The following is a 57671-nucleotide window of genomic DNA, read 5'->3' as shown; positions in this document are numbered from 1 at the left end:
GTTTGTCTGCGTGCCACTCACTGGGTCTTTTGGTCGCGATGCACTACATGCCTGAATGCGAAATCTTGTTCCGCCAGCAGACTGGCCAGAAACGTGGGGCGCACCTCTACCGCAGCAACGTCTGGCATCCGAAACCACGCAAACTCCAGTGGTCTGCCAGCCTCACTCCCAAGGAATGGCCCGGCGTCTGCAAGCAGCGGAGAGTCTTCGCCCAGCTCAGCCAGAAAGTACATTCCGACTTCATGGTGGCACTTACCCTGGTGCTCAAAAAAGTTTTCAACCACCCAGACAAGCCGCAGCACTTTGACTTCTGCGCAGAGTTCTTCTTGCATCTCGCGCACCACCGCGTGCGCGGCTTCTTCCCCAGCCTCCACGCGCCCACCCGGCAAGGCCCAGAAGGTATCGCCTTGCGCCCTGTGCAGCAATACAGCTCCATCGTGAACGGCTACGCACGCAGCACGCAGATGGAATTGATGTGAGCCAGTATGGAAGCTGAGCATGGGTGCTGAAGTTGGCACGTCGTTAAACCCTCAAGTTTCGCTATCGCTATGCGATACATCATGGCGATCCAAGGCATGTGGCGGCCAGAGGCAGCAGAGAGCCTAGTGATGCTGTTGGTATTGTTTTCGTATGAATCGCTGATGGGGTCGGCGGGATCCCTGTCAGACTGAGTTCGGCCGACTCAATACGCCACTCTGACTTGTTCAGCGTGAAGTAAAGGATCTTTCTTGCGTAGAACTCAGTGGATTCTTGCGTTGGCTTTGCAGCCACCGTACGGCAGTTGAACCGTACCTCAATTTGAGTGCGATTGCGTTTTCTGGGGCCGGATAAAACCTGTTGCGTCTCACAAGTGCCGCGGGCGCGATGGCGGCCTCCGGCGATCGGGACATTCAATTCGAAGTCTGAGTTGTGAAGGACGCTCTTGCAAGGAGCTACCAACGCGTGATAACTGTCAGCCGAGTCTGCGATTGAGGTGCTCGGGATGGCGAGAGCCACAGTCAACGCGGTGAACGCGCAGCACAGCTTGTGGCCGTCTCGCCAGAGCGATGGGACAGGCAGGGAAAACGGTCGTGACGTACCCATTCGGCTTAGCGTGAAGAGGCTCTGCCGGATGGGATTCGTTTTGTGCGAACACACGCTTGAGCGCGGTTGCATAGTATTTCGACTTACGCCAACTCACTCACCGGCACGCAGCTACAGAACAGGTTCCGGTCGCCATACACGTTGTCCACCCGACCCACTGGCGACCAGTACTTGGCCTGGCGTAGCGCGGCCACCGGGTAGGCGGCAGCCTCGCGGGTGTAGGGACGAGCCCAGTCGCCACTCAGCAGGGTCTCTGCCGTGTGCGGCGCATTCTTGAGCGGGTTGTTGTCTTGCGGCAGCTTGCCTGCCTCGATCTGGCGGATCTCTTCGCGGATGGCAATCATCGCGTCGATGAAGCGGTCGATCTCGAACAGCGTCTCGCTCTCGGTGGGCTCCACCATCAGCGTGTTGGGCACGGGGAAGCTGAGCGTGGGGGCGTGGAAGCCGTAGTCGATGAGGCGCTTGGCTACGTCTTCGGCCATCACGCCGCTGGTGTCCTTGAGGTGGCGCAGGTCCAGGATGCACTCGTGCGCGACGTGGCCGTTTTCACTCGCGTACAGCGTGGGGTAGTGGTCCTTGAGGCGGGCGCTGATGTAGTTGGCGCTGAGGATGGCCGTCTCTGTAGCCGCTTGCAACCCGTCGGCGCCCATCATGCGGATGTACATCCAGCTGATGGGCAGCACGGCGGCGTTGCCCAGGGGGGCGGCGCTCACGGGGCCCACTGTGCCAGTCGCTGGGTTGCGCGGCTGGTCGCCCTGACCGGGCAGGCCGGGCAAGAAGGGCACTAGGTCTGCCACCACGCACACGGGGCCCACGCCGGGGCCGCCGCCGCCGTGGGGGATGCAGAAGGTCTTGTGCAGGTTCAGGTGGCTTACGTCGCCGCCAAACTCGCCGGGGGCGGCCACGCCCACCAGGGCGTTCATGTTGGCCCCGTCCACATACACGCGGCCGCCGTGGCTGTGCACCAGGGCGCACAGTTCTTTCACGCTGGTCTCAAACACGCCGTGCGTGCTGGGGTAGGTGATCATGATGCAGGCCAGGTTGGCGCTGTGCTGCTCGCACTTGGCTTGCAGGTCGTCCATGTCCACGTTGCCGTTGGCGTCGCAGGCCGTCACCACCACCTGCATGCCCACCATTTGCGCGCTGGCAGGGTTGGTGCCGTGGGCGCTGCTGGGGATGAGGCAGATGTTGCGGTGACCCTCGCCACGCGACTCGTGGTAGCCCCTGATGGCGAGCAGGCCCGCGTACTCGCCCTGGCTGCCCGCATTGGGTTGCAGGCTGATGCCCGCGTAGCCGGTGGCCTGACACAGCCAGGCGCGCAGTTGCTCGTCCAGCTCCTTGTAGCCTTGCTGCTGGTCTGCCGGGGCAAAGGGGTGCACGCCAGCAAACTCGGGCCAGGTGATGGGGATCATCTCGCTGGTGGCGTTGAGCTTCATCGTGCAGCTACCCAGCGGGATCATGCTGCGGTCCAGCGCGAGGTCTTTGTCAGACAGCGCACGGATGTAGCGCAGCATGCCGGTCTCACTGTGGTGGGTGTTGAAGACTGGGTGCGTGAGGTAGCTGCTGGTGCGGCGCAGCGCGGCGGGGATCAGCGGCTCCACACCGTTTTCAAAGGCGGCGAAGGTGGGGAGCTGCTGGCCGTCCTTGGCGAAGACCTTCCACAGTAGCTCGATGTCAGCCCGCGTGGTGGTTTCGTCCAGCGAGATGCACAGGTACTCTTCAAAGTAAATGCGCAGGTTGGCGCCCATGGATACAGCGCGAGAAGCTATGGTTTTGGTAGCGGCGCCGGTGTGCAGGCTCAGGGTGTCAAAGCTGGCTTGTTCGCGCACAGGCGCGCCCAGTTGCTTGAGGCCTTGCGCCAGGATGGCGGTGTAGCTGGCCACGCGCTGGGCGATGCGCTGGAGGCCCTGGGGGCCGTGGTACACGGCGTACATGCTGGCCACCACGGCGGGCAGCACCTGGGCGGTGCAGATGTTGGAAGTGGCTTTTTCGCGGCGAATGTGCTGCTCGCGGGTTTGCAGGGCTAGGCGGTAGGCGGGCTTGCCGTGTACGTCCACGCTCACGCCCACCAGGCGGCCGGGCATGCTGCGCTTGAACTCGTCGCGGCAGGCCATGTAGGCGGCATGCGGGCCGCCCGCGCCCATGGGCATGCCAAAGCGCTGGGTGGTGCCCACCACGATGTCGGCACCTTGTTCGCCGGGCGGGGTGATGAGCGTGAGGGCCAGCAGGTCGGCCGCCACGATGAAGGCGGCTTGCTTTGCGTGGGCTTTCTCTACATCGGCGCGCAGGTCATCAATGCGGCCGCTGGTGGAGGGATATTGGGCCAGCACCGCAAAGTAGTCGCCCGCCAGCAGGGTGTTCCATTCTTCGGCGGAGTTGGCCAGCTTCACCTCCAGCCCCAAGGGCTTGGCGCGGGTCTGGATCACTTCGATGGTCTGGGGGTGGGCGTCGCCCGCCACCACAAACACGTTGCTCTTGCTTTTGACCGAGCGCTTGGCCAGCGTCATGGCCTCAGCTGCGGCAGTGGCTTCGTCCAGCATCGATGCGTTGGCAATGGGCATGCCGGTCAGGTCGCACACCATGGTCTGGAAGTTGACCAGGGCTTCCATGCGGCCTTGGGAGATTTCAGCCTGGTAGGGCGTGTAGGCGGTGTACCAGGCGGGGTTCTCCAGGATGTTGCGCAGGATGACGCCGGGCGTGTGCGTGCCGTAGTAGCCCTGGCCGATGAAGCTCTTGAGCACCTGGTTCTTGCCCGCGATGGCTTTGAGTTGCGCCAGCGCTGCGGCCTCGGTGATGGCCGGGGGCAGGTCCATGGCGCTGCTGCGTGCGATGGAGCGCGGCACGATGGAGTCGATCAGCGCGCGGCGCGAGGCCTCGCCAATCACCGACAGCATGTGGGCTTCGTCTGCCGCATCGATGCCGATGTGGCGGGGCAGGAATTCGGCAGCGTTTTCCAGCGCGGACAACGGCAGGGATGTGGACAGGGCGGCAGTCATGGCGGGCGTAGGGGTGCTATGAAAAGAGAAGCTGCTAGCGCTTGTATTTGGCGCGCTTCAAGGACTTTTAGCTTGAAACCCAATGGAATCAAGCGCTGGCAGCTATGGTTTTTGAAACCGGAGAGTGGCCAAGTGCCAATCAGGCGTTGGCGGCGAAGGCGGTGTAGGCCGTTTCGTCCATCAGCTCGGCCAGCTGGCCTGCGTCGGCCAGCTTGACCTTGAAGAACCAGCCAGCGCCCAGCGGGTCGGTGTTGGCCAGGGCGGGGTCGGCGCGCAGGGCTTCGTTCACTTCCACGATCTCGCCGGTGACGGGCATGTACACATCGGCAGCAGCCTTCACTGATTCGACCACGCCTGCCACGTCACCTTGGTTGAACGTTGCGCCCACCTCGGGCAGGTCCACAAACACCACATCGCCCAGCGCGTCTTGCGCGTGCACGGTGATGCCCACCACAGCGGCAGCGGTGTCGGCGGTGTTGATCCACTCGTGTTCTTTGGAAAATTTGACGGTCATAGGGAAACTCCTCAAGCAAACGGATAAGTAAAGAAATTAGCAATGTAAGCGGGATGCACCCTTTAGCGGCTGCTACCGTGCGCTGCAGGTAGCGGCAGCCTGGCCCAGGCCAGGGCCCCCGTGCAAGGGCCGCCCCGCAGCACCGGGGGCGTCCCCCTTCCAGGGGGAAGGCGCGCAGCGACTCAGGGGGTAGCCCATTTCAGCCGCGGAAATAGTTGGCGGGCGTGAAAGGCATGGCGCGCACTTCCATCGGCACGGCCTTGCCACGCACGATGGCGTTCACACGGGTGCCGATGGCGGCAAACGCAGGCAGCACGTAGCCCATGGCCACGGGTTCGTTCACCGTGGGGCCCAGCAGGCCACTGGTGACTTCGCCGATCTTCTGGCCGCCTTCGCTTTGCAGCTCGGTGTGCTCGCGCACGGGCACACGCTCCAGTGCGACCAGGCCGACCCGTTTGCGGGGCAGGGTGGCGGGGTTGTCGATCTGCGCCAGCACCTTGTCTGCGCCAGGGAAGCCACCAGCGCGTGCACCACCGGTGCGGCGCACTTTCTGGATGGCCCAGTTCAGCGCGGCTTCGGGTGGTGTGGTGGTGGTGTCGATGTCGTTGCCATACAGGCACAGACCGGCTTCGAGCCGCAGCGAATTGCGCGCGCCCAGGCCGATGGGTTTGACCTCGGGCTGGGCCAGCAGGGCGCGGGCCAGGGTGTCTGCCTGCGCTGCGGGCACCGAGATTTCAAAACCGTCTTCGCCGGTGTAGCCGCTGCGGGTCACAAAGCAGTCGCAGCCTGCGATGCTGAATGTGCCGCCGGTCATGAACACCAGCTTTTCAACGCCGGGCGCAAGACGGGCGAGGGCGGTGACGGCTTGCGGACCTTGCAGTGCGAGCAAGGCGTGGTCGGGCATGGGTACCACCTTGCAGCGCTGGCCGATGCGGGCCTGGATGTGGGCGATGTCACCCACTTTGCAAGCACCGTTGACGATGACAAACAGTGCGGGTTCGCCATCCACGGTGCCTTGGTTGAAGAACATCAGATCGTCGATGACCGTGCCCTCGTCGGTGAGCAACAGGCCGTAGCGTTGCTTGCCCACGGGCAGGTCGATCACGTCCACGGGCATCAGCGTCTCGAACGCGGCGGCGGCGTCGGCACCGATGAGCTTGAGCTGCCCCATGTGGGACACGTCAAACAGGCCTGCGGCGGTGCGGGTGTGCACATGCTCGGCCATCAGACCAGCCGGGTATTGCACCGGCATGGAGTAACCCGCAAAAGGCACCATGCGGGCACCCAACTCAATGTGCAGGGCGTTCAGGGGCGTGGTCAGCAGAGTGGCTGCTGGGGTGGCGGTAGGGGCGGACATGCGGCAGTGACTCCAGGGCAAATAGAGGACGCAACCCACGGGGGGGTTACGACATTTGCCCTGCTGTCCGCTTTACCTGAGAGATTCACCGCAGCGCCCTGGCTGGCCGTGCGGTTTGCTCCTTCGGTGGATGGCCTCGCACACAGTTTTCATGTGGGGGCCACCTCTCTCCAGCAAGGGAACGCCCGCATCACTGCGGGCGGTTGTCAGTCCTTTTGCCTGAGCGTTCGGCTGCTGCCTGCGCCTTCGGCGGTGCCGCACGGCCTTGGGTTGCAAGGTGGGGCACTCTCTCCTGACGGGGCGGATTGTAAGCCTACTTTGCGTACACCAGATCGCGCAGTGCCAACGAAATCGACGGCACGTAGGTAATGACCATGAGGCATGCCAGGATCACGCCTACAAACGGCAGCAAGTGCCCCACGATGCGGTCCAGCGAGATCTTGGCCACCGTGCAGGCGGCAAACAGGTTCACGCCAAACGGTGGCGTGATCATGCCCAGCGCCAGGTTCACCACCATGATCAGGCCGAAGTGCACTGGGTCGATGCCAAAGTGCATGGCCACAGGAGCCAGGATGGGCGCGAGCACGATGATGGCGGCGCTGGTCTCGATGAACATGCCGATGACAAACAGTGCGGCATTCACGCCCAGCAGGAACATGGCGGGGGATTGCAGCACCGATTCCAGCCAGCGGCCAATGGCATCGGGCACGCCTGCGCGCGTGATGAGGAATGCAAACAGCCCGGCGTTGGCGATGATGAACATGATCACTGCCGACGAGATGGCCGACTTGCGCAGGATGGCGTACAGGTCTTTGATCTTGATCTCGCGGTAGATCACCACGCCCACGATCAGTGCGTAGAACACCGCCACGGCCGATGCCTCGGTGGGCGTGAACACGCCGCCGTAGATGCCGCCCAGGATGATGACCGGCATGAGCAGTGCCCAGCCCGCCTGCAGCGTGGCTCGGCCAAAAGGCAGGCGCCCATCGCCATCGTTCTTGCCCCAGCCCTTGTATTTGCAGTAGGCCCAGACAAAAAGCATGAGGGCGCCGCTGATCAGCAAACCGGGGCCAAAGCCCGCGATGAACAGCTCGCCAATCGATACCTCGGCGCTCACACCGTACAGGATCATGGGGATGGAGGGCGGGATGATGACGCCCAATTCCGCACTGGTGGCCTGCAAGGCAGCTGCGTAGCTGGTGGGGTAGCCGTGCTTGATGAGCGCCGGAATCAGGATGGCGCCGATCGCAAACGTGGTGGCCACGGACGAGCCTGACACTGCGGCAAAAATCATGCAGGTGAGCACGCAGGTCATGGGCAGGCCACCCTGCACACCGCCCACGATGCTCTTGGCAAATTCGACCAGACGGCGGGAGATGCCGCCAGTTTCCATCAGGTTGCCCGCCAGGATGAAGAACGGAATGGCGGCCAGCGGAAACTTGTTGATCGAGGCGAACATTTCCTTCACCGAGATCAGCATGTTGGCGTTGGACACCTGGATGCCCAAAATGGACGCAAGCCCGATGGACACGGCCACGGAGACGGTGAGTGCAAAGCACAGCACCATGGTGCAGATCATTACGACACTCATAGCATGGCCCCCACGCTCGGCATTGCATGTCCTCGCTGCCCCCAAGGGGGCCGTTCACTTGCTTGAGGCGGCTCGGCGCGGCGTTCATTGAGCCGTCTCCAGTTCCATGCGCAGTGGGTCGATCAGATTACCGATGATGCCGACGATGCAAAACAAGCCGCCGACTGGCATGGCCAGGTAGGCCCAGAACATGGACACGGACTCCAGCCCCGCCATGCTTTGCACACCGCCGCGGCGCGCGTAGTCCCAGCCAAACCACACGATGATGAGGATGAGCGCCAGCGCTGCGAGCGTCACCACCCAGTCCAGCACACGCTTCATGCGCGGGGGCTCCAGCGGTAGAGCACGTCCACGCTGACCATGGCGCCTTGGCGAAAGGCCGCCGGGATGGCGAGGAAAACCATCCAGATCAGGCTGAAGCGGATGAGCACCTCCGTCCACTCGGCGGGCTGCTCCAGCACAAAGCGCATCAGGATCTGGAACATGCCCAGGGCAGAGGCCAGTGCCAGCATGGCGCAGGCCCCAAGCATGGCGGTGGATGTGGTCCACCGTTCAAAGGTTAAAAAAGCGTTTTTCATGGGGTGCAGGCCGCCACTGAACAGAAAGTATGAGAAGACAAAACGCCCGTAGGCACAGGCGCCACGGGCGTTCGGGGTCAGCGAGGGCGTGTCTGCCTCGCGCTTGCGCGTTGCATCAATAGTTGAGTCACTTGACGTCGCGAATCTTGTCGAGCGCGGCTTTGCCAAACTGCTTTTCAAACTCGGCGTTCACTGGTGCCAGGGCTGCGACAAACTTGGCTTTGTCAACGCTGTCGATCACCGTCATGCCCTTGGCGCGCAGGTCGGCCACGCCCTTGGCATCGTCTTCATCCACGCGGGCGCGGTTGGCCTTGGCACCTTCTTTGGCTGCGTCAAGGAAGGCTTGTTTGTCAGCCGCCGACAGTTTGTCGAACGACGCCTTGTTCATCACGAAGATGGCGGGCGAGTAAACGTGGCCGGTCAGGGACAGGTGCTTTTGCACTTGGTCGAACTTGGCCGAGATGATGACCGACAGCGGGTTTTCCTGGCCGTCTACCGTGCCCTGCTGCAGTGCCGTAAACACTTCAGGGAAGGCCATGGGCGTGGTGATGATGCCAAAGCCCTTGTACGCGGCAATGTGCACTGGGTTTTCCATCGTGCGCATCTTCAGGCCCTTGAGGTCGCCGGGCTCTTTCACATCACGCTTGCTGTTGGTCATGTGGCGAAAGCCGTTTTCGGCCCAGGCCAATGCCTTGAACCCCTTGGCGTCGAACTTGGCCAGCAGGTCTTGGCCGATGGGGCCATCGAGCACCGCGCGGGCATGGGCCTTGTCGCGGAACAGGAAGGGCACATCGAGGATCTTGGTCTCTGGCACAAAGTTGGGCACGGGGCCGCTGGAGCTGAAGGCCAGCTCTTGCGTGCCCAGCTGCACGGCTTCAATGGATTCGCGCTCGCCGCCCAAGGCGCCGTTGTAGAAGGTCTGCACCTTGTAGCGGCCGGCTGTGCGCTTTTCCACTTCTTTGGCAAACGTGTCGATGGCTACGCCTTGGTGCGAGTTCTGGGCCGTAGAGATGCTGATGCGCATGGTGGTCTGCGCTGCCGCAGTGGCCACAAAGCCGAGCGCAAGGCTCAGGCCAACGACGAGTTTGGTCAATTGCATGGTGTCTCCTGTTGTGCGGCGCGCCCACGGTGGCACGCCGGGTCAGGTTCATTATGTTGGCCCGCCTTGCGCCGGAGCATCGGGGTTTGTGCTGGTAAGTGTGCTTATGAAGTCACATGGGCTACAGGCCATTGGCGCTGGCGTGGTGAGGGTGATACCCACCGTGGCAAGCGCCCCGTGCTGGCGGTAACCAGCCGGGGCCTTGGCATTTTGTGCGGCTCCGGTAAGAGCGCCTTGATGGAGCAAGTATGCGGATTGCTTCCTGGTTTTGTTTTCTGTTTTGTCTTCGATTTTTGAGAAATTCAGAAAAATCTTCTGAATAGTCGTCTTTGGCGGAATAATGTGCAGCATGGACAAGATAGATCGGAAAATTCTCGCGGTGCTGCAGGCCGATGCCCGCGCCAGCTTGCAAGAGATTGGGCAGGCCGTGGGGCTGAGCCCTTCGCCCTGCTGGGGGCGCATCAAGAAGATGGAAGAGGCGGGTGTGATCCAGGGCTACACGGTGCGCATCAACCCGCAGGCGCTAGACCTGGCCGACACGGTGCTGGTGCAGGTCACGCTCGACAGCCATTCCGACAACACGCTAGAGAAGTTTGGCGAGACGCTGGCCAGCATTCCTGAGGTGATCGAAGCGCACTTGGTGTCGGGCGACTACGACTACCTGCTGCGCGTGGTGGTCAAAGACACGCGGGACTATGAGCGCCTGCTGCGCGAGAAGCTCTACAAGATCAAAGGCATACGCCACAGCCGCTCGAGCTTTGTGCTGCGCACGCTGAAAAAGGCTGATTTGCCGCTGTAGCGCTTATCAATAAAGCGCTGGTAGCTATTGATTTGAGATCAATGGCTGCTCTCGCCTGCAATTCGCTGTGCCCTGCGTCGGCAGTGGAGAGGCATAAAAAAAGCCCCCGAAGGAGCCTGAATGTGCAGGGCGCAGGCGCCTTACATGCCCGCGTAGTTGGGGCCGCCACCGCCCTCGGGGGTGACCCAGACGATGTTCTGCGTCGGGTCTTTGATGTCGCAGGTTTTGCAGTGCACGCAGTTTTGCGCGTTGATTTGCAGGCGCTGGGCATCGCCACCCTTGGCGGTATCGGGCACAAATTCGTACACGCCTGCGGGGCAGTAGCGCGCCTCGGGGCCTGCGTATTTCGCCAGGTTGATGCTGACGGGCACGCTGGCGTCTTTGAGCGTCAGGTGCGCGGGCTGGTTCTCTTCGTGGTTGGTGTTGCTGATGAACACGCTGGAGAGGCGGTCAAAGGTGAGCTTGCCATCGGGCTTGGGATAGTCGATGGGCTTGCACTCAGCAGCGGGCTTCAGGTACGCATGGTCAGGCTTGTCGCGGTGCAGCGTCCAGGGGATGTGGCCGCGCAGCACAAATTGTTCAAAGCCGTTCATCAGCGTGGCGGTGGTCAGGCCGTACTTGAACCAGTTCTTGAAGTTGCGGTCCTTGTTCAGCTCGGTGTGCAGCCAGCTGGCTTCAAACGCCTTGGGGTAGGCGCTCAGCTCGTCGTGCTGGCGGCCCGCCACGATGGCCTCGTAAGCCGCTTCTGCAGCCAGCATGCCTGTCTTGATGGCGGCATGGCTGCCCTTGATGCGGCCCACGTTCAAGTAGCCCGCGTTGCAGCCTACCAGTGCGCCGCCAGGGAACACCGTCTTGGGCAGCGCGTTGATGCCGCTGGCGTTGATGGCGCGCGCGCCATACGACAGGCGCTTGGCGGTGACTTCGCCCTTGTCGTTTTCGAAGTAGTAGCGGACGTTGGGGTGCGTCTTCCAGCGCTGGAATTCTTCAAACGGGCTGAGGTAGGGGTTGGTGTAGCCCAGGCCCGTCACAAAGCCGACAGCGACCTTGTTGCCTTCGAGGTGGTAGAGGAACGCGCCGCCGTAGGTGTCGTTCTCCATGGGCCAGCCGGCGGTGTGCATCACAAAGCCGGGCTGGTGGCGCTTGGGGTCGATCTCCCACAGTTCCTTGATGCCGATGCCAAAGCTTTGCGGGTCGCGGCCTTCGTCGAGGTGAAAGCGCGCAATCAACTGCTTGCCCAGGTGGCCGCGTGCGCCTTCGGCAAACACGGTGTACTTGCCCAGCAGCTCCATGCCCAGCTGGAAGTTGTCGGTGGGCTCGCCTTCTTTGCCAATGCCCAGATTGCCCGTGGCGACGCCGCGCACCGAGCCATCGTCGTTGTACAGCACCTCTGCCGCGGTGAAGCCGGGGAAAATTTCCACGCCCAGGGCTTCGGCCTGCTCGGCCAGCCACTTGGTGACGGCGCCCAGGCTCACGATGTAGTTGCCGTGGTTGTGCGCAAAGGGGGGCAGCAGCGGGTTGGGCACGCGAAAGCCCGACTTCTGGCTCAGGAAGATGTAGGCATCGTCGGTGACGGGCTGGTTCAGTGGTGCGCCCTTGGCCTTCCAGTCGGGGATCAGCTCGGTCAGGGCCTTGGGGTCCATGATGGCGCCCGAGAGAATGTGCGCGCCGGGCTCAGAGCCTTTTTCCAGCACGACCACCGAGACGTCTTGGCCCTTTTCAGCGGCCAGTTGCTTGAGCCGGATGGCGGTGGACAGGCCGCCTGGGCCGCCGCCCACAACGACCACGTCGTACTCCATGGATTCGCGGGGACCGTACTGGGCCAAAATTTCTTCGTTCGTCATGAGCGTCTCGTCGGGCGTTTGATAATGGTCTGATTTTGTACAGGCAGGAGTGTGAACCACTGTCTGGCTGGCGACTGATTGTATTCAAGGAATACAGACAATCGAACGACCGTTCTTTTTTGTGGAAATTGGAGGCTTTCAATGGCATACAGCATCGACTTGTCCGGCCGCGTGGCTTTTGTGACCGGCGCTTCCAGCGGGCTGGGCGCACAGTTTGCCCGCACCCTGGCGCGTGCTGGCGCGGGCGTGGTGCTGGCCAGCCGCCGCATCGAAAAGCTCAAGGAGTTGCGTGCCCGCATCGAAGGCGAGGGCGGCGACGCCCATGTGGTGGAGCTGGACGTGACGGACCACGACTCCATCAAGTCTGCCGTGGCGCACGCCGAGACGGAGATGGGCTCCATCGACATCCTGGTCAACAACTCGGGCGTGAGCACCACCCAGCGCATCCAGGATGTGACGCCCGAGGACTACGACTTCATCTTCGACACCAATGTGAAGGGCGCCTTCTTTGTGGCGCAAGAGGTGGGCAAGCGCATGCTGGCCCGCTCGCGCGGCGCGGCGCCCGGCAGCTTCACGGGGGGGCGCATCATCAACATTGCGTCCATGGCGGGCCTGAAGGTGCTGCCGCAAATTGGCGCGTATTGCATGAGCAAGGCCGCCGTGGTGCAGATGACGCGCGCCATGGCGCTGGAGTGGGGCAAGTTTGGCATCAACACCAACGCCATCTGCCCTGGCTACATCGACACCGAAATCAACCACCACCACTGGCAGACCGAACAAGGCCAGAAGCTGGTGAACATGCTGCCGCGCAAGCGCGTGGGCAGCCCCGAAGATCTGGACGCGCTGCTGGTGATGCTGTCCAGTGACCAAAGCCATTTCATCAACGGTGCGGTGATTGCGGCAGACGACGGCTTTGCGGTTTGAGGTTGCCTGCGCGCTGGCAAGCGCAGTTTGAGCAAAATGTGCTGCTAGCGCTTGTATAGAAAGCGCTGGCAGCTATTAAATCAGGAGCAATCTACCGCTGTGCAGCGGTGGAGGTAGCCGCAGCCTCGGGCAGCACCACGCAGTGCGCCAGCGGCATGCCTCGGTCTTTCACCACCCCCAGCAGCAGCACCCGGCGCAGGCTGGGCAGGTAGCGTATGGCGGTTTGCGGCGCCGTGTAGGCGGGGGTGTCGTTCAACCGCTCGGTCAGCTGCAGGCTGCGGCCTGTGGGCTGGTGGGTGATGGTCAGCGTGCGGGTGCCGGTGTACACGTCCTGCTGGATGGTGCCCTCCGTGCCGTAGAAACCGCCACCCACCGTGCGCGTGCGCTTCTTGCCCTCAAAGCTGGTGTGGATGCGCAGCACCCCGTCGATGCTAGTGCAGTCGTCGGTAAAGCCTGATGCGCAAGTCATGGGCAGCAGCTCGCTGTGCTGCACCACGCGCACGTCGGGCGCTTTGACATCGGCCATGGGTACGTGAACGAGGCGGGCGCCACTGGCCGTGGCTTCCACGCGCCAGGCGGTGGCCAAGGGGTGGTCGTCAATGCCCAGGCGCGCTATGCCCATGCCTGCAGTGATCCAGTAAGTGGGAGGCTGTGCGCCGTTGTGTAGCAGTGATGCGCTGGGCCAGGGCTGCAATCGCCCCGGCGGTTGCTCTATCTCCAAGGGGCCCAGTGCCAGGGCGTTGGTTGCGCCAGGGGCCCACCGAAATCCCTCGGGCACGCCCGCAGCGTGGCCAAAGGCGGCAGGCAGCCCAACGGCCAGGCACAGCATCCTGAGCAAGCGGCTTGACAGCCTGCCCACGGATCGCGTTGCGGCTCGGATCACTGGGGCGCCTTGGGTAAGCGGCCCATCGCATAAAACTCGGGGTTTGGCATCATCCCGGCAAAGCTCGCCATGCGGTTGGAGAGGCCAAAGAACGCCGTGATGGCCGCAATGTCCCAGATGTCTTCATCGTCAAAGCCGTGGGCGTGCAGTGCGCTGAAGTCGGCCTCTTCGATGGCATGCGACTGCTGGCACACCTTCATCGCAAAGTCAAGCATGGCGCGCTGGCGCGGGCTGATGTCGGCCTTGCGGTAGTTCACCGCCACCTGGTCGGCCACCAGCGGCTTTTTTTCGTAGATGCGCAAGATGGCGCCGTGGGCCACCACGCAATACAGGCACTGGTTGGCTGCGCTGGTGGTGGTGACGATCATCTCGCGCTCGCCCTTGGTCAGGCTGCCTCCTTCTTTGAGCATGAGTGCATCGTGGTACGCGAAGAAGGCCCGCCACTCGGCCGGGCGGCGCGCAAAGGCCAGGAACACGTTGGGGATGAAACCCGCCTTGTCTTGCACCGCCAAGATGCGGTCCTGGATGTCTTGCGGCAGGGTGTTCAGATCGGGATGCGGGTAGCGGGGGGATGTCACCGTTTGTCTCCTCAAAGTCTGTGCGGGGCCATGTCGGCGCTGGCCTGGCCATCATAGGGCGAAGGTGCCGCGCTCGCGTTTGACGAGGTCTGCTACACCACCTGCGGTGCGAAGATCCGCGCTCTGAATGCGCGGCGGGCGCGCGTTCGCACCGCCAGAGGTAGCCACTGCATGACCGACACTTTCCACAAAGATTTTGACAAAGGGCTTGCCACGCGCAAGCAGGTGATGGGCGAGGACTTTGTGGCCAATGCCTTTGCCAATGCCACCGATTTCACGATGCCTATGCAGGAGTTCATCACCCGCAATGCCTGGGGCGATGTGTGGCAGCGCGAGGGGCTGGAGCTGAAGACCCGCAGCCTGATCACCGTGGCCTTGCTGACGGCGCTGGGCAAGCAGCACGAACTCAAGGGGCATGTGCGCGGCGCGTTGAACAACGGTGCCAGCGTGCAGGAGATTCAGGAGGTGCTGCTGCACGCCAGCATCTACTGCGGTGTGCCCACGGCGGTCGACGCCTTTCGCTCGGCCGCCGAGGTGATTGACGGGCCCAAGCCGGGCTGAGGTTTAAGCCCCGAGATGGGGCTTGCGGGATCAGTTACCTGCCAGCAGCTTGTGCACCAGGTCGGCCGCCGTCGACGCGTTGTACTTGCGCATGAGCCGGGCGCGGTAGATCTCCACCGTGCGGTGGCTGATGGCCAGCGTGCGGCCGATCTCCTTGGAGGTCAGCCCCTCCAGCAGGCGCGCGGCCACCTCGCGCTCGCGGCCGGTCAGTTCAGCACGCACGGGGCGTTGCGAGCTGAGGTCTTCAAAACTCCAGATACCCGAGGCGTGGGGTTCGTCGCGGTTGAGCGCGCGGCCCGACACATGGCACCAGAACAGCTCACCATTGGCCCGCTTCATCACGCGGTTGTCTGCGTAGTGGCCTTTGGCATTCAAAATGGGGGCCATGTGGGCGCCCAGGCGCTCGTATTCGTCGGCGCTGGGGTACAGCACCTGGAACGACTGGCCCATCAACACCTCGCGCGAGGCGCCAAACATCTCGCAGACGTGGCGATTGCAGTCCACCATGGTGCGGTTGCGAGAAAGCACCAGCCCGACGGGGGCCATGTCAAAAGCCAAACGGTAGTCAACGTCCATGGTGTGTGCTGTGATCGGGGGGCAGTGCTCCACTGCGGGCAAATCTTTACGAGGTACTACTTACAGGGGTACGTAGTATCGTAGTGCATCCAACATTCGCAAGGAGATCGTGGTGAACAAGTTATTTCCCTCAGCGGCCAAGGCGCTGGAAGGCGTCGTAGTCGATGGCCAGTTGCTGGCCGTGGGTGGCTTTGGGCTGTGCGGCATCCCTGAAGCCCTGATTGACGCACTGCGCGACTCGGCGGTGAAGAACCTCACCGTCATCTCCAACAACGCCGGGGTGGACGGCTTTGGCCTGGGCAAGCTGCTCGAAACCCGCCAGATCAAGAAAATGATCTCGTCCTATGTGGGCGAGAACAAGGAGTTTGAGCGCCAGTACCTGGCGGGCGAGCTGGAGCTGGAGTTCACCCCCCAAGGCACGCTGGCCGAGAAGCTGCGCGCAGGTGGCGCAGGCATTCCAGCTTTCTTCACCAAGACCGGCGTGGGCACCATCGTGGCCGAGGGCAAGGAGCTGCGCGAGTTCGATGGCGAAACCTATGTGATGGAGCGCTCGCTGGTGCCTGATGTGTCGCTGGTCAAGGCCTGGCGTGCCGACAAGTCGGGCAACCTGCAGTTCCGCCTCACGGCGCGCAACTTCAACCCCGCAGCAGCCACGGCTGGCAAGCTTTGCATTGTGGAGGTGGAAGAGGTGGTGGAAACCGGTGCCATTGCACCCGACCAGGTCCATCTGCCCGGCATTTACGTGCACCGCATCGTGCACAACCCCACGCCCGAAAAGCGCATTGAAAAGCGCACCATCACTGACAAGGCTGGCGTCTGAGCCCGCTGCAGCACAACAGTACAGAACAAGCTGGAGAAATCACTATGTCGTGGAGTCAAGACCAAATGGCGGCCCGTGCCGCCCATGAGCTCGAAGACGGCTTTTACGTGAACCTGGGCATTGGCATTCCCACGTTGGTGGCCAATTTTGTGCCCGCTGACAAGGAAGTGTGGCTGCAGTCTGAAAACGGCATGCTGGGCATTGGCCCGTTTCCGACCGAAGACGAGGTGGATGCCGACCTGATCAATGCGGGCAAGCAGACCGTCACCACCATCAAGGGCTCGTCCATTTTTGGCAGCGACCAGTCGTTTGCCATGATCCGTGGCGGCAAGATCAACCTGTCCATCCTGGGCGCCATGCAGGTCAGCGAAAAGGGCGACCTGGCCAACTGGATGATTCCCGGCAAGATGGTCAAGGGCATGGGCGGTGCCATGGATTTGGTGGCGGGCGTCAAGCGCGTGATCGTGCTCATGGAGCATGTGGCAAGAAAGAAGGATGGCACCGAAGACATGAAGATCCTGCCCAGCTGCACCTTGCCCCTGACGGGTGTGGGCGTGGTGGATCGCATCATCACCGACCTGGGCGTGATGGACGTGACGCCCGAAGGCCTGAAGCTGGTGGAGCTGGCGCCTGGGGTGAGCTTTGAGCAGATCCAGTCCAAGACGGGCGTGACCTTGCTGCGCTGAAGCCGCGCGCCGCTGCGCATTGCCTCAAGGGGCCGACTGCCAAATAGGGCGGTCGGCCCTTGTTGTTTGGGCTGTTTCTTTTCGGCGCGGCTGGGGCGTGTACGGGCATGCGAATGAAGGACATTCTGGTTTGCGTCAGCGCGCTGTTCACCAAGCCGTGACAATCGCCGCCATGCAGACCGCCCCCCAAGAAACCACCAAACGCACCTTGCGCTTCATGGCGCTGGCCGCTTTTACCAGCATGGCCTCCATGCGCGTGTGCGACCCCATGCTGCCCGCCTTGTCGCAAGAGTTCAGTGTCAGCACGGGCGATGCCTCGGCGGTGATTGCGGCGTTTGCTGTGGCCTACGGGCTGCTGCAGTTGTTTTATGGCCCCCTGGGCGACCGGCTGGGCAAGACCCGGGTGGTGATTGGCGCCACATCGGCGTGCGCGTTGTTCAGCGCCATCACGGCGCTGGCGCCTAACCTGACGGCGCTGGTGGTGTCGCGGGCGGCCATGGGTGCGTCGGCGGCGGGCATTATTCCGCTGTGCATGGCCTGGATTGGTGACCAGGTGCCCTACGAGCAGCGCCAGGAGACCCTGGCGGGGCTGATGGTCGCGACTGTCTCCGGGATGATGGCGGGCCAGTGGTTTGGTGGCTTTGCGGTGGAGGCTTTGGGCTGGCGCGCAGCGTTTGCGGTGCTGTCGCTGTTGTTTGCCGTGGCCGCCACGCTGCTGTGGCGGCAGGTGAGTGCCGTGGCTGCCCAGGCGCCTGCCGGCGCCACGCCGCAAGCCGCAGCGCCTTTTTCGCTGCGCACCTATTTGTCCAACACCCGCCAGTTGCTGGCCATGCCGCGCGTGCGTTGGGTGCTCACTGTGGTCACCATCGAAGGCGCCTTGGCCTTTGGCACGCTGGCGTTTGTGCCCAGCCGCATGGTCGAGGGGTTTGGCTTGTCGGCCGCCGCCGCCGGGGGCGTGATGGTGCTGTATGGCATTGGTGGCTTGCTCTATAGCCTGTTTGCGCGGCGCTGGCTGGCCTTGCTGGGTGAGCATGGGCTGGCCATGCTGGGAGCTTTGGCCATTGCCTGCGGTTTGTTGTTGCTGGCCTGGTCGCCCGTGGTGGCGTGGGCGGTGGTGGGTTGCTTCTTTGCGGGCTTGGGCTTTTACATGCTGCACAACACCTTGCAGACCCAGGCTACGCAAATGGCCCCCCACGCCCGGGGCATGGCCGTGACCTTGTTCGCGTGCCTGTTGTTCCTGGGGCAGTCGTGCGGGGTGTTTTTGGTGGCGTTGAGTGTGGACCGAGGCTGGCTGGTGCCGGTGTTCACGGCCGCTGCCCTGGGCGTGGTGGCGCTGGGGGCGGTGATTGGCCGCTCGCTGCACCGAGCCCGTGCGATGGACGCCGCAGGGACCAAGGTAGCAGGGGCTTCGTCGGCCAAATAACCTGCGTGTCTTATGACGTAATTTTTTGATGGTTTGATTTTTTATAGCAAAGCAATACAGTTCAGCCCCTGACCCAACTATCCAGCGCCGCTGCGGGTAACCCACCCGGGCGGCGCGCTTTGTTTGCATGATTGAATTACGGGGCATTACCCAGACGTACAAGGGCCCACAAGGCCCGGTGGAGGCCTTGCGAGGCATTGACCTGCACATCACACCCGGCGAGGTGTTTGGCATCATCGGGCGCAGCGGCGCGGGCAAAAGCTCGCTGGTGCGCGTCATCAACCTGCTCAACCGCCCCACGCGCGGCGAGGTCATCGTCAACGGGCGCGACCTGACGAAGCTGAGCGACGCCCAGCTGCGCGAGGCGCGCCGCGACATTGGCATGGTGTTCCAGCACTTCAACTTGCTGTCGTCGCGCACCGTGTACGACAACGTGGCCCTGCCGCTGGAGCTGGCGGGCATGGACAAAGCCGCCATCCGCGAACGGGTGAGCCCGCTGCTGGAGCTGGTGGGCCTGGCCGCCCTGGCCGACCGCTACCCCGCCCAGATCAGCGGTGGCCAAAAGCAGCGTGTGGGCATTGCGCGGGCCCTGGCCAGCCGCCCCAAGGTGTTGCTCAGTGACGAAGCCACCTCGGCGCTGGACCCCGAAACCACCCGTTCGATTCTGGACCTGCTGCGCCAGGTGAACCGCGAGCTGGGCCTCACGGTCGTGCTCATCACGCACCAGATGCAGGTCATCAAGCAGGTGGCCGACCGCGTGGCGGTGATTGAGGCCGGCCAGATCGTGGAGCAAGGCCGCGTGCTGGATGTCTTCACCCAGCCCCAGCAGGCCATCACCAAGAGCCTGATTGACGAAATCCTGCCGCAAGAGCTGCCCGCCAGCGTGCTGCAGCATGTGCGCCACCTGGCAGGCCAGTTGCGCAGCACGGCGCCAGGGCATGTGGGCCAGTTGCTGCGCTTGTCTTACGCGGGCGACAGCGCCTACCAGCCGGTGCTCTCGCGCATGGTGCGCGAGTACGGTGTGGACATGAGCATCCTGCACGGGCAGGTGGACGAGATTCAGGACCAGACTTTTGGCTCGCTGGCGCTGTACGCCACGGGCGAGCCCGCCCGCCTGAGCGGTGCGGTGGAGCACCTGCGCGCCAACGGCGTGCAGGTGCAAGTGGTTGAGAGCGGGGGTTAAAAAGCGATGTTTGCCAATTTCACTGAAGCCATGCTGGAGCTGTTTGTCACCTCGCTGTGGGAGACCCTCATCATGGTGGGCATCTCGGGCATGGTGGGGGCCTTGCTGGGCGTGCCGCTGGGCGTTTTCTTGCGCCTCACAGACCATGGCGGCGTGCTGCAAAACGGCCCGGTCAACAAGCTGGTGGGCTGGGTGGTCAACGCCGTGCGCTCCACGCCTTTCATCATCTTGCTCGTGGCCATCATTCCACTCACACGGTTTGTGACGGGCTCGTCCATCGGCACCGCTGCTGCGGTGGTGCCGCTCACCATTGCGGCTGCGCCGTTTGTGGCCCGCCTGGTCGAAGCTGCCCTGCGCGAGGTGGACCACGGCCTCGTTGAGGCCGCCCAGGCCATGGGCGCCACCACCAACCAGATTGTGTGGAAGGTGCTGCTGCCTGAAGCGCTGCCCGGCATCGTGGCGGGCCTGACCATCACGTTCGTGAGCCTGACCGGCTACTCAGCCATGGCCGGCGCCATTGGCGGTGGTGGCCTGGGCGACCTGGGCATTCGCTATGGCTACCAGCGCTTCTTGCCTGAAATCATGCTGGCCGTGGTGCTGGTGTTGATCTTTTTTGTGCAAGCCGTGCAAAGCCTGGGTGACTGGGCGGTGCGCAAGCTGAGCCATCGCTGAGGACTGCCTGCGACGAATTCAGCGGTTGCTACTTTTTTGATAGCTGCTAGCGCTTGTTATTCAAGCGCTAGCAGCTATTTTTGTTTGTAGTGGCTGACGATGGCGCTGGTTGAGTCAGTACCCTTTGCCTGCGCGGCCCGGGCGTGGAAGAATGGGCGCCATGACACACACGACCCACTGCGCCCAAAGTCCGGCCCCATGGCTGGCACAGCAGGCCCGCGCCGCCTGGCCCTTGTTGGTGTTTTGCGCGTGGGGCGTGGGCGTTGGATGGCCCGTTGCCGATGCGCAGGCCCAAAGCCCTGCAGAGCCAGCGCCGGGCATGGTGGCATCGCCCGATGGCAGCTTTGTGGTGGACGAGCGCATGCGCCTGGCTTGGGCCCGGTGTGTGGAGGGCATGGAGTGGAATGGCAAAACCTGCACCGGCACGCCCTTGATGCTGGACCGCGCCCAGGCCCGGGCACGCGCCAATGAACGCTGGAAGGCCGAAGGGATGGACTGGCGCCTGCCCCGCGCGCCTGAGTTGCAGCACCTGGTGAACAAAGCAGCCCAGCCACCCGGGGTGGATGCGGCCTTGTTCCCCGCAACGCCGCCCGAGTGGCACTGGACATCGACCACCGATGTGAAGGCCGGGCAGGCAAACCAGTACACCTACAGCAACACGATGCAGAACCGCTCAGGCCAGGGCGAAGGCCAGATGTCTTACTTGCACGGCTGGGCCGTGCACATGCGCACGGGCGAGGCACGCAAGGACGTGGGCAAAGACTCCAAGCTGCCCGTGCGGCTGGTGCGCACCTGGGTAGCGCCGTAGCCCTGTGTCAGTGCTGCACGCCTGGGTGCAACGCGGCGGGCGCCGTGGTGGGGGCAGGGGCCACGCGTTCGAGCACATGGCGCGCCATGCTTTGGGCCAGGGCTTCGTCGCGCACCACCACGGTGCCAATGCCGTCTGCGCGCAGCAGGGCTGATTCTTCTTCGCTGTGGCTGCGCACCACAATCTCGATGCCCGGGTTCAAGGCCCTGGCCGTTTCGGCCATCTGGCGCACATGCAAGGTGTCTGGAATGGCGATGACCAGCATGGCCGCGTTGGCGATGTGGGCCTGGATGAGCACCTCGGGCTCAGCTGCGTTGCCCGACACAGCCGCCAGACCTGCATTGCGCAAAGACTCCACCAGCTCCCGGTTCTGCTCGGCCACCACATAGGGCACGCCTTCGGCCCCCAGCGCTTTGGCAATGCTGCGGCCCACCTGGCCGTAGCCCACCAGCACCACCTGGCCCTTGAGGTATTTGCGCTCGGTGCTCATGGGCAATTCGGCATAGGGGTCTTCGCGCCGGTCCAGTCGGCGTGCCAGCTCTGAGCGTTTGAGTAGCCACGCCTGCAGCGGGGCAATGGCGGCAAACAGCAGGGGATTCAGCGCAATGGAGATCAGCGCCCCGGCCAGCACCAGGCTCATGCCCACGGCAGGCAGCAAGCCCAGCGCGACCCCCAGCCCCGCCAGGATGAAGGAGAACTCGCCAATCTGCGCCAGGCTGGCCGCCACCGTGAGGGCGGTATTGAGCGGGTAGCGAAACGACAGCACCAGCGCCAGCGCCGCCAGCGACTTGCCCAGCATGATGATGGCCACCACGCCCAGCACCGGCAGGGGCTGCTGCACCAGCACCATGGGGTCAAACAGCATGCCCACTGACACGAAGAAGAGCACCGAAAACGCATCGCGCAGCGGCAGCGACTCTTGGGCCGCGCGGTGGCTCAACGAAGACTCGCGCATCACCGTGCCTGCAAAAAAAGCCCCCAGCGCAAACGACACACTGAACAGTGCCGAAGCCCCGTAGGCAATGCCAATGGCCGCTGCAATCACCGACAGTGTGAACAGTTCGCGCGAGCCCGTCTTGACCACCTGCCACAGCAACCAGGGCAGCACCCGGCGGCCCACCAGCAGCATCAGCGCAATGAAGGCGGCCACTTGCAGCAGGGTCTGGCCCAGCGCCATCCACAGCGGTCGTGTTTCTTCGGCCTGGGGGGCGGTGCCGCCCAGCAGGCCTGCCAGTGGGGGCATCAGCACCAGCACCAGCACGCAGGCCAGGTCTTCCACCACCAGCCAGCCCACGGCGATGCGCCCGTTCATCGAGTCCAGCACGCCGCGCACCTCCAGCGCCTTGAGCAGCACCACGGTGCTGGCGCACGAGAGCGACAGGCCAAAAATCAGGCCACTGCCCACGCTCCAGCCCATCCACCACGCCATGGCCATGCCCAGCAGCGTGGCCACGGTCATTTGCACCACGGCCCCCGGCACGGCCAGCCTGCGCACCGACAGCAGGTCGCCCAGCGAAAAATGCAGCCCCACGCCAAACATCAGCAGCATCACCCCGATCTCGGACAACTGCGAGGCAATGTGCACATCGGCCACAAAGCCCGGCGTAGCCGGGCCAATCAAAATGCCTGCCAGCAGATACCCCACCAGCGCGGGCAGGCGCAGCTTTTCGGCAATGAAACCAAAGACCAGCGCACCGCCGAAGCCTGCGGCGATGGTGGTGATGAGGGTGATGTTGTGGTCCATGCCGGGTGTCTGGGTTGGAGTGGGCTTGGTGGGCCCCGCTGGAACAGGGTGGGGTGGCAGCTTTGCTGCCCACGTTGCTTGTCAGTATCAGGCAAAGCGGCGGGCGGACCAACCCGGCGTGCCCACAGGGGGCTGCGGCGCAAGGGCTTTTGCAAATGGCCTGCGTGCCACACTCTTTGGGGAAAACACCCACGCCTTTGTCCCGCCTCGCTGCCAGCATGTGGCGCCATACTTAGAGCGGCTAACAAAACTCTTCTGGCGTTGTTGCCGCGTCTTGTCGTACTGCTCGTACTGCCTGCGACGCAGCGCCTAGCCAGAACCGCTCCGCTGAATTTTGTTAGCCGCTCTTAGCGCAAAAGTGTGGACAGGTACTTCCCAAGTTGCCACGCACTGCCTTTAACCCAGGAGACCACACCGCCATGACCCTGCCGTTTCACCCCCTTGATGCCGACTTGTTTGCCCGTGCCCAGCCCCTGCTGGACGATGAATGGCTGACGCAGGACGCAGAGCTGGCCCCGGTGCTGCCCACCGTGCTGGCCCGCAATGTGGGGCAAGACTGGCACAAGGCGGGCACCTTCCGGCACCACTTGGTGGGCGTAACGCGCTCGCTCACCGTGTGGCAGCAGCCGCGCGATGTGCGCATGCTGGGGCTGCTGCACAGCGTGTATGGCAACGCGTTTGTGGACCTGGTCAAGTTCGATCCGGCCAGCGAGCGGGCCCGGCTGCGGGAACTGGTGGGCGAGTCGGCAGAGCATCTGGTGTATTTGTTCTGCACCCAGTCGCGCACGCAGTTTGTGCAAAAGGTGCTGGGCCACGCGCTGGAGGCCGACGGCGGCCTGCTGCTGGACAAGGACGGCGCTCAGCACCGCCTGAGCCCGTACGAGGTGGCCGCCTTCATCATCGTGAGCATGGCCGACACCATCGAGCAGTGGTTCAGCTGGCAAGACGACATCTATTCGCGCTTTCCGCACGTGCAGCACCGCCCGCAGGCTGTGCACTGGGCGGCATCGCTGTGGCCCGGGCCCATGCGGCCTACGGGGCGCATGGTGCACCAGATCAACGGGCTGGCCAAAGCCCTGCAGCACCCGGGGCTCAAAGACCTGCTGCCCATGCCACCCGTGTTCGCGCACTGCAGCCAATACCTGTCTGCCGCCAATGAGGCAGCGGCGGCCTCGCTGTACTGGTCCGTCATCCAGCAAGACCAGCCCCTGGTGGACCTGGATGTGGCCACCGGCGTGCTGGAGAGCGCCGTGCGCCACAACCCCTGGGTGGGCGAGCCGCAAATGGTCCTGGCGCAGCTGTACCTTGCGGCCGGGCGGCAGGACGATGCCAAGGCGGCTGCCACTAGCGCCTTGCACCTGTTCAGCGCCTGGGGCAATTCGTGGGACAAGCGGGTGCAGTGGGACGCCTGGGTGGCCTGGACGCGCATCCTCTTGCAAGCCGCCAATGGCGGCCCTTGGCCCGAGCGGCTGGACAAGCTCAACAACGTGGCGCTGCGCAGTGGCGCATGAGTCTCTATATATGCAGTGAAGGCTAAGATAATTAAAACTTATTCTTTTGAGTTTTAATTGAAGCTGCGTACGATCTGAAACATCTCAATTTGAAAGGTGTTTCTGTGTACAAGCGTTCTTTGCTGCAATCTGCCCTCGCATTGGCCCTGGCTGCCGGTTTTGTGACAGGCGCCTCGGCCCAGGACAAGCCTGTGAAGATTGGCGTGACCGGCGGCCCCCACGCGCAGATTTTTGAAGTGGTGAAGAAGGTTGCTGAAAAAGACGGCCTGAAGATCCAGGTCATCGAGTTCAGCGACTATGTGCAGCCCAACGCCGCACTGGCCTCGGGCGACCTGGACGCCAACAGCTACCAGCACAAGCCTTACCTGGACCAGCAAGTCAAAGACCGTGGCTACAAGTTCGTCTCTGCTGGCTACACCGTCAATTTCCCCATCGGCATCTATTCCAAGAAGGTCAAGAGCCTGGACGAACTGAAGTCGGGCGCCAAGTTTGGTATCCCTAACGACCCCACCAATGGCGGCCGCGTGCTGCTGGTGCTGCAAGACAAGGGACTGATCAAGCTGCGCCCTGAAGCGGGCCTGAAGGCCACGCCCCTGGACGTGACCGACAACCCCAAGAAGATCAAGTTTGTGGAGCTGGATGCCGCCCAACTGCCCCGTTCGCTGGACGACCTGGACGCCTCGGCCATCAACACCAACTACGCCCTGTCTGCCGGCCTGAACCCTGGCAAGGACGCCATTGCCCAGGAAAGCGCCAAGAGCCCTTACGTCAACCTGATCGCCGTGCGCGAAGCTGACAAGGACAAGCCTTGGGTGGGCAAGCTGGTCAAGGCTTACCACTCGGAAGAAGTGCGCAAGTTCATCCAGACCGAGTTCAAGGGCGCTGTGATCCCTGGCTTCTAAGCCGCTGGGTGGATCGCACCCATCTGGAAATCAAAGCGGGCCTCGGCCCGCTTTTTTTATGGGCCTGCGGGCAACCAGCCATGGGGTTTGGCTTGCCGCCCTGAAAACCCGGACACCGTCATCATGTAAGCTTATGTAAACGCATGGCTTAACCTGAATGGAGAGCTGTTTGCCGATGCAGATGCGGATGCCCCAAGCTGAGAAGTGGCTGGTTGCTGGCTGTACAGCCCTGACGGTAGGGCTGTTCGCCGCTGCATTGCTGGCGTCTGACCGTGCCGCCCAGGTTTTTTTCGATAACGCCAGCTGGACGCTGGCGTTTTTGCTTTCGGCCTTTTTGGCGTGGCGGGGCAGGGTGCAGGCGTCGGTGATGGACCACAGCCTGCACAACGGGTTGCTGCTGGGGGCGCTTTTGATTCTGGCGGGGCAGTTGATGTGGAATGTGCAGGTGGCCACGGACTGGAACCCGTTCCCTTCGCCTGCCGATGCTTTATTTTTGGCCGCAGGGCCCGTGTGGGCGCTGACGGTGATGCGCGTGACCTTTCAGCGTATTGCGCCCGACCGGGTCTACCCCGCATCACTGGACTTTGGTGGCGCTGTTCTGGCCCTGCTGGCCGTGACGCTGGTGGTGTATGTGCCCAGTGGCGAGTTGAACACCCTGTTGGTGGGCGCGGTGATGGTGCTGTACCCCGTGAGCTTTCTCACGGCGGCCAGTGTCACGGCGCTGGCGGTGCCCAGCGTGGGGGTGCGCTGGCGGCTCTCGCATGGGCTCATCATTGCGGGCATGGTGTGCTACGGGCTCAGCTGGATGCACTGGAACCTGCTGGCGCTGCATGGCGAGCTGGCGCCGGGCAGCTGGTTCAACGGCTTGTTCTCGCTGGCTGCGCTGGCCCTGGGCTGGGGGGCGCGGTATTTTCAGGCCGAGTTGAGCAACGACGCAGCCTACCGCCACCGCTGCGAGCAGGTGGTGAACCTGGTGCCCCTGGCCACCATGCTGATGGCCAGTGCAACGCTGTGGCTGCTGTTTGCGGCGGCTGGCGCGCGCAGTGTGGTGTACGCCTTGATTTTGGGCTGCTGCCTGTTGGTGCTGGTGCTGGCGGCCCTGCGCCAGGCCATTGTGGTGAGCCTGCTGGACCGCTTGCGCATGGCCGAGGCGGCCATTTTGCGCAACGAAGAGCAGCTCTATCACGTCGCTCACTTCGACATGCTGACGGGCCTGCCCAACCGCCGTTACTTTGAAGACGCGCTCGACCAGGCCGTGCAACTGGCGGTGCAGCAGGGCCCCCAGAGCGGGCAGTGCGTGGCGGTGCTGCTGCTGGATCTGGACCACTTCAACAACGTGAACGAAACTTTTGGCCATCGCACGGGCGACAAGCTGCTGGTGGAGGCCGCCAAGCGCATTGCCGATCATTTGCAAGGGCGCGGCTTTCTGGCGCGGCTGGGTGAGGACGAGTTCATGGTCATGCTTGCGCGCTCGCACACCCGCAACGAGGTCGCGCAGCTGGCCGCTTCGCTGGTCGAGAGCTTCACGCAGCCCTGGCAGCTGCCGGGCGTGGGCGCGCAGTTTGTGGGGGCCAGCATTGGCATCAGTTTGTTCCCTGACGATGCCCCTGATGCTGTCACTTTGGTGCGTAACGCTCACACGGCTTTGAATGCCATCAAGGAGGCAGGGCGCGGCACCTACCGCTTTTATATCGACGAGTTCACCCGACAGGCACAGGGCCGCCAGGCGTTGCGCCGCCGCTTGCACCAGGCGTTGCAGGCCGGAGAGCTGAGCCTGGAGTACCAGCCGCAGGTAGACAGGCGCCAGCAACTGGTGGGGGTGGAGGCGCTGATGCGTTGGCGCCTGGACGGGCGCATGGTGCCGCCCGATGAGTTCATCCCCATTGCCGAGGCCAGTGGCCTCATCGTGCCGCTGGGGCGCTGGGTGTTTGAGACCGCCTGCCGCCAGGCCGCAGTGTGGGACGCTGCGGGCTTCGTGGTGCCGGTGATCTCGGTGAACATCTCCACCATCCAGCTGCGCGAGCCGCAGTTTGCCCAGTCGCTGCTGGCCCTGGTGCATGAGGCCGGGCGCGCACCCGCTGATTTCGTGCTGGAGATCACCGAGTCAGAGCTGTTGGACGAATCCTTGTATGCCGCCGCCGTGGATTTGCGGCACATGGGGTTTGCTTTGTCGATTGACGACTTTGGCACCGGCCATTCATCGCTCATCAAGCTCAAGCGCTTGCCTGTGGGTGAGCTGAAGATCGACAAGGCGTTTGTCAGCGACATCTGCGAAGACGCCAACGACCGCGAGATTTGCGCCACCGTGCATGCCCTGGCCCGCACCCTGCAACTGGAGGTGGTGGCCGAGGGCGTGGAGACACAGGCGCAGTTTGACCTGCTGGTGGGCATGGGCTGCCACCGGTTTCAGGGGTGGTTGTTTGCCAAAGCCCAGCCGCCCGAGACCTTGCAGGCGCAGTGGCTGCAACGTGCCGGAGCCCGGCAGCCCCCGCAGGGGGATGAGCACGATGCGATGGATGCCTGTATTTGAGGTTTGGGATAAAAAATGCCCCTGGCGCTTGCAGATAAAGCGCTAGCAGCTATTGTTTTGATAGTAATTGCATGGCGGTTTCTGCCCCCGCCTAGTGGCTCAGGCCCGGCCCACCACCTGCTGCCTGCCACGGGACTTGGCCTCGTACACCAGCGCATCGGCGCGTGCCAGCAAGGCGCTGGTGTTTTCCCCCGCCCGGTAGGCCGTGACCCCAAAGCTGGCGCTGATGGTCAGCGGCGGAACGCTGCCCCCGGCAGGGCGAGCCATGCGCGCTGACTCCAGGGGCTGCTCGGGCAGGCTGCGGCACAGGCGCTGGGCGGTGGCCATGGCGGCGTCCAGCTCGGTTTCTGGCAGTACCACCACAAACTCTTCACCACCGTAGCGCGCCACCCAGTCCACCCCATGGCGCAGGCTGGCGCTGACATGGCTGGCCGCATTGCGCAGCACCTCGTCGCCCAGGGCATGGCCATGGGCGTCGTTGAACTGCTTGAAGTGGTCGATGTCCATGAAGATCACCGACAAAGCCCGGCCATAGCGCTGGGCACGGTCGATTTCTGCGGGCAGCCTGTCTTGCAGCGCGCGCCGGTTGAAGGTGCCCGTGAGCCCATCGGTGACAGACAGGTGCCGAATCTCCTCCAGCAGCCGCTCCAGCTGCTCGGTGCGCTCGGCCACCAGGTCATCCAGGTTGTGGATGTGCTGTTGCAGCGCTGTCTGTAGTTTGATGACGCCCGTCTCCAGCTGGTCGATTTCATCACTGTGGGCCTGGGGCGGGCGGTTCAGCCGCAGCGGGGTGGTCAGGTGGCGAGGGCAAACGTCGTTGGCAAATTCGGCCACGGTTGACAGCGGCTTTTGCAGCAGCTGTTTGAGCATGAAGGCCATCAGCGCGCAAATGCCTGCGGTGAGCAGGCTGTAGCCCAGCAAAATGCGCAGCCCCTCGGCACGCAGCCCTTGCCACAGGTAGTCGGGGTTGCCGGTGAGCTCCAACACCCCCAGCGCTGGCGCACCCTGGGCGGGCTGGGGTGGCAGGATGGCAATCTGGCGCGACACCCCCTGGGCGAGCAGGGCGGGGTTGCCTGCCTCAAAGCGCTGGCCACCCGCTGCTTGCAGGCGTGCGTAGCCAATCTCTGGCTTCTGGGCAATGCGCTGCAGTTGCGCGGCAATAGCCTGGGTTTCTATGTCCCACAGCGCCACGGCCAGCAGCGGCACGCTGGTGTTGGCCACATCGTTGATCGCCATCTCAAACTGCTTTTGGTGCTGGGCGCGCAGCAGCCAGCTTTGCACGCCAAACACCAGCAACGTGCACAACACCGCCAGCACGATGGTGCGGCGGATGAGCACACTGGCAATGGAGCGGAATGGGCGCTGGGGCATGTGGGGCATCAAAGCAGCTGGGCAAAGCCGAACTGGTAGCGTTGAACGGTGGGGTTGAGCACCTTGCTGTAGGGGCGCACGTCCAGCCGATCAAACCCCTGGCCAAAGCGCTGCTGGTAGCGGCGGGCCATGGCCGGGGTGAACAGCGTGAACATGGGGCGCTCCAACTCCAGCCCCTCGCTCGCAAAGTCGCGGCCATGGTGGTAGTCGTACAGCATCACCAGCGCCCAGGCACCGGCGATGAAATGGCCACCCGCCAGCGCCGCCAGTTGGCCGCTGCGCAGGCTTTGCAGCGCTTGCAGTGAGGTATTGACCGAGCTGAACCAGACGGTGCGGCCCGGCTGCCCTGCGCCAGCGGCGACGAGTGCATCCATGGCGCCAAAGGCCATCAGGTCGCTGCCGGTCCACACCAGCCGGGCCTGGGGGTGGCGCTGCAGCAGCCAGCCCATTTGCTCTTGCGCCTTGGCGCGTGACCAGCCCGCGTACACGGTTTGCTCCAGCACCACATCGGGGGCTTGCCGCACAGCGCGCTGCATGCCCTCGTTGCGCTGGATGGATGAGTTGGTGGATCGGTCTCCGGCAATGGCCAGCAGGTGCAGCTTGCCGTCGGGGCCATGGGCGCGCATGGCGCGGCCTTTGGCCATCAGCGCTTGGGCGGTGAGGTAGCCTGCGTCTTGTGCGCGGGGCTCCAGCGAGCCGATCCAGTCCTTGAACTGCTCCCGTGGGCCTCCGTGTTGCACGCGCTCTGGGGTGGTGAGCGTGCTGAACGCCATGAAGCTGCGAATGCCCGTCCCATCAAAAATGCGCAGCAGCTCCGGGCCCGTGCCGTAGTCGTTGGTCAGGATCACGTAGTCCGGCCGCTCTGCGGCGGGGCGTGCGGCGATGGCTTTGGCGATGTTGAACACGCTCAGGTGCTGGCGCTCGGCAAACTGCTCTTCCAGCCGCATTCCCAGGCTGCGCGATGCGGCGTGCATGGATTCGCTCACCGTGCGCCAAAAAGGCTCGTCTTTCTTGCCCGGATTGATGAACGCAATCGTTTGCGCTTGCGCCCACAGCGGCAGGCAGCACATGCAGCACAGCAGCCATCGACGCAGAAACATACAAGCCAATCTCAAGTCCCAGAAGGGCTACCAAGACGCCTTTGCAGCCGTTGACGGGCCAAAGCACCTCGGGTCACCCTGAAAACCGCACGCCAACAAGCCAAAGTGCCTGGAGCGTGTCATGCCGAATTTACATTAATACACAAATGTCTCGGCTTGGGTCAGCGACCGGACAGACTTGAAGATTGTTTGCAATCCTGCAGTGGGCGCAAAAAAGCCCCGGCTTCCTGGGCACGCATGGTGCGTTGCCAGGAAGCCGGGGCTGCAGAGCGCTGTGCGCAGGGGCACTGTGCGCTGTTTCGGGCCGGTCAGGCGGCGGTGTGCGTGCTGATTTGCTGGGCCACAGCGGCCAACGCCTGGGCCTTGGCGTCAGGGCCCATGGAGACCCCTTCAGCGCGCACAAAGCGCACGTCGGTCACGCCAAAGAAGCCCATTACGGTTTGCAGGTAGCTTTCCTGGTGTTCCATGGCGCGGCCACCTTCGCTGGTGGAGTACACACCGCCACGGGCCGAGGCAATGATCACGATCTTGCCCTTGGCCAGGCCTTCGGGGCCGTTGGCGCCGTACTTGAAGGTGCGGCCGGGCTGGGCGAGGCGGTCAATCCAGGCCTTGAGCTGGGTGGGGATGCCGAAGTTGTAGAACGGGGCGCCAATCACCACCACGTCTGCCGCCAGGAACTGGCTCACCAGTTGTTCGGACACAGCGTTTTCGCGCAATTGGGCTTCGCTCAGGCCATCGGTCTGGCCGGTGCGGGGGGCCATGGCGTCCATGGTGAAGTGGTTGGGGGCACTGGCCACCAGGTCCAGGTAGCTCACCTGGGTGTTGGGGTGGCTGGCCTTCCAGGCATCCACCACCTGGGCAGTGAGCTGGCGAGAAACCGAGGCGGCGCCGGCGATAGACGAGTCGATGTGAAGCAATTGCATGGTGTTTTCCGTGATGTCGATGGTGGATGCCGCCAGACTTTGCGGCCATGGGTGAATTGTGATGGGGCTCACAAAGATTGATAAGCTGCCGCAAATGCGATAGATTGTTCTAAAAATGGAACAATCGGAGTGAGTGCATTGGGGCTGTGCGCGTGACTTTGCAAGCCGCAATACATGCTCCCTGCGCTTGATTCCTTGGCTTTTCAACCCTTGTGGACGGCTGGCCCATGCAAGACCTGAACGACATGCTGTACTTTGCCGAGGTGGTCGAGCGCGGTGGCTTTGCGGCCGCCGGGCGGGCCCTGGGCATCCCCAAGTCGCGCCTTTCGCGCCGGGTGTCTGATCTGGAAGCCCACCTGGGTGTGCGCCTGCTGCAGCGCACCACGCGCAAGCTCTCGCTGACCGAGGTGGGCGAGGCCTATTTGCGGCACTGCCAGGCCATGCGCGAATCGGCCCAGGCCGCAGCCGACACCGTGGCCCAGGTGCAAACCGAGCCGCGTGGCACGGTGCGCGTGAGCTGCCCCGTCACGCTGGCCCAAACCGTGTTGGCCGAGCTGATGCCCGCGTTCTTGGCGCAGCACCCGCTGGTGCGGGTGGAGATGCAGGTGAGCAACCGGGCGGTGAATGTGGTGGAGGAGGGGATCGACGTGGCGCTGCGGGTGCGCCCTTCGCTGGAGGACAGTGCCAGCATGGTCGTCAAACGGCTGGACCGGGCCACGCAGGTGCTGGTGGCCAGCCCGGATTTGCTGATCCGCCAAGGCACCCCTCAAACCCTGGAGGACCTCGCCCGCATTGACAGCATTGCCATGTCCGCCCCTGACGGGCGCGCCACCTGGAGCCTGATTGGCCCAGGCGGCGTGCACCAGGTGGTGCACTACACACCGCGCTATGTGGCCGACGATTTGCTCACGCTCAAGTTTGCTGCGCTGGCTGGCACGGGCATTTGCTGGCTGCCCGACTACATGTGCCAGGAGGAAATGCGCGAGCGCCGCCTGGTGCGCGTGCTGCCCGACTGGGCGCCACCGCCAGCCATCGTGCACGCGGTGTTTGCCTCGCGCCGGGGTCTGTCGCCTGCAGTGCGGCGCTTTCTGGACTACCTGGGCGAGACCATGCCGGGGCGCAACAGCCTGGCCACCCGTGCCGATTTGCAGGGCCTGGAGGGCGCCGGTATCTGAGCGGGGGCTGCGCTTGCCGCGCCATGAGGGGCTTGGCAAGCGGATTGTTGCCAGCGTTGTTCTGGGTCTTATTGCGTGGCGTGGGGCTGTTTTGGCGGCACAATGCAACCAATTGAAACCGTATCGAAGGGCGTCTCCATGTCCGCTTCGGTGTCTGCACGCCAACCTGCCGTGACCTCTCATTTGATCGACCAAGACATCCAGAAGGCCCGGGCGCATCCCAGCGTGCGGGCGATTGTGATTCCGCCATGCCCCGAGTCACTGGTGCGCCTGCAAGAGATCATTGCCGCGCCCGAGCTGGACTCCGCCGCCATGGAGCAGTTGGCGTCTTCGGACGTTGCCATGGCTGCCGCCTTGATCCGCACCGCCAACAGCCCCCTTTATGCCCTGGCGCAACCCGTGCAAACCGTGGGTATGGCCCTGACGGTGCTGGGCCTGCAACCCTCGGTGGAGTTGTTGTCTGCCTTCATCACCCGCAATGCGCTGCATGTGCGCACGCCGCTGCTGGAGCATTTTTGGGAAAGCTCGCAGCGCAAGGCCATTGCTTGCGAGCACATTGGCCGCCAGCTCTACAGCTTTGACCCAGGGCTGGGCTACAGCTTTGGGCTGTTTTGCCATGTGGGCATGCCCGTGCTGGTGAAGGCGGTGCGAGGCTACGCCGGCACCGTGACCGAAGCCCTGGCCCGCAAAGACCGCACTTTCACCCAGACCGAGAACGCATCCCACCGCACCGACCATGCGGTGATGGGCGCCATCGTGGCGCGCACCTGGCACCTGCCGCCCGAGGTGGCGCAGGCCATCTGGTTGCACCACGACTTTGCCTGCCTGAACGATGAGCGGTTTGACGCGACCGTGCGGCACTTGGTCGCCCTGGGCTTGCTGGCCGAGTTTCTGGTCAACCACCACGAAAACCTTTCACCCACGCGCGAGTGGCAGCAACACGGCCAGGCCTGCATGGAGCACCTGCACGTAACGCAGGACGAGTTGGACCACTGGATTGACGAGCTGTACGCCGCCTTTGAAGGCGTGATGCAGTAGCCGCTTCGCTCCCCCTTGCCTGGCAGGCATGGGCGGAGGGCCCGCCAAAGCAAACGGCCTGCGTTGTGTAACGCAGGCCGTTTCGGTTTTGGGGGCGTAGAAGGGCGTTTACAGCTTTTTCACCAGCACCTGGCTCTTGCGGTCCCAGTTGTATTTGCGCTTGCGGGCATCGGGCAGCCAGTCGGGGTCCACGGGCTGGAAGCCGCGTTTGATGAACCAGTGCATGGTGCGGGTGGTCAGCACAAAAATGCTTTCCAGCCCCATGGCGCGGGCGCGCTGTTCGATACGCTTGAGCAGCTTTTCGCCGTCGCCCGTACCCTGGCTTTGGGGCGATACGGTGACCGCAGCCATTTCGGCTGTTTTGGCCTCGGGGTAGGGGTACAGCGCGGCGCAGCCAAAAATCACGCCGTCGTGGTCGATGATGGTGTAGGTGGCAATGTCGCGCTCGATCTCGGTGCGGTCACGCTTGACCAGCGTGCCGTCTTTTTCAAACGGCTCAATCAACTGCAGGATGCCGCCCACATCGTCAATCGTGGCTTCGCGCAGTTCCTCGAGCTTTTCGTCGATGACCATGGTGCCGATGCCATCGTGCACATACACCTCCAGCAGCAGCGACCCGTCCACCGAGAACGGCAGAATGTGGCTGCGCTCCACCCCGGCTTTGCAGGCCTTGACGCAGTGCTGCAGGTAAAAGCCGGTGTCTGACGGTACCTGGGCGCTGGGCAACTGCGCCAGCAGGGCCTGGGCTGCGGCCAGTGGCAGCTCGGTGTCGATGGGGTTGTCTTCGCTCTCGGGCTCGCCGGGCTGCATGCGGATGCCAGGCACTTCGGTCAAGAAGATCAGCTTGTCGGCCTGCAGCTCAATCGCCACGCTGGTGGCCACTTCTTCCATGCTCAGGTTGAAGGCCTCGCCGGTGGGTGAAAAGCCAAAGGGCGAAAGCAGCACCAGCGCGCCCATGTCCAGTGTGCGGGTGATGCCCGCCACATCCACCTTACGCACCAGGCCTGAGTGCTGAAAATCCACCCCATCCACAATGCCCACGGGCCGTGCGGTGAGGAAGTTGCCCGAAATGACGCGCACCGTAGCGCCTGCCATGGGCGTGTTGGGCAGCCCCTGGCTGAAGGCGGCTTCAATTTCGTAGCGCAGTTGGCCTGCGGCTTCCTGGGCGCAGTCCAGCGCCACCGAATCGGTGATGCGGATGCCGTGCGAATACTTGGCCGCATGCCCCTTGGCGGCCAGCTGCTCGTTCACCTGGGGCCTGAAGCCGTGTACCAGAACGATCTTGACGCCCATGGCCTGGATCAGCGCCAAGTCTTGCGCAATGTTGTGCAGCTTGCCCGCCGCAATCGCCTCACCCGTCAGCCCGATCACAAAGGTCTGGTTGCGAAACTTGTGGATGTAAGGCGCCACAGAGCGAAACCAGGGCACGAAAGTGAAGTTGAAAACAGCGGACATGGCAGTGGGACGGGGCCTCAGGGTGGGAGCATGGCAGACGGCGAAAGGCGACCGCTCTGGGTCGCCAAGTCGCGCATCATAAGCATGCAAAGCAAGTTTGTGCGTGACAAACCGCTCATTGCGCCGCGCACTGGCCCTGAAATTGGGCCAGCCGCTGCGCAAAGGGCTCCAGCACCAGCGTCTCATCCGCCCCCACCGGGGCACTGGAGCGAATCTGCAGCCCTTGGGCCCACAGCAGTTGCTGCATCTCGGTCTGGACGATCATGCCGTGCTCCATCAGCGCACTGACCAGGGCGTTGAGCGCTGCCTGGTGTTCGCTCAGCAGTGCTTGCGCACGCTGGTACTGCGTTTGCAGCAGGGCTTCAATCGCAGCGTTGCTGGGCGCCACATCGGTGTTGATGTGGTTGTCCATTTCCAGCGTCACATCGGTGCGGCTGATGCGGCCATCAAAACCCAGGTGCCTGACATAGCGGGCAGCTTCCGCCGTGACCTGCTTGTAGTCCTGCTCGGCGCCCGTGGTGCAGGCCATCTCGCCAAACACCATGGCTTCGGCCACGCGCCCGGCAAGGCCCACGCACATCATGTCCAGTGCGTTTTGCCGCGTGGTGACCTTCAGGCCCGCAAAGCTGTTGTAGCCACCTTCGAACGAGGCAATGTTGATCTTGACCTCTTGCGGCGCCTGGCCAAACAACAGGCAGTACACCAGTGCATGGCCCGCCTCGTGCACCGCCAGCAGCGCCCGAAAATCGGCATTGGCCCGCTGCTTGAGCCGGTTCAGCTCCAAAGAGACTGCAAAGCGGCTCTCTTGCTCGGTTCCGCTCGCGTCCCGCCCGGACACCCGCAATTCGCGCTTGTCTGGGCTCAGGCCAATGGCAAAGGTCTGGGCCAGGGGCAATTGTTGTTCCAGCACCCACAGCGCCGCGTTCACCAGGTTGGCGCTGAGGATGGCGTGCACCGAAGAAAACAGCGGCCGCGTGCCCTGCGCCGGAAACACTGCGTTGGCGTACAGCTCATCGCGCAGGTCTTGCCCGATGTGGAACTGCACACCACATTGGGCGGCAATGTCGTGCACATAGCGGTGGCACAGATTCTGGATGAGGCGCTCGTACGTGGCTTTGCTGAACGAGGGGTAGATCACATGCTCGTTGCCCAGCCGCGCAATTTGCTCGGGCTTGAAGCGTTCGCCCAGCGCCTTTTTCACGTCAATGAGCGAGAGCTTGCGGGTCAGGCGGTGAAAGATGTCGGCGTCGGTGTCGCAGTCTTCCACCCGCTGTGCGGTCTCGTGGTACATCTCGTCCAGGTTGCCGCACACAAACACCAGCAGCTTGCTGTAGTCCGTCTCCCAGGCCTGGCTGGACTGCTGGAAGCGGGCGTAGAGCGACTGCACCTTGCCGGAGGGCCACTGCATGATCTCGCCCAGGGGCTCTTGCAGCTTGAGCATGCGTTTGAGTTCCTGCGCGTCCCATGCGTCCAGCTGAAAGCGGTAGGCGGCCTTGCCCGTGCGTTTTTCGTCCTCCTCGTCCTCGGCCCGCTCTGCGTCGTACTGGGCATCGGCCAGCTTGCGCTCAATGTTGGACAGCGCGCTGAGCGCAGGTGGCAGGCGCCCGTCTGACAGCAGCGTCCACACGTCCTGGTAGCGCTCCACCTTCACATCCCCACCTTTGGTATCCACTGTGCGAAAGCGCTGGAACTCGTCCAGCACCAGCATGCCTGGCGCGCCTTCGTGGATGCCGGAGTCACTCAGCATGCCTGAGATGGTGGAGCTGCGGTAGCTGGCGCCGTGGCTGAAGCCATCCATCTGCACTTCAACAAAGCGGTCGTAAAAGCCCAGCAGCTGGGCCAGGCGCCGCGTGAGCTGGGTCTTGCCCGTGCCTGTCAGTCCCCACAGGCAGACGATGACCGGGCGGCTGATGAGCTGCGGCAGCACGTACCAGGCGCGGATGGCGTCGATGACACGGTCAATCACATCGTCGATGCCAAACAGCTCTGCCTTGAGCTGCGCAGCGGCATGGGCCAGGGTTTGCTGGCGCAAGGCCAGCGTGGCTGTAGTAGGTGGGTTGTGCGAGATGGGCTGGCCAGATGGGTCGGATGGGGCGGATGGACCCAGGACAGCTTGGGCTGCCGCAGCACCTGCCTTTGCCTGTGCCGCCCCTGCGGGCTGGTGAGGGCCGAAGCCCTGGGTGAGCCGCCCCTGCAGCCCGTGGGCTGCGTGCAAGAGCGACCCGTTGGAGTACGGATTCGGTTCAGTCATTGAATATCTGGTTTTGAATCGCCTTGCGCAAGGCGACGTTGTCCGCACGGCGCTGGGCCCCACGGGTTCGGATGTGCTTGCCCGCTGCACTGGACAGGCTGCGTTGGGCCATGGCGGCGGCCACAGGGTTTCGGGGCGGGCCCGAGGCTTCGAGTTTCAGCACCAGGGGCTGCTTCATGCGGCGCAGCTTTTTGATTTCACCCTGGGCGTAGGCCCGAGACAGTTTTTTTGCACTCATACGTTGTGCGTTCCACAAACAAAAAACCCCGGCGATGTAGCCAGGGCTTGTGGAGCGCAAACGAAAGCGCTGAGCCGTGGCTGAACTGAGTGTGCACAGTCCAGCCGGGGCGGTGGACTGTGGTCAGGTGTGTGCGAAGAAGTTGGCAGACATATCGGGACCTCCAGTGCTTTCAGCGCCGTGCCGGGGTGGCAGGCTTTGCTTGAAAGAAGGCGCGATTGTGGCGGCGCAGTGCCTTGCCTGCAAGCCAAATGGCCCGAGCGAGGCTAAAAATGTCGCGCCAAACGCACAAAACGGAAGGGCAGGGCGCCTTGGCACAGGGGCGTGCTGCCGATAATGCGGGGCTATGTCTTCTTCTGATCCGCGTTTGTCCGAGTCTTCCCCCGCTTCCGCCCCGCCTGCTGCCCAGTCCGCAGCCCCTCTACGCATCGAATTCCCCGAATCCCTGCCCGTGTCGGGCAAGCGCGACGAGATCATGGAGGCCATCACCCAGCACCAGGTCATCATCGTGTGCGGCGAAACCGGCTCGGGCAAGACCACCCAGCTGCCCAAGATTGCACTGGCGCTGGGCCGTGGCAAGTGCAATGCCAAGCCGGGACAGAAAGGGCAGCTGATTGGCCACACCCAGCCGCGCCGCATTGCCGCCAGCAGCGTGGCCAAGCGCATTGCCGAAGAGCTGAAAACGCCACTGGGGGACGTGGTGGGCTTCAAGGTGCGGTTCCAGGACCGCCTGAGCCGGGATGCCTCCGTCAAGCTCATGACCGACGGCATCTTGCTGGCCGAGACGCAGACCGATCCTCTGCTCAAGAATTACGACACCATCATCATCGACGAGGCGCACGAACGCAGCCTCAACATTGACTTCCTGCTGGGCTACATCCGCCAGATCCTGCCGCGCCGACCGGACCTCAAGGTCATCGTCACGTCGGCCACCATCGATGCTGACCGGTTCGCAAAGCACTTTGAAAGTGCCAAGGGTCCAGCACCGGTCATCATGGTGTCGGGCCGCACCTTCCCGGTGGAGCAACGCTATCGCCCGTTTGAAGACAGCCGCGACTACGGCCTGAACGAGGCCATTGCCGATGGCGTGGACGAACTCTGGCAGGGGAATGCGGCGGGCGACATCCTGGTCTTTTTGCCCGGCGAGCGCGAGATCCGCGAGGCCGCCGACCACCTGCGCAAGCACCTGTCGCACCAGCCCGTAATGCGCAATGCCGAGGTGCTGCCGCTGTTTGCGCGCCTCAGTCAGGCCGAGCAGGACCGCATCTTTGATGGCCACACCGGCCGCCGCATCGTGCTGGCCACCAACGTGGCCGAGACCTCGCTCACCGTGCCTGGAATTCGCTACGTGATTGACGCAGGCACAGCGCGCGTGAAGCGTTACAGCTTCCGCAGCAAGGTGGAGCAGCTGCTGGTGGAGCCCATCAGCCAGGCCGCCGCCAACCAGCGTGCGGGCCGCTGCGGCCGGGTGGCCAACGGCATCTGCATCCGCCTGTACGACGAGGCCGACTTCAACGGCCGCCCGCGTTTTACCGACCCGGAAATCCTGCGTTCATCTCTCGCAGGCGTGATCCTGCGCATGAAGTCGCTGCACCTGGGCGATGTGGTGCAGTTCCCGTTCATCGAGGCGCCCTCGGGCCGTGCGATTGCCGACGGCTACCAGTTGCTGGCCGAGCTGGGTGCGGTGGACGATGCCAACGAGCTGACCCCCATGGGCACGGAGCTGTCGCGCCTGCCGCTCGACCCCCGCGTGGGCCGCATGATCATCGAGGCGCGCGACCGCAAGGCGCTGGAGGAGGTGTTGGTGATTGCCAGTGCCCTGAGCGTGCAGGACGTGCGCGACCGGCCGCTGGAAGCCCAGCAACAGGCCGACCAGGCACACGCCAAGTTCGACGACGACAAGAGCGAGTTCAGCGGCTACCTCAAGCTGTGGAAATGGATCAACGAGGCCCGGGGCGGGGCACCCAGCCTGCCGTCGGCCCGCGCGCAGAAGGCCATGGCCGCGCACAAGGCGCCCTCACAGGCCTTTTTGCCCGTGGCGCAGCGCAGTGGCGGTGGCAGCCCTGTGGCCGCGCCTGCCCCATCCACTGCCGCCCCAGCCGCTACCCATAAGCTGAGCAACCGCCAGTACGAGCAGCTGCTGCGCCAGAACTTCATCAGCATCCGCCGCCTGCGCGAGTGGCGCGACATTCACACCCAACTGCTCACCGTGGTGACCGAGCACAAGTGGCAGATCAACACCCAGCCTGCGAGCTATGAGCAACTGCACCTGTCCATGCTGGCCGGGCTGTTGGGCAACGTGGGCGCCAAGGGCGACGAGGAAGACTGGTACCTGGGCGCGCGGGGCATCAAGTTCTACAAGCACCCCGGTGCGCACCTGAGCAAGAAGCCCGGGCGCTGGATCATCGCGTCGGAGCTGGTCGAGACCACGCGCCTGTTCGGCCGGGGCATTGCCGCCATCGAGCCGCAGTGGCTGGAGCAGATGGGTGGCCATTTGCTGAAGAAGCAGCTGCTGGACCCGCACTGGGAAAAGAAGTCGGCCGAGGTGGTGGCGCTGGAGCGCGCCACGCTGTATGGCATCGTGGTCTACAACAACCGCCGTGTGAACTTCGGCAAGGTCGATCCCTACGCCGCACGCGAGATCTTCATCCGCGAGGCCCTGGTCGGCTGCAACTGGGAGACCAAGCTGCCCTTCCTGGCCGCCAACCAGAAGCTCATTGCCAAGGTCGAAGAGCTGGAGCACAAGTCCCGCCGCCAGGACGTGCTCGTGGACGACGAACTCATCTACGCCTTCTACGACCAGCAACTGCCGCCCGAGGTGTGCAGCGGCCACAGTTTTGAGGCCTGGTACCGCGAGGAAAGTAAAAAGCGGCCCGAGCTGCTCAAGCTCACCCGCGAGGAGCTGATGCGCCACGAGGCCGCAGGCATCACCACCAACGCGTTTCCCAAAACCGTGCGCCTGGGCGGCGTGGACTGCGCCGCCACCTACCTGCACGAGCCCGGCGATGCGCGCGATGGCATCACCGTGACCATCCCGCTCTTCGTGCTCAACCAGGTGAGCGACGAGCGCTGCGAATGGCTGGTGCCCGGCATGCTCAAGGACAAGATCCAGGCGCTGCTCAAGAGCCTGCACCAGCGCCCGCGCAGCCGCTTCGTGCCGCTGCCCGAATCGGCCGCGCGGCTGGCCGAGCTGTTCAACGCGCCCGAGCGCTTTGGCACCGGCAGCCTCACCGATGCGCTGCTCAAGCAGGTGCGCGACGAGACCTCGCTCGACGTGAAGCGCGCCGACTTCAAGCTCGACATGCTCAGCCCGCATCTGTTCATGAACTTCCGCGTTGTCGATGAACACGGCCGCCAGCTCGGCCATGGCCGCAACCTGGGCGCCCTCAAGGCCGAATGGGGTGCCAAGGCGCGCGGTGCGTTCCAGGCGCTGGCAGGTCTGAAGTTGGGTGCTGTGGCTGCACACAGCGAGAAATCTGAATCAAATATGCCCCCAGCGCTTGATAATAAAGCGCAAGAAGCTATCAAATCAGGAGTAAAAGGCGCAAACCCCGTCTCGACAAAACCGGCAAGCGCTGCGCCATCGGCCCCGGCAGGCCAGCGTTACACGAGCTGGACGTTTGGTGAGCTGCCTGAGCTCATGGAGATCAAGAAGGGCGGGCAGACGCTGGTGGGCTTCCCTGCGCTGATTGATGGCGGCGATGGCGTCACCATCGAGGTCTTCGATGAACCCGAGGTGGCCGCCGCCAAACACCGCGCGGGCCTGCGCCGTCTGTTTGCGCTGCAGATCAAGGACGCGCTCAAGTACCTCGAAAAGAACATCCCCGACCTGCAGAAGATGGCCGTGGCCTACATGCCGCTGGGGACGCAGGAAGAGTTGCGCACCCAGATCATCGACGTGGCGCTGGACCGCGCCTTTTTGCTCGACCCCCTGCCCACCGATGAGTTCGACTTCAAACGCCGCGTGGAAGAAGGGCGAGGGCGCCTGACCTTGATCGCCAACGAAGTCGCGCGCCTGGCCGCCACCATCCTCACCGAATACGCGGCAGCCGCCCGCAAGATCAAGGACACCAAGAACGCGCCTGACGCGACAGCGGACGCCTTGCAGCAACTGCAACGCCTGGTGCCTAAGAACTTCATCGCCGTGGCGCCGTGGGCGCAGCTGGCCCACTACGCGCGCTACCTCAAGGCCATCACCCTGCGCCTGGACAAATACCGCGCCGACCCCGCCCGCGATGCCGCCAAGCTGGCCGAGCTGCGCCCGCAAGAGCAGCGCTACTGGCGCCTGGTGGCCGAGCGCAAGGGTGCGGTGGATGCGCGCATGCAAGAGCTGCGCTGGCTGCTGGAGGAGTTGCGTGTGAGCTTCTTTGCGCAAGAGCTGCGCACACCCCAGCCGGTGAGCGTGAAGCGGCTGGACAAGCTGTGGGCGCAGATCCAGAGCTGATATTGCGTCGGTTTTCTGTGGCCTGGGGACGGCCTGCTTTTCGCCACTGTTTGACCACAGCGAAGACCGCAGTGCGCGCGTGCGGCAAGGGCTGACGCAGGCCGCAGTATCGCTTGCGGTCACCTTGGCGACGCAGGCGCGGGGCATCCCCCATTGCTCCCCACTGGCGAGGCCTCTAGGCTTGCAGGCTCAAGGAGATCTGTAATCCATGCGCCCTCACTACCAGTTCTGGCCCCATCGCTTGCCCAAATCCATCACTGTCCCATCGACTTCGCTTTGGGACAACTTGGCGATCAGCGCGCGCCGCTATCCAGACAAGGCGGCCCTGGTCTTTTTTGGCCGGTCGCTGAGCTATCGGCAGTTGATGGAGGGCGCCGAGCGCATGGCAGCCCGGCTGGCTGCGTTGGGCGTGCAGCGGGGTGATCGCGTGGTGCTGTGCATGCAGAATTGCCCGCAACTGGTGATGGCGCACTTTGCCATCTTGCGGGCCAATGCGGTGGTGGTGCCCGTCAATCCGATGAACCGGGCTGAGGAGCTGAAGCACTACATCACCGACCCGGACACCAGGGTAGCCTTCACCACCGGCGACTTGGCGCCAGAACTGGCCAAAGCCAGCAACGCGCTGCCGCCCGCTGAGCGCCTCGCGCACCTGGTGGTGGCGCAGTTCAGTGATGCGTTTGATGTGGATGTGGCGGGCGCTGATGCTCCGCCTGAGGCTTGGCGCGAATGGCTGGGCACGCGCCACCCCCTGCCAGTACTGGATGGAGGCCAGGCCCATGACTGGACGGAGGCCTTGGCCTGTGTCGATGCGCCGCCTGAGCTGGTTGTGGGGCCGAATGACCTGGCGCTGCTGCCCTACACCAGCGGCACCACGGGCCTGCCCAAGGGGTGCATGCACTTGCACAAAAGCATCATGCACAACGCTGTGGCCAGCAGTCTGTGGGGCACGGGCTCGGTGGACAACGTGACGCTGGCCGTGGTGCCCATGTTCCATATCACTGGCATGGTGAGCGTGATGCACGCATCCATCTACAGTGCTGCCACCATCGTGGTCATGCCGCGCTGGGACCGGGACCTGGCTGGGCGCTTGATATCACGCTACCAGGTGACGAACTGGACCAACATCCCCACCATGGTCATTGACTTGCTGGGCAGTCCGAACTTTGCGAGCTACGACTTGTCGAGCCTGGTCTACATCGGCGGCGGTGGGGCTGCGATGCCGCAAGCGGTGGCGCAGCGTCTGTTGGAGCAGTATGGGCTGCGGTACTCAGAAGGCTACGGCCTGACGGAGACGGCGGCGCCATCGCACTCCAACCCCCCCGACCACCCCAAGCAGCAGTGCCTGGGCATTCCGTTCATGAGCACCGATGCGCGAGTGGTCGACCCCGACACGCTGCAGGAGCTGGCTGTGGGTGAGCAGGGTGAAATCATCATCCACGGCCCCGAGGTGTTTGAGGGCTACTGGAAGCGACCGGATGCCACAGCGTCGGCTTTTATCGAGTTCGAGGGCAAGCGCTTCTTTCGCTCAGGTGATCTGGGGCGCATGGACGAGGAGGGCTACTTTTTTCTGACCGATCGCTTGAAGCGCATGATCAACGCCAGCGGCTTCAAGGTGTGGCCTGCCGAGGTGGAGGCGCTGATGTTCCGCCACCCCGCAATCCAGGAGGCCTGCATCATCGCGAGCAAGGACAGCTATCGGGGGGAGACGGTGAAGGCGGTGGTGGTGCTGCGTGCATCGCACAAAGACACTACCGAGCAGCAGATCATGGACTGGTGCCGCGAGAACATGGCGGTCTACAAGGTGCCGCGCATTGTGCAGTTTGTGGATGCGCTGCCCAAGAGCGGCAGCGGCAAGGTGATGTGGCGCACCCTTCAAGAGCGTGAGGTGGCGCCGAGTTGATGGGGCTCGCGCTGCTCTTGCCTTGGCTTTGGGTGAAATGACGGGTTCAGCAGAGCCAGCGGCTGGCGTTTGTCAGGTGTGAAGTGGGTCAGTTGCCTGAGCTGACCGATACCTGGATCAGCTCTGCCAAGTCTCGCTCCAGCAGAGCGGGGTCACCCAGCTGCAATTCAATCAAGCGCCGCAGGTGGGTGACGCTGTCAAGGTCAATGCTTCGGCACAGCAGCCCAGCATGGTTGCCGTCCACATGGGCAATGCCGGCGGTCATGGAGATGTGGTCGCCAGTTTCTGCCAGCGGCACCGTGAGCTGGCAGGGCATGCCTGCGGGCACCATGGCGTTGTCGGGCAGGGTCACCAGTGCGCCTTTGAGCGATAGGTCAAGAACTTGCACGCTGAAGGCTGCGGTGGCGATGGTCAACAGCGCTGGTGCGTCAAATTGCACGCGCACGTAGTGGCGGCGTTCGTGGGGCATGTGCGGTCTCCTGGGCCGGGATGGTGCGAACCATCCTAATCCAAAGCCCTTCCGTCCTCCAGCACTTTTCCCAGGGTTTCATCGAATCCGGCTCCATACACAAAAATGGCCCGCACGCCCTGACAAAGAGTCAAAAACCCTGTGGTTACAAAAAAAGCAGGCCAATTGCCATGCTTTGGCTCAGGGCTGGTTACAAACGGGATGAATTAAAATCATTGGAGTGAGTGATGGGTTTTTTCAACCGCGCATGCCCCGCTGTGGGCGCCTCTATCGTATTGCTGCTGGCGGCGGGCGGCGCTAATGCACAAGCCTATGTGAACGCCACGGTGGATGGGCAGATCGTTCCGGGCGTTTATGGCCGCATCCAGATTGGCAATGCAGCGCCCCCGGCATTGATCTATGCCGAGCCTTTGATCATCCACCGTCCCCAAATGCCGGTTCAGCGTGCGCCTATTTACATGTACGTACCGCCTGGGCATGCCAAAAACTGGGGGAAGCATTGCGCGCGCTACAACGCCTGTGGCCAGCCCGTGTACTTTGTGCAGGAGCCGCCCCGCCGTCAGCCGCCCCGTGGTCCCCACTATGGCGGCCCGTCCCGCGGGGATCGGAATGACCACCACGATGAGCGGCCTGGGCGTGGTCGTGGCCACGACCGAGGGGACCATGATGACCACCGTGGCCACGGGCGTGGGCATGGCGGTGGTCACAGGGACTGAGAGCAGCTAACAAAGCTAAGCTAAGCGAAGCGGCTCTGGCTAGGCGTTTCGCCGCAGGCAGTACAAGCAGTACGCCAAGGCGAGGCAACGACGCCAGGGGAGTTTAGTTAGCCGCTCTGAGTGAGTCTCAGGCGGCAGGTGGGGCTTGCTGGCTTTCTTCTGAAGAAGCCAACAAATCCCAGCTGGCCATGAAAAGGGCTGCAATGGTGGGGCCAATCACGAAGCCTGTCAGCCCAAACATGGCCATCCCGCCCAATGTGGAGATGAGCACCACGTAGTCGGGCATTTTGGTGTCTTTGCCGACCAAAATGGGGCGCAGGATGTTGTCTACCAGCCCGATCACGCACACGCCAAACAGCGTGAGCACGACCCCCTGCCAAACCGCGCCAGTGGCCAGAAAGTAGATGGCGACGGGCACCCAGATCAGGCCAGCGCCCACGGCGGGCAGCAGGGACAAGAAGGCCATCAGCACGCCCCACAGCACGGGGCCCTGGATGCCCAGAATCCAGAAGATCAAGCCACCCAAGGCGCCTTGTGATGCGGCCACCACGATGTTGCCCTTGACGGTGGCGCGAATGACGGTGGTGAATTTGGTGACGAGCTGTTTCTTGTGCTCGTTGTCCAGAGGGGTGGCTTGCCCAATGCGCAGCGCCAGGCTGCGTCCGTCACGCAGCAGGAAAAACAGCAGGTACAGCATGATGCCGAAGCCCACCAGAAACTCCAGGGTGTTTTGTCCGATGCTGACAGCCTGGGTGGCGATGATTTGGCTTGCCTGTACGGCCACAGACGACAGCTTTTGTTGAATCTGGGCCACGCTGGTGAGGTTCAGGCGCTCCAGCAGCCCGACGGCCCAGGTCGGCAAGGCCGCGACGATTTGCTGGAAGTACGCACCAAAATTGAGTTGCCCAGAGCGCAGCCGTTCGTAGATGGCGTTGGCCTCTTGGACCAGCGAGACCGTGATCAGCGACATGGGCAAGATCACCACCACCAAGCACAGGCCCAGGGTGCACAGGGCAGCCAGATTCTCGCGCCGGGGCATGCGCCGCAGCATTTTGCGGTGCAATGGGGCAAACAGAATGGCCAGCACCATGCCCCAGAAGATCGCACCGTGAAATTGCCAGAGGATGGCGCCAAACGCAACGGTGACGAGCGTTAGCAAAAGCAGAAAGGTTTTTTGCTGGAGCGGGTGTTGGGTCATAGAGCCTTTGGGGGCAGGGTGATCAAAAGCACAAGTGCAAAACCCGCAATGTACGACACCGTTGCTGATGAATGGGCTGGCGCGCCGGGACGCCTTTGGGCTTGATCTTGGTTAATGCCGTGTTCGGTGGCACAATGGCGCCCGCAACCCTAGGCCCTTCCCCAGCCACAGTCGCATCCGCCAATCGGTTCAGCCGTGTCGCGGAAGGTTTCTTAACCAGCTAATGCTTTCCCAAGGAAAGCGGAGGTCAGCGGAATATGAGCGATACGACATCCGTCTATCAAGCCTACCAAGGCAACACCTACCTCTTCGGCGGCAATGCGCCCTATGTCGAAGAGATGTACGAAAACTACCTTGCCAACCCTGGCAGCGTGCCTGACAACTGGCGCGAGTATTTTGATGCGCTGCAGCATGTTCCTGCGGTAGACGGTAGCAATGCCAAGGACGTTCCGCACCTGCCTGTGGTCAATGCCTTTGCCGAGCGCGCCAAGGCCGGTGGCACCAAAGTGGTGGTCGCCAGCGCCGACGCCGAAATGGGCCGCAAGCGCACTGCAGTTCAACAGCTGATCGCCGCATACCGCAACGTTGGCCAACGCTGGGCCGACCTGGACCCCCTCAAGCGCACTGAGCGCCCACAGATTCCCGAGCTGGAGCCGTCGTTCTACGGCTTCACCGATGCCGACCAAGAAACCGTGTTTGACACCAGCAACACGTTCTTCGGCAAAGACAAAATGGCCCTGCGCGAGCTGCTCAATGCGCTGCGCGAAACGTACTGCGGCACGCTGGGCGCCGAGTACATGTACACATCGGACCAGAACCAGAAGCGCTGGTGGCAACAAAAGCTGGAAAGCATCCGCAGCAAGCCGAACTTCACTGCCGACAAGAAGCGCCAGATTCTGGACCGCCTGACCGCTGCCGAAGGCCTGGAACGCTTCCTCCACACCAAGTATGTGGGCCAAAAGCGTTTCTCCCTGGAAGGTGGCGAGAGCTTCATTGCCTCCATGGACGAACTGATCCAGTCTGCTGGCGCCAAGGGCGTGCAGGAAATCGTGATCGGTATGGCCCACCGTGGCCGTCTGAACGTGCTGGTCAACTCCCTGGGCAAGATGCCCAAGGACTTGTTTGCCGAGTTCGACCACACCGCACCCGAAGAACTGCCTGCCGGTGACGTGAAGTACCACCAAGGCTTTAGCTCGGACGTGTCCACAGCTGGTGGCCCTGTGCACCTGTCGCTCGCGTTCAACCCTTCCCACCTCGAAATCGTGAACCCTGTGGTGGAAGGCTCAGTGCGCGCTCGCATGGACCGCCGTGGCGACCCCAAGGGCAGCCAAGTGCTGCCCGTGCTGGTGCACGGCGACTCCGCCTTCGGCGGCCAAGGTGTGAACCAGGAAACCCTGGCGCTGGCACAGACCCGTGGTTACACCACCGGCGGTACGGTGCACATCATCATCAACAACCAGATCGGTTTCACCACGTCCGACCCACGCGACATGCGCTCGACCGTGTATTGCACCGACATCGTCAAGATGGTCGAGGCCCCGGTTCTGCACGTCAATGGTGATGACCCAGAAGCCGTGGTGCTGGCCACCCAACTGGCGTTGGAGTTCCGCATGGAGTTCCGCCAGGACGTGGTGGTGGACATCACCTGCTTCCGCAAACTGGGCCACAACGAGCAGGACACCCCTGCACTGACCCAGCCGCTGATGTACAAGAAAATTGCCCAGCACCCCGGCACGCGCAAGCTGTATGCCGACAAGCTGGCGGCTCAGGGTCTGGGCGCTACGCTGGGCGAAGACATGGTCAAGGCCTACCGCGCTGCCATGGATGCCGGCAAGCACACGGTGGACCCTGTGCTGACCAACTTCAAGAGCAAGTACGCCGTGGATTGGTCGCCCTTCCTGGGCAAGAAGTGGACTGACGCTGGTGACACTGCCATCCCTCTGACCGAGTGGAAGCGCTTGGCCGAAAAGCTGACGACCATTCCTGCCACCGTGGCACCGCACCAACTGGTGAAGAAGGTGTACGACGACCGCGCAGCCATGGGCCGTGGCGACGTGAATGTGGACTGGGGTATGGGCGAAACCATGGCCTTTGCTTCGCTGGTGGCCAGCGGCTACCCAGTGCGCCTGTCGGGCGAAGACTCGGGCCGTGGCACGTTCACGCACCGCCATGCCGTGATTCACGACCAGAACCGCGAAAAGTGGGATACCGGCACCTACGTGCCGCTGCAAAACGTGGCCGAGAACCAGGCTCCGTTTGTCGTGATCGACTCGATCCTGTCTGAAGAAGCCGTGTTGGGCTTTGAGTATGGCTATGCTGGCTCTGACCCCAACAGCCTGGTGATCTGGGAAGCCCAGTTTGGCGACTTTGCCAACGGTGCTCAGGTTGTGATTGACCAGTTCATCGCCTCTGGCGAAGTGAAGTGGGGCCGTGCCAATGGCCTGACCATGATGTTGCCCCACGGCTACGAAGGCCAGGGCCCAGAGCACAGCTCTGCACGCCTGGAGCGCTTCATGCAACTGGCCGCCGATGCCAACATGCAGATCGTGCAGCCCACCACGGCCAGCCAGATCTTCCACGTGCTGCGCCGCCAGATGGTGCGTGATCTGCGCAAGCCGCTGATCATCTTCACGCCCAAATCGCTGCTGCGTAACAAGGACGCGACCTCGCCGCTGTCTGAGTTCACCAAGGGTGGCTTCCAGACGGTGATTCCTGAACAGGATGACGCTATCGAGAAGAAGGCCGCCAAGGTCAAGCGCGTGATCGCTTGCTCGGGCAAGGTCTACTACGACCTCGTCAAGAAGCGTACCGAGAAGGAAGCCGACGATGTGGTCATCATCCGCGTCGAGCAGTTGTACCCCTTCCCGCACAAGGCTTTTGCTGCCGAGCTGAAGAAGTACCCCAACGCGACCGACATCGTGTGGTGCCAGGACGAGCCACAGAACCAGGGTGCCTGGTTCTTCATCCAGCACAACATCCACGAGAACATGCTCGAAGGCCAGAAGCTGGGTTACTCCGGCCGCGCTGCTTCGGCATCGCCTGCCGTGGGTTATTCACACCTGCACCAAGAACAGCAAAAGGCTTTGGTGGATGGTGCGTTTGCCAAGCTCAAGGGTTTTGTACTGACCAAGTAAGGCCAGCCAGCCCATTTTTAAAAACTGTCAGAACAAAACCCCATTCCCGAAAGAATTGATATGGCTATCGTAGAAGTCAAAGTCCCTCAGCTGTCCGAATCCGTGGCCGAAGCCACCATGCTGACGTGGAAGAAAAAAGCAGGCGAGGCCGTCACTGCCGATGAAATCCTGATCGAAATCGAAACCGACAAGGTGGTGCTGGAAGTGCCAGCACCGTCGTCTGGCGTGCTGTCTGAGATTGTTCAAGGCGACGGCGCTACCGTCGTGGCTGAGCAGTTGATCGCCCGCATCGACACCGAAGGTAAGGCGGGCGCAGCTGCTCCGGCAGCTGCAGCCCCCGCGGCACCCGCTGCTGCACCTGTGGCCGCCGCCGCTGCAGTCACAGGTGGTTCCAAGGCCGATGTGGCCATGCCTGCAGCAGCCAAGCTGCTGGCCGACAACAATCTGTCGGTAGGCGATGTGGCTGGTTCTGGCAAGGACGGCCGCGTGACCAAGGGTGACGTGCTGGCGGCTGTGGCCGGTGGTGCCAAGCCAGCTGCGGCTGCACCCAGCGCCATTCCCACCGGTGTGCCCACCAAGGTGTTGCCTCAGGTGGCCGCTCCTGCGCCCGCTAGCCTGGGCGACCGCCCCGAGCAGCGCGTGCCCATGAGCCGTCTGCGTGCCCGCGTGGCCGAGCGTCTGCTGCAGTCGCAATCCACCAACGCCATCTTGACCACGTTCAACGAAGTGAACATGGCCCCCGTGATGGACATGCGCAAGAAGTTCCAGGACGCGTTCACCAAGGAACACGGCGTGAAGATCGGCTTCATGTCCTTCTTCGTGAAGGCGGCTGTGCACGCCCTCAAGAAGTACCCTGTGCTGAACGCCTCGGTCGATGGCAACGACATCGTCTACCACGGCTACTTCGACATCGGTATCGCCGTGGGTTCGCCCCGTGGCTTGGTGGTGCCCATCCTGCGCAATGCAGACCAGATGAGCTTTGCAGACATTGAGAAGAAGATCGCTGAATTTGGCCAAAAGGCCAAGGACGGTAAGCTGGGCATTGAAGAAATGACCGGCGGTACCTTCTCCATCTCCAATGGCGGTACGTTCGGCTCCATGCTGTCCACCCCTATCATCAACCCCCCACAGTCGGCCATCCTGGGCGTTCACGCCACCAAGGACCGTGCCGTGGTCGAAAACGGTCAGATCGTGATCCGTCCGATGAACTACCTGGCTATGTCTTACGACCACCGCATCATCGACGGCCGTGAAGCCGTGCTGGGCCTGGTTGCCATGAAGGAAGCGCTGGAAGACCCATCGCGTCTGCTGTTCGACATCTGATCGAGCCCTGAGACCTGAAACCCACCTGTGAAGCCTGGGCGCAAGCACTGCGCGGCGCTCTCATCGGTGGGTTTTTCTTCAACTGAATCAAAGAGATTTCCTATGAGCAAGCAATTTGATGTGATCGTGATTGGTGGCGGCCCCGGCGGCTACATCGCCGCCATTCGCGCCGCCCAGCTGGGCAAGAACGTGGCCTGTATCGACGAATGGAAGAACGACAAGGGCGGCCCTGCGCCAGGCGGCACTTGCACCAACGTGGGCTGCATCCCCTCCAAGGCGCTGCTGCAATCGTCTGAGCACTTCGAGCATGCCAACAAGCACTTTGCCGACCATGGCATCACGGCCACCGATGTGAAGATCGATGTGACCAAGATGATTGGCCGCAAGGATTCCGTGGTGAAGCAGAACAACGACGGCATCCTGTACCTGTTCAAGAAGAACAAGGTCAGCTTCTTCCATGGCCGTGGTTCGTTTGTCAAAGCCACCGAAGGCGGCTACGAGATCAAGGTGGCGGGTGCCGCTGAAGAAACCTTGGTTGGCCAGCAAATCATCATCGCCACCGGCTCCAACGCCCGTGCGCTGCCTGGCACGCCGTTTGACGAAGAGCTGGTGCTGTCCAACGACGGCGCGCTGCGCATTGGTGCCACGCCCAAAAAGCTGGCACTGATCGGCTCCGGCGTGATCGGCCTGGAAATGGGTTCGGTGTGGCGCCGCCTGGGTGCTGACGTGACCATTCTGGAAGGCCTGCCTACCTTCCTGGGCGCGGTGGACGAGCAGATTGCCAAGGAAGCCAAGAAGGCTTTCGACAAGCAAGGCCTGAAGATCGAGCTGGGCGTGAAGGTTGGTGAGATCAAGACCGGCAAGAAGGGCGTGAGCATCGCCTACACCAACGCCAAGGGCGAAGCCCAGACGCTGGACGCCGACAAGCTGATCGTCTCCATTGGCCGCGTGCCCAACACCATTGGCCTGAACACCGAAGCCGTGGGCCTGGCCCTGGACGAGCGTGGTGCCATTGTGGTGGACGGCGATTGCAAGACCAACCTGCCTGGCGTGTGGGCTGTGGGTGACGTGGTGCGGGGCCCGATGCTCGCGCACAAGGCCGAGGAAGAGGGCGTTGCTGTGGCCGAGCGCATTGCTGGCCAGCACGGCCACGTCAACTTCAACACCATCCCCTGGGTGATTTACACCAGCCCCGAGATCGCGTGGGTGGGCCGCACCGAGCAGCAACTCAAGGCCGACGGCGTGAAGTACAAGGCGGGCACGTTCCCGTTCTTGGCCAACGGCCGCGCACGCGCGCTGGGCGATACCACGGGCATGGTCAAGTTCCTGGCCGATGCAGCCACGGACGAAATCCTGGGCGTGCACATCGTGGGCCCGATGGCCTCCGAGCTGATCTCTGAAGCCGTGGTGGCCATGGAGTTCAAGGCGAGCGCCGAAGACATCGCGCGCATCTGCCATGCCCACCCCTCCTTGAGCGAAGCCACCAAGGAAGCGGCCCTGGCGGTGGACAAGCGCACGCTGAACTTCTGATTTCAGAGTTTCAGTCAAAATGGCCTCTAGCGCTCTATATATAAGCGCTAGCAGCTATTGATTTAATAGCTAACCCTCGCGCCATCGCGGGGGTTAGCCTTTTCTGAGGCATCAACACCGTGAGTGTCAAACAGGCGTACCTGGCCGAGCTGGCCGCCAAGGGTTTTCAAAGCGATCCAGCACAGCTGCGTGCGGTCGATGCTTTGCAGCGCTGTGCCGACGACTGGAGCGCCTACAAGGCCAAACGCTCCAATGCGTTCAAAAAGTTGGTGAACCGGCCGGACATCCCCAAGGGCGTGTACATGTACGGCGGGGTGGGGCGGGGCAAGAGCTTTTTGATGGACTGCTTTTTCAATGCGGTGCCGCTCAAGCGCAAGGTGCGTCTGCACTTTCATGAGTTCATGCGGGAAGTGCACCGGGAGTTGGCGGCGCTGCAAGGCACGGTGAACCCGCTCGATGTGCTGGGCGAACGCATCTCCAAACGCTACAAGCTCATCTGCTTTGACGAGTTCCACGTGGCTGACATCACGGATGCCATGATCCTGCACCGCCTGCTGGTGGCGTTGTTTGAGAACGGCGTGGGGTTTGTGACCACCTCGAACTTTGAGCCCAATGGCCTTTACCCAGACGGCTTGCACCGTGACCGAATCCTTCCGGCGATTGCGTTGCTCAATGAGCGCATGCAGGTGATCAATGTGGACAACGGCACCGACTACCGACGCCGTACGCTGGAGCATGTGAAGCTGTACCACACGCCCTTGGGCCCTGAGGCCGACGCGGCGATGGACGATGCCTTCAACCAGCTGGCCGAGGTGCACGACGAAGACCCAGTGCTGCACATCGAAGCCCGCGAGATCCGCGCGCGGCGCAAGGCGGGCGGGGTGGTCTGGTTTGACTTCCAGACCCTGTGCGGTGGACCACGTTCGCAGAACGACTATCTGGAGATAGCCACGCAGTTCCACACGGTGTTGTTGTCGGGTGTGCCTTACATGCCGGTGAACATGGCGTCTCCCGCACGGCGCTTTACCTGGCTGGTGGATGTGCTGTACGACCGGCGGGTGAAACTTATTCTGTCAGCCGCAGTGGCTCCTGAGCAGTTGTACACCGAGGGCCCTTTGGCCCATGAATTTCCGCGCACAGTGTCGCGGCTCAACGAAATGCAGTCCAAAGAATTTTTGGACTTGGAGCGGCGTTTGGTGGATACGGGGCTGACATGAAAAAGACCATTGCATCGGTATGGGGCCTGGCGGCGTGCGTCGCTGTGTTGTCTGCAGGCCAAGCGGCAGCCCAGCCTCGTGAAGCAGACCTTTCCCCGCATGAGGCGCTGCGCGCAGCATCTGCTCAGCGGGCGGCACAGCGTTCGGGTATCGAGCAAGAGCGCAAGCAGAACCTGGCACAGCGCAAGCAGACAGAGGTGAAGTGCTACCGCCTGTTTGCTGTGGAGGATTGCTTGCGCGATGCCCGCAACGAGTGGCGTCAGGTGGAAACACGGCTGCGGGCCCAAGAGGTGCAAATCAACGATGCGGAGCGCAAGGAAAAGGCCCAGGAGCGTCTGCGCCAGATTGAAGACAAGCAGTCCTCTGTCGCCGATGCTGCAGGGCCTGCAGGCGCAGCGTCTGCAGCTTCTGCCACGGTGCGCAACCCACCCCAGGGGGGAAGCCAGCGGCCCGAGAGAAATCTCCAGGCACGGTGGTGCTGCGTGACCGTGAGGCCCAGGAAAGGGCCAGCCAGCAGCGGGCTCGCCAGTCTTCGCAGGCGGCTGAACAATCAGCCCGTGAAAAAGAAAGTGCCGAGCGCGCAGCCAAGGCCCGCCAACGGCAGTTGGATGCGGAAAAAGCCTCAGAGGCGCGCCGGGCCCGGCGAGACAAAGAGCAGGCCCAATCCGCCGCGGATGGGCACAAGCCCGCAGCACCTTTGCCCACGCCACAGTGAATGGAGAGCCATTGGTTGGGGCCGAATGACCGGTGGCCCTTGCTGATGGCCCAGCCTTGAGCGATGCAAAGCAAAACGGCCCGCCACAGAACTGGCCGGGCCGTTGGGTGGTTGTGACGGTTGGGGTGGAATCAGGGGGTGGTGCTTACCAGCCTGGCGTGCTTTTTCTCTTCAGCCAAGGCTTCGATTTTGACAATCACCAGCGACAGGTTGTCGCCGCCCCCACGGGCACGTGAGCGGGCTTTTTCAATCAAAAACTCCGTGGCTTCACGTGGCGACAAGGACTCCACCACCGAGGCCAGTTCGGTGGGCGAGAAGTAGTGCCAGACCCCGTCGCTGCATGCCAGCAGGACATCGCCAGGGCGCAGTTGCGAAATCATGTGGGGTGTTGCGGGCGGATCGCTCTCGGTGCCCAGGCAACCCACCAGGATGTTGGAGTGAGGGTGGTTGTTGGCCTCGGCTTCGGTCAGCTCGCCCCGGTCTACCAGGGCCTGCACATAAGAGTGGTCGCTGCTGCGGTGGATGAGCCGCCCGCCTTGGAAGTGGTAGATGCGCGAATCGCCTGCGTGCACCCAGTGGCAGTCACCACGGGGGTTGATGAGGAAGGCAGCGATGGTGCTGTGAGGCTCTTGCTCGGCGGAAATGGCCGTCAGCCGGATGACGATGTGGGCCTCTTCCACCATGGCTTTGAGCATGGCGGCAGGGTCGTCTGTCTCGGGGGAGTAGCGCTCAAACAGCTGACGGGCCGTCATCATGACCTGGTCGGAGGCTTTGCGGCCCCCGCTGCGCCCGCCCATGCCGTCGGCCACCACGCCCAAAACACAGCCGTTGTGCCGATTGTGTGAAATCAAGGCCACCTGGTCTTGCTGGTATTCCCGGTCACCTTTGTGGATGCCGGTGGATGCGATGAGACGGAACGCTTTGGTCATGCTGGGGATTGTGGTGCGTGGTAGAACGCTGCCGGTCATTATGAAGCGCTGAGCCGCGTATTATCCGCCTGCCTGTGGCGTTTTTGCCATGGCGGGGCTGCCGCACAGCTTTGCGCACTGTTTGGGATGCCTTGTGTTGTGGAGCCAGGCTGTGCAGGGCGGTGCGGGGTCTGGAGATTTTTGCTCCGCTTGCGCGGCCGCTGCGTTGGGCATGTTTCGAATGCCCCAGTGTCTTCAGCCTTTCCACTTTCTTTTTGTTGAGCCATGCCACAGGACTCCGCTGCGCCTTTGTCTTCCCCTTCGGTTTTGGGCGCGGTGGTGGAGTCCGTATTCGTGGGCGACGGCTTGCTGGCCCGGGCGGACCCTTTGTATCGGCCGCGCGCGGGACAGGTTCAGATGGCGCTGGCGGTGTCTGGCGCCATTGAGTCAGGTGGCGCATTGGTGGTAGAGGCAGGCACGGGCGTTGGCAAAACCTATGCGTATTTGGTGCCCGTGTTGCTCAGTGGGGAGCGGGCTTTGGTCTCCACGGCCACCAAGGCTTTGCAGGATCAGCTTTGTTCGCGCGACATCCCCAGATTGCTGGAGATTTTGGGGATTCCGGCGCGCATCGCATTGCTCAAAGGGCGAAGCAGCTACCTGTGCCTGCATCGCATGGCGCTGGCGCGCCACGACATGGCCGTGCAAGGTGGACAAATGGTGCGTGTGCTGGCGAAGGTCGAAGACTGGTCGCGCAGCACCCGCTCGGGTGATCTGTCTGAACTCACGGGCCTGGATGAGCGCTCGCCAGTGATCCCACTGGTCACCTCCACCCGTGACAACTGCCTGGGCTCGCAGTGCCCCAGAGCCAAAGAGTGCCATGTGAATCTGGCGCGTCGCGAAGCCATGGCGGCTGACGTGGTGGTGGTCAATCACCACCTGTTCTTTGCCGATGTGGCTGTGCGAGAGTCGGGCGTTGCCGAGCTGCTGCCCTCGGTGCGCGTGGTCATTTTTGACGAAGCACACCAACTGAGCGACACCGGTGTGCAGTTTTTGGGGGTGCAGCTGACGTCCGGGCAAATCCAGGAATTTGCGCGTGATGTGCTGGCTGCAGGGTTGCAGCATGCGAGGGGCTTTGCTGATTGGTTGGGCCTGCACGCTGCGCTGGAAGAGGCCGCGCGCCGATGGAGCGAAGTCGCCGGGGCAGACGGGACAATGCCATCCAGGCGCGGCTGGTGGCATGGTGCGCCAGAGGGCCTGGATCTGCCACGCTGGCAAGCGGCCATGGAGGGGCTGGAGCAGGTATGCGCACAGGCGCAGAACGCTGTTGAGGCCTTTAGTGAGGTCGCGCCAGATATGGCCCGGCTGGCCGAACGGGGGGTGGCGCTGCTGTTGCGGTTGTCCAGGTTTCAGGGGCTTTGCCCGGAGGGCTATGTGCGCTGGCTGGAGGCAGGAGGCGGCTTGCGCTTGGTGGAGTCGCCGCTGGACATTGCCGAAGCCATGCGCACCCGTTTGCTGGCCACCGCGCAAGAAGCGGTGGATGAGGATGGATGGCCTGCGCCAGCTCGGGGGCCCTCACGCGCCTGGGTGTTTACTTCAGCGACGCTGGGGCACGATGCCGAGTTGTCCTGGTTTGTGAAGCGCTGTGGGCTGGAGGGCGCTCGCATCTTGCGGGTGGAGAGTCCGTTTGACTACAGCAGCCAGGCAGGGTTTTTTGTGCCGCAGGACTTTCCTTCGCCGTCAGATCCCCAGCACGGCCCGTCGGTAGCCGCCTTGGCAGCCCAGGCTGCAGCGACTTTGGGCGGACGCACCCTCATCCTCACCACCACGCTGCGGGCGCTGGGCGTCATCGCATCCACGCTGCGTGAGCAACTGGCCAAGCATGGGGCACTGCTGGAGGTGCTGGTGCAGGGCGAGTGGCCCAAGCGCAGATTGATGGAGCGTTTTCGGGCGGGCGAGGCGCAGGGGCAAAAAGGCTGCATCCTGATCGCGTCCATGGGCTTTTGGGAGGGCTTTGATGTGCCTGGCGATGCGCTGCAGTTGGTGGTCATCGACAAGCTGCCCTTTCCTCCGCCGGGGGACCCGCTGGTAGAGGCGCGCACCCAGCGCATTGAGGCAGCGGGTGGCCGAGCGTTTCAAACTTACGCTTTGCCCGAGGCGGCTGTGGCCCTCAAGCAGGGTGCTGGCCGGCTGATCCGGCGCGAGTCGGACCATGGCATTTTGGTGGTGTGCGACCCACGCTTACTGACCAAGGGCTACGGCAAGCGGTTGGTCGCGGTGCTGCCGCCCATGCGGCGCCTGGAAACCCCCGAATCGTTTCAAGAGGCGCTCCAGGCGCTGGCCGAGATCACCAGAACTTCCACCAAGGATCTGACTTGGTCTTAAAGCCACCTTCGCGCAAATAGCTGCTTTGGGGGTAAGACGTGGCCATGACGCGGCGAGCGTCATCGCGCAGTTGGGTCATGCCCAGGGCATCGTAAGAGCGAACCAGGATGTACAGCGCTTCTTCCAGTGCGGGGACATCCTTGTAGTCGGCCAGTGCAACTTGTGCCCGGCTCACGGCTGCCACATAGGCTCCGCGCTCGTAGTAGTAACGTGCCACATGCACTTCGTACTGGGCCAGCGAGTTGACGATGTAGGTCATGCGCTGGCGAGAGTCCTGCGCATAGCGGGATTCGGGAAAGCGGGTGACCAGATCACTGAAAGACTCGAAGGAGTCCTTGGCCGCCTTTTGGTCGCGTTCTGAAAGGTCCTGGCGAGAGATCCAGGAGAACAGACCCAGGTTGTCATTGAAATTGACCAAGCCTTTCAGGTACAGCGCGTAGTCCAGAGCGGGGCTGGCGGGATGTAACTTCATGAAGCGATCCAGGGTGGCGATGGCCTGGGCTTTTTCGCCACCCTTGAATTGGG

At 63.0% G+C, this 57671-nt stretch carries 44 protein-coding genes, 1 pseudogene and 2 riboswitches (1 of these 47 only partly in view); of the genes and pseudogenes, 22 read left to right on the top strand and 23 right to left on the bottom strand.

All coding sequences use genetic code 11. From position 1 onward, the window contains the following. Nucleotides 1–17 precede the first annotated feature (17 nt). The 8 genes and pseudogenes from EAG14_RS11425 to EAG14_RS22795 form a co-directional block, all read right to left on the bottom strand. Nucleotides 18–500, bottom strand: a complete 483-nt coding sequence (locus EAG14_RS11425) for an NUDIX hydrolase (protein WP_121728915.1) — start codon at nucleotides 498–500, stop codon at nucleotides 18–20. A 666-nt stretch (nucleotides 501–1166) separates the two neighbouring features. Continuing rightward, the gene (gene gcvP, locus EAG14_RS11420; protein ID WP_121728914.1) at nucleotides 1167–4079 is read right to left on the bottom strand and encodes an aminomethyl-transferring glycine dehydrogenase; all 2913 of its coding nucleotides are present in this window, start codon (nucleotides 4077–4079) and stop codon (nucleotides 1167–1169) included. 139 nt (nucleotides 4080–4218) lie between these two features. Continuing rightward, the gene (gene gcvH / locus EAG14_RS11415; protein ID WP_099655307.1) at nucleotides 4219–4593 is read right to left on the bottom strand and encodes a glycine cleavage system protein GcvH; all 375 of its coding nucleotides are present in this window, start codon (nucleotides 4591–4593) and stop codon (nucleotides 4219–4221) included. A 199-nt stretch (nucleotides 4594–4792) separates the two neighbouring features. Continuing rightward, on the bottom strand, nucleotides 4793–5950 hold the full coding sequence (gene gcvT, locus EAG14_RS11410; RefSeq protein WP_121728913.1) for a glycine cleavage system aminomethyltransferase GcvT: 1158 nt from the start codon (nucleotides 5948–5950) through the stop codon (nucleotides 4793–4795). A gap of 53 nt (nucleotides 5951–6003) precedes the next feature. Beyond that, nucleotides 6004–6134: riboswitch (glycine riboswitch) on the bottom strand. A gap of 21 nt (nucleotides 6135–6155) precedes the next feature. Further along, nucleotides 6156–6247: riboswitch (glycine riboswitch) on the bottom strand. Nucleotides 6248–6263: 16 nt separating this feature from the next. Further along, nucleotides 6264–7541 carry a TRAP transporter large permease gene (locus tag EAG14_RS11405; RefSeq protein ID WP_099655309.1) on the bottom strand — a complete coding sequence of 426 codons (1278 nt, stop codon included), beginning with the start codon at nucleotides 7539–7541 and terminating at the stop codon, nucleotides 6264–6266. An 84-nt stretch (nucleotides 7542–7625) separates the two neighbouring features. After that, a pseudogene (locus tag EAG14_RS11400) lies at nucleotides 7626–8119 on the bottom strand (TRAP transporter small permease). Between the two features lie 127 nt (nucleotides 8120–8246). Then, the gene (locus EAG14_RS11395) at nucleotides 8247–9218 is read right to left on the bottom strand and encodes a TRAP transporter substrate-binding protein (protein WP_121728912.1); all 972 of its coding nucleotides are present in this window, start codon (nucleotides 9216–9218) and stop codon (nucleotides 8247–8249) included. A gap of 51 nt (nucleotides 9219–9269) precedes the next feature. Beyond that, nucleotides 9270–9569, bottom strand: a complete 300-nt coding sequence (locus EAG14_RS22795; RefSeq protein ID WP_162995973.1) for a hypothetical protein — start codon at nucleotides 9567–9569, stop codon at nucleotides 9270–9272. On the opposite strand from EAG14_RS22795, the gene EAG14_RS11390 reads away from it, so the two are divergent. Continuing rightward, the gene (locus EAG14_RS11390; RefSeq protein WP_099658598.1) at nucleotides 9568–10017 is read left to right on the top strand and encodes an Lrp/AsnC family transcriptional regulator; all 450 of its coding nucleotides are present in this window, start codon (nucleotides 9568–9570) and stop codon (nucleotides 10015–10017) included. The two genes, EAG14_RS22795 and EAG14_RS11390, sit on opposite strands and share 2 nt — an antisense overlap. Nucleotides 10018–10157: 140 nt before the next feature. On the opposite strand, the gene EAG14_RS11385 is transcribed toward EAG14_RS11390, so the two are convergent. Beyond that, nucleotides 10158–11858: an electron transfer flavoprotein-ubiquinone oxidoreductase gene (locus tag EAG14_RS11385; RefSeq protein ID WP_121728911.1), complete on the bottom strand. Its 1701-nt coding sequence runs from the start codon at nucleotides 11856–11858 to the stop codon at nucleotides 10158–10160. A gap of 141 nt (nucleotides 11859–11999) precedes the next feature. Between EAG14_RS11385 and EAG14_RS11380 the strand changes: the two genes are divergently transcribed. Continuing rightward, a complete protein-coding gene (locus tag EAG14_RS11380) occupies nucleotides 12000–12782 on the top strand; it encodes an SDR family oxidoreductase (RefSeq protein ID WP_121728910.1) in 783 nt (260 codons plus the stop codon). A 91-nt stretch (nucleotides 12783–12873) separates the two neighbouring features. On the opposite strand, the gene EAG14_RS11375 is transcribed toward EAG14_RS11380, so the two are convergent. Both EAG14_RS11375 and EAG14_RS11370 read right to left on the bottom strand, forming a co-directional pair. Further along, a complete protein-coding gene (locus EAG14_RS11375; protein ID WP_205603374.1) occupies nucleotides 12874–13665 on the bottom strand; it encodes a hypothetical protein in 792 nt (263 codons plus the stop codon). After that, nucleotides 13662–14243 carry a peroxidase-related enzyme gene (locus EAG14_RS11370; RefSeq protein WP_121728909.1) on the bottom strand — a complete coding sequence of 194 codons (582 nt, stop codon included), beginning with the start codon at nucleotides 14241–14243 and terminating at the stop codon, nucleotides 13662–13664. The genes EAG14_RS11375 and EAG14_RS11370 overlap by 4 nt, the downstream gene beginning before the upstream one ends. 171 nt (nucleotides 14244–14414) lie before the next feature. Here EAG14_RS11370 and EAG14_RS11365 point away from each other — a divergent pair, with 171 nt between their 5' ends. Beyond that, on the top strand, nucleotides 14415–14804 hold the full coding sequence (locus EAG14_RS11365) for a carboxymuconolactone decarboxylase family protein (RefSeq protein WP_099655316.1): 390 nt from the start codon (nucleotides 14415–14417) through the stop codon (nucleotides 14802–14804). 30 nt (nucleotides 14805–14834) lie between these two features. Here the strand turns inward: EAG14_RS11365 and EAG14_RS11360 are convergent, their stop codons facing one another. Further along, nucleotides 14835–15380: a PAS and helix-turn-helix domain-containing protein gene (locus tag EAG14_RS11360; RefSeq protein ID WP_099655317.1), complete on the bottom strand. Its 546-nt coding sequence runs from the start codon at nucleotides 15378–15380 to the stop codon at nucleotides 14835–14837. A gap of 112 nt (nucleotides 15381–15492) precedes the next feature. Between EAG14_RS11360 and EAG14_RS11355 the strand changes: the two genes are divergently transcribed. The 6 genes from EAG14_RS11355 (at nucleotide 15493) to EAG14_RS11330 (ending at nucleotide 20972) form a co-directional block, all read left to right on the top strand. Beyond that, on the top strand, nucleotides 15493–16200 hold the full coding sequence (locus EAG14_RS11355; RefSeq protein ID WP_121730431.1) for a CoA transferase subunit A: 708 nt from the start codon (nucleotides 15493–15495) through the stop codon (nucleotides 16198–16200). 44 nt (nucleotides 16201–16244) lie between these two features. Further along, a complete protein-coding gene (locus EAG14_RS11350; protein WP_099655319.1) occupies nucleotides 16245–16886 on the top strand; it encodes a CoA transferase subunit B in 642 nt (213 codons plus the stop codon). Nucleotides 16887–17058: 172 nt separating this feature from the next. After that, entirely contained in the window at nucleotides 17059–18309 is a 1251-nt protein-coding gene (locus EAG14_RS11345) for an MFS transporter (protein WP_099658599.1), read from the top strand. A gap of 127 nt (nucleotides 18310–18436) precedes the next feature. Continuing rightward, nucleotides 18437–19492, top strand: coding sequence for a methionine ABC transporter ATP-binding protein (locus EAG14_RS11340; protein WP_121728908.1), 1056 nt, complete (start codon nucleotides 18437–18439; stop codon nucleotides 19490–19492). Nucleotides 19493–19498: 6 nt separating this feature from the next. Continuing rightward, on the top strand, nucleotides 19499–20164 hold the full coding sequence (locus EAG14_RS11335) for a methionine ABC transporter permease (protein WP_121728907.1): 666 nt from the start codon (nucleotides 19499–19501) through the stop codon (nucleotides 20162–20164). A gap of 160 nt (nucleotides 20165–20324) precedes the next feature. Further along, entirely contained in the window at nucleotides 20325–20972 is a 648-nt protein-coding gene (locus EAG14_RS11330) for a DUF1566 domain-containing protein (RefSeq protein ID WP_240456758.1), read from the top strand. 7 nt (nucleotides 20973–20979) lie between these two features. Here the strand turns inward: EAG14_RS11330 and ybaL are convergent, their stop codons facing one another. Further along, nucleotides 20980–22716, bottom strand: a complete 1737-nt coding sequence (gene ybaL, locus EAG14_RS11325; protein ID WP_121728906.1) for a YbaL family putative K(+) efflux transporter — start codon at nucleotides 22714–22716, stop codon at nucleotides 20980–20982. A gap of 419 nt (nucleotides 22717–23135) precedes the next feature. Here ybaL and EAG14_RS11320 point away from each other — a divergent pair, with 419 nt between their 5' ends. The 3 genes from EAG14_RS11320 to EAG14_RS11310 all read left to right on the top strand — a co-directional run bounded on the left by EAG14_RS11320 (nucleotide 23136) and on the right by EAG14_RS11310 (nucleotide 27659). Continuing rightward, nucleotides 23136–24227 carry a DUF6817 domain-containing protein gene (locus EAG14_RS11320; RefSeq protein WP_099741034.1) on the top strand — a complete coding sequence of 364 codons (1092 nt, stop codon included), beginning with the start codon at nucleotides 23136–23138 and terminating at the stop codon, nucleotides 24225–24227. Between the two features lie 104 nt (nucleotides 24228–24331). Next, nucleotides 24332–25129: a MetQ/NlpA family ABC transporter substrate-binding protein gene (locus tag EAG14_RS11315; protein WP_099741035.1), complete on the top strand. Its 798-nt coding sequence runs from the start codon at nucleotides 24332–24334 to the stop codon at nucleotides 25127–25129. Between the two features lie 187 nt (nucleotides 25130–25316). Beyond that, nucleotides 25317–27659 carry a bifunctional diguanylate cyclase/phosphodiesterase gene (locus tag EAG14_RS11310; protein WP_121730430.1) on the top strand — a complete coding sequence of 781 codons (2343 nt, stop codon included), beginning with the start codon at nucleotides 25317–25319 and terminating at the stop codon, nucleotides 27657–27659. A gap of 99 nt (nucleotides 27660–27758) precedes the next feature. On the opposite strand, the gene EAG14_RS11305 is transcribed toward EAG14_RS11310, so the two are convergent. From EAG14_RS11305 to EAG14_RS11295, 3 genes are all read right to left on the bottom strand, one after another. Beyond that, on the bottom strand, nucleotides 27759–29030 hold the full coding sequence (locus EAG14_RS11305) for a sensor domain-containing diguanylate cyclase (protein WP_162995972.1): 1272 nt from the start codon (nucleotides 29028–29030) through the stop codon (nucleotides 27759–27761). A gap of 8 nt (nucleotides 29031–29038) precedes the next feature. Continuing rightward, a complete protein-coding gene (locus EAG14_RS11300; protein ID WP_240456757.1) occupies nucleotides 29039–30130 on the bottom strand; it encodes an ABC transporter substrate-binding protein in 1092 nt (363 codons plus the stop codon). 308 nt (nucleotides 30131–30438) lie between these two features. After that, nucleotides 30439–31053, bottom strand: coding sequence for an FMN-dependent NADH-azoreductase (locus EAG14_RS11295; RefSeq protein ID WP_099658604.1), 615 nt, complete (start codon nucleotides 31051–31053; stop codon nucleotides 30439–30441). Nucleotides 31054–31280: 227 nt separating this feature from the next. Between EAG14_RS11295 and EAG14_RS11290 the strand changes: the two genes are divergently transcribed. Both EAG14_RS11290 and EAG14_RS11285 read left to right on the top strand, forming a co-directional pair. Continuing rightward, a complete protein-coding gene (locus EAG14_RS11290) occupies nucleotides 31281–32228 on the top strand; it encodes a LysR family transcriptional regulator (protein WP_099655325.1) in 948 nt (315 codons plus the stop codon). Nucleotides 32229–32399: 171 nt separating this feature from the next. Next, nucleotides 32400–33266 carry an HDOD domain-containing protein gene (locus tag EAG14_RS11285; RefSeq protein WP_233194838.1) on the top strand — a complete coding sequence of 289 codons (867 nt, stop codon included), beginning with the start codon at nucleotides 32400–32402 and terminating at the stop codon, nucleotides 33264–33266. Between the two features lie 108 nt (nucleotides 33267–33374). Here EAG14_RS11285 and argA read toward each other — a convergent pair whose 3' ends face one another. From argA to EAG14_RS11270, 3 genes are all read right to left on the bottom strand, one after another. After that, a complete protein-coding gene (gene argA, locus EAG14_RS11280) occupies nucleotides 33375–34721 on the bottom strand; it encodes an amino-acid N-acetyltransferase (RefSeq protein WP_121728904.1) in 1347 nt (448 codons plus the stop codon). Between the two features lie 115 nt (nucleotides 34722–34836). Next, complete coding sequence (locus EAG14_RS11275; protein ID WP_240456756.1) at nucleotides 34837–36972, bottom strand: AAA family ATPase; 2136 nt, start codon at nucleotides 36970–36972, stop codon at nucleotides 34837–34839. Then, nucleotides 36965–37210 (bottom strand): hypothetical protein, encoded by a 246-nt coding sequence (locus EAG14_RS11270; protein WP_099655328.1) that lies wholly within the window; start codon nucleotides 37208–37210, stop codon nucleotides 36965–36967. Before EAG14_RS11270 ends, EAG14_RS11275 begins: the two co-directional genes overlap by 8 nt. Before the next feature lie 346 nt (nucleotides 37211–37556). On the opposite strand from EAG14_RS11270, the gene hrpA reads away from it, so the two are divergent. Both hrpA and EAG14_RS11260 read left to right on the top strand, forming a co-directional pair. Beyond that, complete coding sequence (hrpA, locus tag EAG14_RS11265; protein WP_371414344.1) at nucleotides 37557–41654, top strand: ATP-dependent RNA helicase HrpA; 4098 nt, start codon at nucleotides 37557–37559, stop codon at nucleotides 41652–41654. A gap of 208 nt (nucleotides 41655–41862) precedes the next feature. Next, the gene (locus tag EAG14_RS11260) at nucleotides 41863–43554 is read left to right on the top strand and encodes a long-chain fatty acid--CoA ligase (RefSeq protein WP_121728902.1); all 1692 of its coding nucleotides are present in this window, start codon (nucleotides 41863–41865) and stop codon (nucleotides 43552–43554) included. Between the two features lie 88 nt (nucleotides 43555–43642). Here EAG14_RS11260 and EAG14_RS11255 read toward each other — a convergent pair whose 3' ends face one another. Then, nucleotides 43643–44023: a PilZ domain-containing protein gene (locus tag EAG14_RS11255; RefSeq protein WP_099655331.1), complete on the bottom strand. Its 381-nt coding sequence runs from the start codon at nucleotides 44021–44023 to the stop codon at nucleotides 43643–43645. 843 nt (nucleotides 44024–44866) lie between these two features. Then, nucleotides 44867–45937, bottom strand: coding sequence for an AI-2E family transporter (locus EAG14_RS11245; protein ID WP_099741041.1), 1071 nt, complete (start codon nucleotides 45935–45937; stop codon nucleotides 44867–44869). A gap of 257 nt (nucleotides 45938–46194) precedes the next feature. On the opposite strand from EAG14_RS11245, the gene EAG14_RS11240 reads away from it, so the two are divergent. The 5 genes from EAG14_RS11240 (at nucleotide 46195) to EAG14_RS22790 (ending at nucleotide 53902) form a co-directional block, all read left to right on the top strand. Further along, complete coding sequence (locus EAG14_RS11240; protein ID WP_099741042.1) at nucleotides 46195–49071, top strand: 2-oxoglutarate dehydrogenase E1 component; 2877 nt, start codon at nucleotides 46195–46197, stop codon at nucleotides 49069–49071. A gap of 60 nt (nucleotides 49072–49131) precedes the next feature. Beyond that, entirely contained in the window at nucleotides 49132–50394 is a 1263-nt protein-coding gene (odhB, locus tag EAG14_RS11235; protein ID WP_099655335.1) for a 2-oxoglutarate dehydrogenase complex dihydrolipoyllysine-residue succinyltransferase, read from the top strand. 102 nt (nucleotides 50395–50496) lie between these two features. After that, nucleotides 50497–51924: a dihydrolipoyl dehydrogenase gene (gene lpdA / locus EAG14_RS11230; RefSeq protein WP_099655336.1), complete on the top strand. Its 1428-nt coding sequence runs from the start codon at nucleotides 50497–50499 to the stop codon at nucleotides 51922–51924. A gap of 119 nt (nucleotides 51925–52043) precedes the next feature. After that, complete coding sequence (gene zapE / locus EAG14_RS11225) at nucleotides 52044–53141, top strand: cell division protein ZapE (RefSeq protein ID WP_099655337.1); 1098 nt, start codon at nucleotides 52044–52046, stop codon at nucleotides 53139–53141. Then, nucleotides 53138–53902: a hypothetical protein gene (locus tag EAG14_RS22790; RefSeq protein WP_162995971.1), complete on the top strand. Its 765-nt coding sequence runs from the start codon at nucleotides 53138–53140 to the stop codon at nucleotides 53900–53902. Before zapE ends, EAG14_RS22790 begins: the two co-directional genes overlap by 4 nt. Before the next feature lie 85 nt (nucleotides 53903–53987). On the opposite strand, the gene EAG14_RS11215 is transcribed toward EAG14_RS22790, so the two are convergent. Beyond that, nucleotides 53988–54785: a PP2C family serine/threonine-protein phosphatase gene (locus EAG14_RS11215; RefSeq protein ID WP_099655339.1), complete on the bottom strand. Its 798-nt coding sequence runs from the start codon at nucleotides 54783–54785 to the stop codon at nucleotides 53988–53990. Nucleotides 54786–55049: 264 nt separating this feature from the next. On the opposite strand from EAG14_RS11215, the gene EAG14_RS11210 reads away from it, so the two are divergent. Beyond that, complete coding sequence (locus tag EAG14_RS11210) at nucleotides 55050–57146, top strand: ATP-dependent DNA helicase (protein WP_240457008.1); 2097 nt, start codon at nucleotides 55050–55052, stop codon at nucleotides 57144–57146. Here the strand turns inward: EAG14_RS11210 and EAG14_RS11205 are convergent. Continuing rightward, nucleotides 57109–57671 carry the 3' portion of an outer membrane protein assembly factor BamD gene (locus EAG14_RS11205; protein WP_121728898.1) on the bottom strand. 238 nt of this gene lie beyond the right edge of the window, so the window shows 563 of its 801 coding nt (coding positions 239–801); its start codon lies beyond the right edge, outside the window; the stop codon is at nucleotides 57109–57111. The genes EAG14_RS11210 and EAG14_RS11205 overlap by 38 nt on opposite strands.

This window comes from Acidovorax sp. 1608163, from assembly GCF_003669015.1.
Classification (GTDB): domain Bacteria; phylum Pseudomonadota; class Gammaproteobacteria; order Burkholderiales; family Burkholderiaceae_C; genus Acidovorax.
This window is presented reverse-complemented; position numbering and strand designations above follow the sequence as displayed.

What these genes read in the sequence shown, in the direction of transcription:
- EAG14_RS11290 (WP_099655325.1), top strand. Translation starts at nt 31,281, where the DNA reads ATGCAAGACCTGAACGACATGCTGTACTTTGCCGAGGTGGTCGAGCGC.
- EAG14_RS11260 (WP_121728902.1), top strand. Translation starts at nt 41,863, where the DNA reads ATGCGCCCTCACTACCAGTTCTGGCCCCATCGCTTGCCCAAATCCATC.
- EAG14_RS11365 (WP_099655316.1), top strand. Translation starts at nt 14,415, where the DNA reads ATGACCGACACTTTCCACAAAGATTTTGACAAAGGGCTTGCCACGCGC.
- EAG14_RS11385 (WP_121728911.1), bottom strand. Translation starts at nt 11,858, where the DNA reads ATGACGAACGAAGAAATTTTGGCCCAGTACGGTCCCCGCGAATCCATG.
- EAG14_RS11270 (WP_099655328.1), bottom strand. Translation starts at nt 37,210, where the DNA reads ATGAGTGCAAAAAAACTGTCTCGGGCCTACGCCCAGGGTGAAATCAAA.
- EAG14_RS11320 (WP_099741034.1), top strand. Translation starts at nt 23,136, where the DNA reads ATGACCCTGCCGTTTCACCCCCTTGATGCCGACTTGTTTGCCCGTGCC.
- EAG14_RS11210 (WP_240457008.1), top strand. Translation starts at nt 55,050, where the DNA reads ATGCCACAGGACTCCGCTGCGCCTTTGTCTTCCCCTTCGGTTTTGGGC.
- EAG14_RS11310 (WP_121730430.1), top strand. Translation starts at nt 25,317, where the DNA reads ATGCCCCAAGCTGAGAAGTGGCTGGTTGCTGGCTGTACAGCCCTGACG.
- argA (WP_121728904.1), bottom strand. Translation starts at nt 34,721, where the DNA reads ATGTCCGCTGTTTTCAACTTCACTTTCGTGCCCTGGTTTCGCTCTGTG.
- ybaL (WP_121728906.1), bottom strand. Translation starts at nt 22,716, where the DNA reads ATGGACCACAACATCACCCTCATCACCACCATCGCCGCAGGCTTCGGC.
- EAG14_RS11275 (WP_240456756.1), bottom strand. Translation starts at nt 36,972, where the DNA reads ATGACTGAACCGAATCCGTACTCCAACGGGTCGCTCTTGCACGCAGCC.
- EAG14_RS11350 (WP_099655319.1), top strand. Translation starts at nt 16,245, where the DNA reads ATGTCGTGGAGTCAAGACCAAATGGCGGCCCGTGCCGCCCATGAGCTC.
- EAG14_RS22795 (WP_162995973.1), bottom strand. Translation starts at nt 9,569, where the DNA reads ATGCTGCACATTATTCCGCCAAAGACGACTATTCAGAAGATTTTTCTG.
- EAG14_RS11245 (WP_099741041.1), bottom strand. Translation starts at nt 45,937, where the DNA reads ATGACCCAACACCCGCTCCAGCAAAAAACCTTTCTGCTTTTGCTAACG.
- gcvP (WP_121728914.1), bottom strand. Translation starts at nt 4,079, where the DNA reads ATGACTGCCGCCCTGTCCACATCCCTGCCGTTGTCCGCGCTGGAAAAC.
- gcvT (WP_121728913.1), bottom strand. Translation starts at nt 5,950, where the DNA reads ATGTCCGCCCCTACCGCCACCCCAGCAGCCACTCTGCTGACCACGCCC.
- EAG14_RS11215 (WP_099655339.1), bottom strand. Translation starts at nt 54,785, where the DNA reads ATGACCAAAGCGTTCCGTCTCATCGCATCCACCGGCATCCACAAAGGT.
- EAG14_RS11395 (WP_121728912.1), bottom strand. Translation starts at nt 9,218, where the DNA reads ATGCAATTGACCAAACTCGTCGTTGGCCTGAGCCTTGCGCTCGGCTTT.
- odhB (WP_099655335.1), top strand. Translation starts at nt 49,132, where the DNA reads ATGGCTATCGTAGAAGTCAAAGTCCCTCAGCTGTCCGAATCCGTGGCC.
- EAG14_RS11405 (WP_099655309.1), bottom strand. Translation starts at nt 7,541, where the DNA reads ATGAGTGTCGTAATGATCTGCACCATGGTGCTGTGCTTTGCACTCACC.
- EAG14_RS11425 (WP_121728915.1), bottom strand. Translation starts at nt 500, where the DNA reads ATGCTCAGCTTCCATACTGGCTCACATCAATTCCATCTGCGTGCTGCG.
- EAG14_RS11360 (WP_099655317.1), bottom strand. Translation starts at nt 15,380, where the DNA reads ATGGACGTTGACTACCGTTTGGCTTTTGACATGGCCCCCGTCGGGCTG.
- EAG14_RS11300 (WP_240456757.1), bottom strand. Translation starts at nt 30,130, where the DNA reads ATGTTTCTGCGTCGATGGCTGCTGTGCTGCATGTGCTGCCTGCCGCTG.
- EAG14_RS11330 (WP_240456758.1), top strand. Translation starts at nt 20,325, where the DNA reads ATGACACACACGACCCACTGCGCCCAAAGTCCGGCCCCATGGCTGGCA.
- EAG14_RS11295 (WP_099658604.1), bottom strand. Translation starts at nt 31,053, where the DNA reads ATGCAATTGCTTCACATCGACTCGTCTATCGCCGGCGCCGCCTCGGTT.
- EAG14_RS11345 (WP_099658599.1), top strand. Translation starts at nt 17,059, where the DNA reads ATGCAGACCGCCCCCCAAGAAACCACCAAACGCACCTTGCGCTTCATG.
- EAG14_RS22790 (WP_162995971.1), top strand. Translation starts at nt 53,138, where the DNA reads ATGAAAAAGACCATTGCATCGGTATGGGGCCTGGCGGCGTGCGTCGCT.
- gcvH (WP_099655307.1), bottom strand. Translation starts at nt 4,593, where the DNA reads ATGACCGTCAAATTTTCCAAAGAACACGAGTGGATCAACACCGCCGAC.
- EAG14_RS11305 (WP_162995972.1), bottom strand. Translation starts at nt 29,030, where the DNA reads ATGCCCCAGCGCCCATTCCGCTCCATTGCCAGTGTGCTCATCCGCCGC.
- EAG14_RS11390 (WP_099658598.1), top strand. Translation starts at nt 9,568, where the DNA reads ATGGACAAGATAGATCGGAAAATTCTCGCGGTGCTGCAGGCCGATGCC.
- EAG14_RS11255 (WP_099655331.1), bottom strand. Translation starts at nt 44,023, where the DNA reads ATGCCCCACGAACGCCGCCACTACGTGCGCGTGCAATTTGACGCACCA.
- EAG14_RS11240 (WP_099741042.1), top strand. Translation starts at nt 46,195, where the DNA reads ATGAGCGATACGACATCCGTCTATCAAGCCTACCAAGGCAACACCTAC.
- EAG14_RS11340 (WP_121728908.1), top strand. Translation starts at nt 18,437, where the DNA reads ATGATTGAATTACGGGGCATTACCCAGACGTACAAGGGCCCACAAGGC.
- hrpA (WP_371414344.1), top strand. Translation starts at nt 37,557, where the DNA reads ATGTCTTCTTCTGATCCGCGTTTGTCCGAGTCTTCCCCCGCTTCCGCC.
- lpdA (WP_099655336.1), top strand. Translation starts at nt 50,497, where the DNA reads ATGAGCAAGCAATTTGATGTGATCGTGATTGGTGGCGGCCCCGGCGGC.
- EAG14_RS11335 (WP_121728907.1), top strand. Translation starts at nt 19,499, where the DNA reads ATGTTTGCCAATTTCACTGAAGCCATGCTGGAGCTGTTTGTCACCTCG.
- EAG14_RS11380 (WP_121728910.1), top strand. Translation starts at nt 12,000, where the DNA reads ATGGCATACAGCATCGACTTGTCCGGCCGCGTGGCTTTTGTGACCGGC.